The sequence below is a fragment of the Halomonas sp. MMSF_3323 genome (assembly GCF_030733595.1).
In the GTDB taxonomy this organism is placed as follows: domain Bacteria; phylum Pseudomonadota; class Gammaproteobacteria; order Pseudomonadales; family Halomonadaceae; genus Halomonas; species Halomonas litopenaei.
In genome coordinates, this window is the sequence record NZ_JASHIT010000012.1 from 1 (window position 1) to 56,618 (window position 56,618).

At 64.7% G+C, this 56,618-nt stretch carries 51 protein-coding genes (1 of these 51 running past the window's edge); 24 read left to right on the forward strand and 27 right to left on the reverse strand.

What is annotated here, in order from left to right; translation table 11 throughout:
• Positions 1–69: 69 nt before the first annotated feature.
• A complete protein-coding gene (locus tag RBB39_RS07840; RefSeq protein WP_306168989.1) occupies positions 70–1,086 on the reverse strand; it encodes a phage major capsid protein, P2 family in 1,017 nt (338 codons plus the stop codon).
• Positions 1,087–1,101: 15 nt separating this feature from the next.
• Positions 1,102–1,953: a GPO family capsid scaffolding protein gene (locus RBB39_RS07845; RefSeq protein WP_306168990.1), complete on the reverse strand. Its 852-nt coding sequence runs from the start codon at positions 1,951–1,953 to the stop codon at positions 1,102–1,104.
• A gap of 126 nt (positions 1,954–2,079) precedes the next feature.
• Between RBB39_RS07845 and RBB39_RS07850 the strand changes: the two genes are divergently transcribed.
• The 3 genes from RBB39_RS07850 (at position 2,080) to RBB39_RS07860 (ending at position 5,829) form a co-directional block, all read left to right on the forward strand.
• The gene (locus RBB39_RS07850) at positions 2,080–3,858 is read left to right on the forward strand and encodes a terminase large subunit domain-containing protein (RefSeq protein ID WP_306168991.1); all 1,779 of its coding nucleotides are present in this window, start codon (positions 2,080–2,082) and stop codon (positions 3,856–3,858) included.
• Positions 3,855–4,934 (forward strand): phage portal protein, encoded by a 1,080-nt coding sequence (locus RBB39_RS07855; RefSeq protein ID WP_306168992.1) that lies wholly within the window; start codon positions 3,855–3,857, stop codon positions 4,932–4,934. Before RBB39_RS07850 ends, RBB39_RS07855 begins: the two co-directional genes overlap by 4 nt.
• A gap of 139 nt (positions 4,935–5,073) precedes the next feature.
• Positions 5,074–5,829, forward strand: coding sequence for a DNA adenine methylase (locus RBB39_RS07860; RefSeq protein WP_306168993.1), 756 nt, complete (start codon positions 5,074–5,076; stop codon positions 5,827–5,829).
• 59 nt (positions 5,830–5,888) lie between these two features.
• Here RBB39_RS07860 and RBB39_RS07865 read toward each other — a convergent pair whose 3' ends face one another.
• The gene (locus RBB39_RS07865; RefSeq protein WP_306168994.1) at positions 5,889–6,134 is read right to left on the reverse strand and encodes a hypothetical protein; all 246 of its coding nucleotides are present in this window, start codon (positions 6,132–6,134) and stop codon (positions 5,889–5,891) included.
• Positions 6,135–7,269: 1,135 nt separating this feature from the next.
• Here RBB39_RS07865 and RBB39_RS07870 point away from each other — a divergent pair.
• The 3 genes from RBB39_RS07870 (at position 7,270) to RBB39_RS07880 (ending at position 8,581) form a co-directional block, all read left to right on the forward strand.
• The gene (locus RBB39_RS07870) at positions 7,270–7,557 is read left to right on the forward strand and encodes a hypothetical protein (protein ID WP_045991842.1); all 288 of its coding nucleotides are present in this window, start codon (positions 7,270–7,272) and stop codon (positions 7,555–7,557) included.
• A gap of 443 nt (positions 7,558–8,000) precedes the next feature.
• Entirely contained in the window at positions 8,001–8,303 is a 303-nt protein-coding gene (locus RBB39_RS07875; RefSeq protein WP_045991841.1) for a type II toxin-antitoxin system RelE/ParE family toxin, read from the forward strand.
• Positions 8,300–8,581 (forward strand): addiction module antidote protein, encoded by a 282-nt coding sequence (locus tag RBB39_RS07880; protein WP_045991840.1) that lies wholly within the window; start codon positions 8,300–8,302, stop codon positions 8,579–8,581. Before RBB39_RS07875 ends, RBB39_RS07880 begins: the two co-directional genes overlap by 4 nt.
• 260 nt (positions 8,582–8,841) lie before the next feature.
• Here the strand turns inward: RBB39_RS07880 and ampC are convergent, their stop codons facing one another.
• The 3 genes from ampC to RBB39_RS07895 form a co-directional block, all read right to left on the reverse strand.
• A complete protein-coding gene (gene ampC, locus RBB39_RS07885) occupies positions 8,842–10,047 on the reverse strand; it encodes a class C beta-lactamase (protein ID WP_253028896.1) in 1,206 nt (401 codons plus the stop codon).
• A gap of 257 nt (positions 10,048–10,304) precedes the next feature.
• A complete protein-coding gene (locus RBB39_RS07890) occupies positions 10,305–11,003 on the reverse strand; it encodes a glutathione binding-like protein (RefSeq protein WP_045991839.1) in 699 nt (232 codons plus the stop codon).
• 345 nt (positions 11,004–11,348) lie between these two features.
• Positions 11,349–12,263: a LysR family transcriptional regulator gene (locus RBB39_RS07895; protein WP_045991838.1), complete on the reverse strand. Its 915-nt coding sequence runs from the start codon at positions 12,261–12,263 to the stop codon at positions 11,349–11,351.
• A 178-nt stretch (positions 12,264–12,441) separates the two neighbouring features.
• Here RBB39_RS07895 and RBB39_RS07900 point away from each other — a divergent pair, with 178 nt between their 5' ends.
• The 4 genes from RBB39_RS07900 to RBB39_RS07915 all read left to right on the forward strand — a co-directional run bounded on the left by RBB39_RS07900 (position 12,442) and on the right by RBB39_RS07915 (position 19,940).
• Positions 12,442–13,950 carry a CoA-acylating methylmalonate-semialdehyde dehydrogenase gene (locus RBB39_RS07900; protein ID WP_045991837.1) on the forward strand — a complete coding sequence of 503 codons (1,509 nt, stop codon included), beginning with the start codon at positions 12,442–12,444 and terminating at the stop codon, positions 13,948–13,950.
• A 23-nt stretch (positions 13,951–13,973) separates the two neighbouring features.
• Positions 13,974–15,644, forward strand: coding sequence for a GMC family oxidoreductase (locus RBB39_RS07905; RefSeq protein ID WP_045991836.1), 1,671 nt, complete (start codon positions 13,974–13,976; stop codon positions 15,642–15,644).
• A gap of 55 nt (positions 15,645–15,699) precedes the next feature.
• Positions 15,700–17,262: a BCCT family transporter gene (locus tag RBB39_RS07910; RefSeq protein ID WP_306168995.1), complete on the forward strand. Its 1,563-nt coding sequence runs from the start codon at positions 15,700–15,702 to the stop codon at positions 17,260–17,262.
• A 167-nt stretch (positions 17,263–17,429) separates the two neighbouring features.
• Positions 17,430–19,940, forward strand: coding sequence for a CoA transferase (locus RBB39_RS07915; protein WP_045991834.1), 2,511 nt, complete (start codon positions 17,430–17,432; stop codon positions 19,938–19,940).
• Positions 19,941–20,107: 167 nt separating this feature from the next.
• Here the strand turns inward: RBB39_RS07915 and uxuA are convergent, their stop codons facing one another.
• The 6 genes from uxuA to RBB39_RS07945 form a co-directional block, all read right to left on the reverse strand.
• Positions 20,108–21,283, reverse strand: a complete 1,176-nt coding sequence (gene uxuA, locus RBB39_RS07920; protein WP_045991833.1) for a mannonate dehydratase — start codon at positions 21,281–21,283, stop codon at positions 20,108–20,110.
• A 25-nt stretch (positions 21,284–21,308) separates the two neighbouring features.
• Positions 21,309–22,766, reverse strand: coding sequence for a mannitol dehydrogenase family protein (locus RBB39_RS07925; RefSeq protein ID WP_045991832.1), 1,458 nt, complete (start codon positions 22,764–22,766; stop codon positions 21,309–21,311).
• Positions 22,767–22,866: 100 nt separating this feature from the next.
• A complete protein-coding gene (locus tag RBB39_RS07930; protein ID WP_083970262.1) occupies positions 22,867–24,156 on the reverse strand; it encodes a TRAP transporter large permease in 1,290 nt (429 codons plus the stop codon).
• The gene (locus RBB39_RS07935; protein ID WP_045991831.1) at positions 24,153–24,644 is read right to left on the reverse strand and encodes a TRAP transporter small permease; all 492 of its coding nucleotides are present in this window, start codon (positions 24,642–24,644) and stop codon (positions 24,153–24,155) included. Before RBB39_RS07935 ends, RBB39_RS07930 begins: the two co-directional genes overlap by 4 nt.
• A 65-nt stretch (positions 24,645–24,709) precedes the next feature.
• Positions 24,710–25,678 (reverse strand): C4-dicarboxylate TRAP transporter substrate-binding protein, encoded by a 969-nt coding sequence (locus RBB39_RS07940; protein WP_045991830.1) that lies wholly within the window; start codon positions 25,676–25,678, stop codon positions 24,710–24,712.
• Between the two features lie 144 nt (positions 25,679–25,822).
• Positions 25,823–26,536 carry a GntR family transcriptional regulator gene (locus tag RBB39_RS07945; protein ID WP_045991829.1) on the reverse strand — a complete coding sequence of 238 codons (714 nt, stop codon included), beginning with the start codon at positions 26,534–26,536 and terminating at the stop codon, positions 25,823–25,825.
• 246 nt (positions 26,537–26,782) lie between these two features.
• On the opposite strand from RBB39_RS07945, the gene RBB39_RS07950 reads away from it, so the two are divergent.
• Positions 26,783–28,057 (forward strand): AGE family epimerase/isomerase, encoded by a 1,275-nt coding sequence (locus RBB39_RS07950; protein ID WP_306168996.1) that lies wholly within the window; start codon positions 26,783–26,785, stop codon positions 28,055–28,057.
• Between the two features lie 190 nt (positions 28,058–28,247).
• On the opposite strand, the gene RBB39_RS07955 is transcribed toward RBB39_RS07950, so the two are convergent.
• The 4 genes from RBB39_RS07955 to RBB39_RS07970 all read right to left on the reverse strand — a co-directional run bounded on the left by RBB39_RS07955 (position 28,248) and on the right by RBB39_RS07970 (position 32,422).
• Positions 28,248–29,837: a hypothetical protein gene (locus tag RBB39_RS07955; protein WP_306168997.1), complete on the reverse strand. Its 1,590-nt coding sequence runs from the start codon at positions 29,835–29,837 to the stop codon at positions 28,248–28,250.
• Positions 29,838–30,149: 312 nt separating this feature from the next.
• Entirely contained in the window at positions 30,150–30,731 is a 582-nt protein-coding gene (locus RBB39_RS07960; RefSeq protein WP_045991826.1) for a manganese efflux pump MntP family protein, read from the reverse strand.
• 377 nt (positions 30,732–31,108) lie between these two features.
• Positions 31,109–31,333: a hypothetical protein gene (locus RBB39_RS07965; protein WP_157033011.1), complete on the reverse strand. Its 225-nt coding sequence runs from the start codon at positions 31,331–31,333 to the stop codon at positions 31,109–31,111.
• A gap of 207 nt (positions 31,334–31,540) precedes the next feature.
• Positions 31,541–32,422 carry a LysR substrate-binding domain-containing protein gene (locus RBB39_RS07970; protein WP_045991825.1) on the reverse strand — a complete coding sequence of 294 codons (882 nt, stop codon included), beginning with the start codon at positions 32,420–32,422 and terminating at the stop codon, positions 31,541–31,543.
• Positions 32,423–32,527: 105 nt separating this feature from the next.
• On the opposite strand from RBB39_RS07970, the gene RBB39_RS07975 reads away from it, so the two are divergent.
• The 3 genes from RBB39_RS07975 to RBB39_RS07985 all read left to right on the forward strand — a co-directional run bounded on the left by RBB39_RS07975 (position 32,528) and on the right by RBB39_RS07985 (position 36,359).
• Positions 32,528–33,406 (forward strand): hypothetical protein, encoded by an 879-nt coding sequence (locus RBB39_RS07975; RefSeq protein WP_045991824.1) that lies wholly within the window; start codon positions 32,528–32,530, stop codon positions 33,404–33,406.
• Between the two features lie 85 nt (positions 33,407–33,491).
• Positions 33,492–34,775, forward strand: coding sequence for a Xaa-Pro peptidase family protein (locus RBB39_RS07980; RefSeq protein WP_045991823.1), 1,284 nt, complete (start codon positions 33,492–33,494; stop codon positions 34,773–34,775).
• Between the two features lie 93 nt (positions 34,776–34,868).
• A complete protein-coding gene (locus RBB39_RS07985; RefSeq protein ID WP_306168998.1) occupies positions 34,869–36,359 on the forward strand; it encodes a CoA-acylating methylmalonate-semialdehyde dehydrogenase in 1,491 nt (496 codons plus the stop codon).
• A gap of 138 nt (positions 36,360–36,497) precedes the next feature.
• On the opposite strand, the gene RBB39_RS07990 is transcribed toward RBB39_RS07985, so the two are convergent.
• Together RBB39_RS07990 and RBB39_RS07995 are read right to left on the reverse strand one after the other, a co-directional pair.
• The gene (locus RBB39_RS07990; protein WP_306168999.1) at positions 36,498–37,568 is read right to left on the reverse strand and encodes a DUF2235 domain-containing protein; all 1,071 of its coding nucleotides are present in this window, start codon (positions 37,566–37,568) and stop codon (positions 36,498–36,500) included.
• 202 nt (positions 37,569–37,770) lie between these two features.
• Positions 37,771–39,000, reverse strand: coding sequence for an amino acid deaminase (locus RBB39_RS07995; RefSeq protein WP_083970679.1), 1,230 nt, complete (start codon positions 38,998–39,000; stop codon positions 37,771–37,773).
• A gap of 213 nt (positions 39,001–39,213) precedes the next feature.
• On the opposite strand from RBB39_RS07995, the gene RBB39_RS08000 reads away from it, so the two are divergent.
• The 4 genes from RBB39_RS08000 to RBB39_RS08015 all read left to right on the forward strand — a co-directional run bounded on the left by RBB39_RS08000 (position 39,214) and on the right by RBB39_RS08015 (position 43,630).
• Positions 39,214–40,077, forward strand: coding sequence for a MurR/RpiR family transcriptional regulator (locus RBB39_RS08000; protein WP_045995075.1), 864 nt, complete (start codon positions 39,214–39,216; stop codon positions 40,075–40,077).
• A gap of 1 nt (position 40,078) precedes the next feature.
• The gene (locus RBB39_RS08005) at positions 40,079–41,539 is read left to right on the forward strand and encodes an amidohydrolase family protein (protein ID WP_045995082.1); all 1,461 of its coding nucleotides are present in this window, start codon (positions 40,079–40,081) and stop codon (positions 41,537–41,539) included.
• 39 nt (positions 41,540–41,578) lie between these two features.
• Positions 41,579–41,971, forward strand: a complete 393-nt coding sequence (locus tag RBB39_RS08010) for a RidA family protein (RefSeq protein WP_045995074.1) — start codon at positions 41,579–41,581, stop codon at positions 41,969–41,971.
• A gap of 168 nt (positions 41,972–42,139) precedes the next feature.
• On the forward strand, positions 42,140–43,630 hold the full coding sequence (locus RBB39_RS08015) for a sodium:solute symporter family protein (protein ID WP_045995073.1): 1,491 nt from the start codon (positions 42,140–42,142) through the stop codon (positions 43,628–43,630).
• A 96-nt stretch (positions 43,631–43,726) separates the two neighbouring features.
• On the opposite strand, the gene RBB39_RS08020 is transcribed toward RBB39_RS08015, so the two are convergent.
• The gene (locus tag RBB39_RS08020; RefSeq protein ID WP_306169000.1) at positions 43,727–44,332 is read right to left on the reverse strand and encodes a cytochrome b/b6 domain-containing protein; all 606 of its coding nucleotides are present in this window, start codon (positions 44,330–44,332) and stop codon (positions 43,727–43,729) included.
• Between the two features lie 125 nt (positions 44,333–44,457).
• Here RBB39_RS08020 and RBB39_RS08025 point away from each other — a divergent pair, with 125 nt between their 5' ends.
• A complete protein-coding gene (locus tag RBB39_RS08025; protein ID WP_045995072.1) occupies positions 44,458–44,847 on the forward strand; it encodes an MAPEG family protein in 390 nt (129 codons plus the stop codon).
• Positions 44,848–44,923: 76 nt separating this feature from the next.
• On the opposite strand, the gene RBB39_RS08030 is transcribed toward RBB39_RS08025, so the two are convergent.
• On the reverse strand, positions 44,924–45,508 hold the full coding sequence (locus tag RBB39_RS08030) for an NADPH-dependent FMN reductase (RefSeq protein WP_124803979.1): 585 nt from the start codon (positions 45,506–45,508) through the stop codon (positions 44,924–44,926).
• A gap of 147 nt (positions 45,509–45,655) precedes the next feature.
• On the opposite strand from RBB39_RS08030, the gene RBB39_RS08035 reads away from it, so the two are divergent.
• A complete protein-coding gene (locus RBB39_RS08035) occupies positions 45,656–45,994 on the forward strand; it encodes a hypothetical protein (RefSeq protein WP_045995070.1) in 339 nt (112 codons plus the stop codon).
• A gap of 27 nt (positions 45,995–46,021) precedes the next feature.
• Here RBB39_RS08035 and RBB39_RS08040 read toward each other — a convergent pair whose 3' ends face one another.
• The 3 genes from RBB39_RS08040 to RBB39_RS08050 form a co-directional block, all read right to left on the reverse strand.
• Positions 46,022–46,960, reverse strand: coding sequence for a pirin family protein (locus RBB39_RS08040; RefSeq protein WP_045995069.1), 939 nt, complete (start codon positions 46,958–46,960; stop codon positions 46,022–46,024).
• 101 nt (positions 46,961–47,061) lie between these two features.
• Complete coding sequence (gene ycaC, locus RBB39_RS08045) at positions 47,062–47,685, reverse strand: isochorismate family cysteine hydrolase YcaC (RefSeq protein WP_045995068.1); 624 nt, start codon at positions 47,683–47,685, stop codon at positions 47,062–47,064.
• 158 nt (positions 47,686–47,843) lie between these two features.
• On the reverse strand, positions 47,844–48,728 hold the full coding sequence (locus RBB39_RS08050; RefSeq protein ID WP_124803977.1) for a pirin family protein: 885 nt from the start codon (positions 48,726–48,728) through the stop codon (positions 47,844–47,846).
• Between the two features lie 152 nt (positions 48,729–48,880).
• Between RBB39_RS08050 and RBB39_RS08055 the strand changes: the two genes are divergently transcribed.
• Positions 48,881–49,798 (forward strand): LysR substrate-binding domain-containing protein, encoded by a 918-nt coding sequence (locus RBB39_RS08055; RefSeq protein WP_045995066.1) that lies wholly within the window; start codon positions 48,881–48,883, stop codon positions 49,796–49,798.
• A gap of 143 nt (positions 49,799–49,941) precedes the next feature.
• On the opposite strand, the gene RBB39_RS08060 is transcribed toward RBB39_RS08055, so the two are convergent.
• Both RBB39_RS08060 and RBB39_RS08065 read right to left on the reverse strand, forming a co-directional pair.
• The gene (locus RBB39_RS08060; RefSeq protein ID WP_045995065.1) at positions 49,942–51,450 is read right to left on the reverse strand and encodes a sodium:alanine symporter family protein; all 1,509 of its coding nucleotides are present in this window, start codon (positions 51,448–51,450) and stop codon (positions 49,942–49,944) included.
• A 216-nt stretch (positions 51,451–51,666) separates the two neighbouring features.
• Positions 51,667–52,035 carry a ribbon-helix-helix domain-containing protein gene (locus RBB39_RS08065; RefSeq protein ID WP_083970678.1) on the reverse strand — a complete coding sequence of 123 codons (369 nt, stop codon included), beginning with the start codon at positions 52,033–52,035 and terminating at the stop codon, positions 51,667–51,669.
• Positions 52,036–52,248: 213 nt separating this feature from the next.
• On the opposite strand from RBB39_RS08065, the gene RBB39_RS08070 reads away from it, so the two are divergent.
• The 3 genes from RBB39_RS08070 (at position 52,249) to gloA (ending at position 55,109) form a co-directional block, all read left to right on the forward strand.
• Positions 52,249–52,815 carry a tat (twin-arginine translocation) pathway signal sequence gene (locus RBB39_RS08070; protein ID WP_045995064.1) on the forward strand — a complete coding sequence of 189 codons (567 nt, stop codon included), beginning with the start codon at positions 52,249–52,251 and terminating at the stop codon, positions 52,813–52,815.
• Positions 52,816–52,939: 124 nt separating this feature from the next.
• Positions 52,940–54,523 carry a GMC family oxidoreductase gene (locus RBB39_RS08075; RefSeq protein ID WP_157033148.1) on the forward strand — a complete coding sequence of 528 codons (1,584 nt, stop codon included), beginning with the start codon at positions 52,940–52,942 and terminating at the stop codon, positions 54,521–54,523.
• A 43-nt stretch (positions 54,524–54,566) separates the two neighbouring features.
• Complete coding sequence (gloA, locus tag RBB39_RS08080; RefSeq protein WP_045995063.1) at positions 54,567–55,109, forward strand: lactoylglutathione lyase; 543 nt, start codon at positions 54,567–54,569, stop codon at positions 55,107–55,109.
• Positions 55,110–55,174: 65 nt separating this feature from the next.
• Here gloA and RBB39_RS08085 read toward each other — a convergent pair whose 3' ends face one another.
• Together RBB39_RS08085 and RBB39_RS08090 are read right to left on the reverse strand one after the other, a co-directional pair.
• Positions 55,175–56,089: a complex I NDUFA9 subunit family protein gene (locus RBB39_RS08085; RefSeq protein ID WP_045995062.1), complete on the reverse strand. Its 915-nt coding sequence runs from the start codon at positions 56,087–56,089 to the stop codon at positions 55,175–55,177.
• Positions 56,086–56,618 carry the 3' portion of a DsbA family protein gene (locus RBB39_RS08090; protein ID WP_045995061.1) on the reverse strand. 148 nt of this gene lie beyond the right edge of the window, so only the last 533 of its 681 coding nucleotides appear in the window; its start codon lies off the right edge, out of view; the stop codon is at positions 56,086–56,088. The genes RBB39_RS08085 and RBB39_RS08090 overlap by 4 nt, the downstream gene beginning before the upstream one ends.

Below are 56,618 nucleotides of genomic sequence, written 5' to 3' on the forward strand. Positions count from 1 at the left end.
CTCCGCCGCGAGTGCGGCGGAGACCCGGTGGTAGTGGCGGCGGGCGGGGCTGGTCATCGTGACTCCTTATCAGGCGCTAAAGTCGCCCAGCTCGATGTTCTCGATCAGGCAGCCGGCGCCGAAGTCCTCCACCACGTAGGCGTCGTTGGAGCTCTCGTAGTTCTCGATGCGGTTGCGCTTGGGGTTCTCGCTGACGTAGCGGCGGCGGGCGCCGTTCTGCCAATAGATCGAGAGGTTATCCAGGGTGGTGACCAGGATGGCGTTGTCGGGAAAGAACGGCACCTGGAGGCCCTGCTGTCCGCCGATACGCTTCTGGCTGATGATCACGTCCATGGCCTGCTGTTCGGTGGGCGGCTGGGTCTGGTTGATCAACGGGAAGTACTTGTCGGCCATCAGCTTGCGCCCGACGATCGCGACCAGGTCGGTGGCGTTGCGGAACCAGGGATCGATCAGCTCGTTGACCGCGTCGTAGACGACAGCGTCGAGGTTCTCGTAGTCGCCACTCTTGCCTACCTTGATGGTCCCGGCGGTAGCGCCTTCCTTGAGCACCCGGGCCGGGGCCTGGGTACGGTAGTGCTGGAGCCAGCCGATGTTGACGTCTTGCAGCATCGGGTTGGTGGCGGCGTTGGTCTGAGCGGCGGCGGAGGTGCCATTGAAGCCGATCATGATCCGGTCCAGCGCCTGCTGGCGGACGATGGCGTCGCGCACCAGCTCCTGGAAGTTCGGGAACTTGGCCCAGGCGTCGAGCTTGCCGTAGCCAAGGTGGGTGTCGAACTCGGTAAGGCGGCACTCGTAGCCTTGGGAATCCAGCGTCGAGAGGTCGCGGGTCTCGCGATCCTTCTGGCTGACGTCGGTGCGTGCGGCGATCGGGCCGGAGACGCCGAGGGCGAGTTTCTCCCCCTTCAATTCGTCGACGCCGATCATGTTGATGCGGCCCAGGAAGTCACTGGACTCCTGGATACGCTTCTCCAGGCGCTGTTGGACGCTGGGGTCGACGGCGAACTTTTGACTGGCCGCTTGTACGCCATTGAGTTTCGCCACCTGGGCGGTGAAACGGTTGAAAAGGTTGCGGGTATCGTTGCGCATGAGCGGTTCGGTTCCTTAGCAGTCGGTGACGATGCTGCCGTCGTTGCCGGTGGCGCGTGAACGGTGGTGTTGCGGAGAGGGGGCGTTGTCGAGCTGGGTGTGAAGCTCGTCGAAGCGACGTTTGAGGTCGTCGTGGGCGGTCTTCAGCTCGTTGAAGGCGTCGGTGGAAGGACGTGCTTCAAGCTCGGATTCCAGCGCCTCATGACGCTTCACGAACAGCTCGAAGGTCTGCTCCAGGTCCTTGCTGAAGGCGTCGAACCCGGCCTGTGTTCTGGCGGTGCTCTTGGCGTCGTGCTTCTTGAACAGCGCGGTGATGCGCTCGGTCAGGCTGGGGCCTTTGTCGGGCTCCGGCAGCGCGTCGGAGAAGTCCAGTTCGACCTCCACGGCGGCGGTGAACAGGTTTTCGGGACGTTGCTTGCGCGCCGCCAACGGGGAGGCGCTGCCCTGTTTGGCGCTGAACTGCAGCATCTCGGTACCGAGGCTAGCGGGGCTGTCGGTAACGGCCAGGCCGACGAAATAGGCTTCACCACTGCCGGCGAAGTCGGGGTCGACCTCGATGCTGGTGTAGACCTTCTGTCGTTCGCCGTTGATCTGCTTGAGCTTGTCGGTAGGGTCGATATCCGCGAACAGGCCCAGCTTGCCGTCCTCGACCTCTTCGGCCTTCAGGGCCTTGATGTCGCCCAGGGCGGGGAAGGGGCCGTCATGGAACATGCCGCGCATGTGTTCCATCCACACACGGGCACCGTACTTCTTGGGGTCGTAATTGCCGGCCATCTGCGTGATCCAGTCACGCGAGATGATCCGGCCGTCGGTGGTGGCGCCTTCGGTGGCGACGCGGAAGAAGGGCATGGGGTGTCCTCGGTTCATGGGCTCTCGATGCTGCCGTCAGGTTCCGCCCCGTCCCCAATAGCCTCAACCATTTGCCGTTGTGACCAGGCGCTGTCACAACGCTGGCCAGGTAACGCTGAGCGATGGCGCGAGTAGGCTGGCGGCATGACTCCCACGACCGATATCAACGACGACGGCGGCCGCCTCTCCGCCCGACACCTCTACTGGACGGGGTGGCGCATTGCGCGCATCGCCGAGTTTCTCGACCTGCCTCGGGCCACCATCGACAGTTGGAAAAAGCGCGACGCTTGGGACGACGCCACACCGACGCAACGGATCGAGGGCGCGCTTGAGGCACGCATGATCCAGTTGATCTGGAAGGACCAGAAAGAGGGCAAGGACTTCAAGGAGCTGGACTTGCTGGGCAGGCAGGTCGAGCGGCTGGCCCGGGTGCACAAGTATCAGGGCAGCGGCAAGGAGAGCGATCTCAATCCCAACATCGATCGGCGCAACGCCGGGCCGAAGCGCAAGCCGAAGACTAACGACGTCGGCGACGAGGGCGTGATCCAGATCGTCGAGGCCTTCGAGGCTTCGCTATTCGATTACCAGCGCACCTGGTACCGGGCCGGCCAGCATGAGCGGATCCGCAACCTGCTCAAGAGCCGCCAGATCGGCGCCACCTGGTACTTCGCCCGGGAGGCGATCGCCGATGCCCTGGAGACCGGCAAGAACAAGATATTCATGTCGGCGAGTAAGGCCCAGGCCCACATCTTCAAGCACTACATCGTGCAGTTCGTGAAGGAGGTCACCGGCGTCGAGCTCAAGGGCGACCCGATCATCCTCGCCAATGGTGCCGAGCTGCACTTCCTGGGGACCAACGCCAAGACGGCCCAGGGCTACCACGGCGACACCTACCTGGATGAGTACTTCTGGATCCACGGCTTCGAGACCTTCCGCAAGGTGACCAGCGGGATGGCGATGCACAAGAAGTGGCGCCAGACATACTTCTCGACGCCGTCGAGCGTGGCCCATGAGGCCTACCCGTTCTGGACCGGTGAGCGCTTCAACAAGCGGCGCAAGAAGGCAGATCGGGTAAAGATCGATGTCGGCCACGCGGCGCTCAAGGACGGCGCTCGCGGGCCGGATGGCCAGTGGCGCCAGATCGTCACCATTGAAGACGCCATCGCTGGCGGCTGTGACCTTTTCGACATCGACCAGCTGCGCCTCGAGTACAGCGATGATGAGTTCGCCAACCTGCTGATGTGCGAGTTTGTCGACGATACCCAGTCGGCCTTCCCGCTGGCGATGATGCAGCGCTGCATGGTCGATAGCTGGGACGTCTGGCAGGACATCAAGCCATTCGCGCCGCGCCCCTACGGCGAGCATCCGGTGTGGATCGGCTATGACCCCGCCGGCGATGGCGAGGAGGGCGATGGTGCTGGGCTGGTGGTCGTGGCGCCGCCGCGCTCAATGAACGGTAAGCACCGGATCCTCGAGAAGCACCGCATCAAGGGCAGTGACTACGAGGCCCAGGCCGAATTCATCCGCGGCGTGACTCGCCGATACAACGTGACCTTCATCGGCATTGACACCTCGGGACTTGGCGAGGCCGTCGCCCAGCTGGTGGCCAAGTTCTTTCCCACGGTCACCCGCTACCGCTACACCCCCGAGATCAAGGCGCGCCTGGTCATGCAGGCCCAGCAGATCATCAACAAGGGAAGGCTCGAATTCGATGCCGGCTCGATGGATCTCATGCAGTCCTTTATGGCGATTCGGCGTGGGCTCACCGCGTCGGGGCGCCAGATCACCTACAGCGCAGGGCGCAACAACCTGACCGGCCACGCCGACCTGGCCTGGGCGACCATGCACGCCCTGCACAACGAACCCCTGGACGGGCCGGCGGAGCACGGCACCGGACGATCAATGATGGAGCTGTTTGGATGAGCGAGCCGCTTGCAGAGAAACCCCGGGTGCGTGTACCGGCCTACCGTGCCGACGAGGGTGGCGATAACGCCAGTACCCCGGCAAAGGCCGAGGCCTTCAGCTTCGGTGAACCGGTACCGGTGACCGATGGTTATGACTTCTTTTACACCGGGTGCTGGATGCTCGGCAGCGAGTGGTACGAGCCGCCGGTGGACTTCCCGGCGCTGGCCCAGACCTATCGTGCCACCGCCCATCACGGCAGCGCCATTCAGGTGAAGCGCAACATCCTGGTGCGCTCTTTCGTGCCGCACCCGCTGCTAAGCCGGCAGGCCTTCAGCGCGCTGGCCACCGACTATCTGGTGTTCGGCAACTGCTACCTCGAGCAGGTCCGCGGGCGCCTCGGCAAGCTGCTACAGCTGCGCCCGGCCCGGGCCAAGTACGTTCGACGTGGGGCCGACCTGGAGCGCTACTTCTGGGTGCCCAACTGGGCCGATCGCAGCGAGTTCGCGCCGGGCAGTCTGATCCACGTTCTGGAGCCGGATATCAATCAGGAGGTCTACGGGGTACCGGACTACCTGGGTGCCCTGCAGTCGATCTACCTCAACGAGAATGCCACCCTGTTCCGGCGCAAGTACTACCTCAACGGCAGTCATGCCGGCTTCATCATGTACGTCTCGGACGCGGCCCAGAACCAGAACGACATCGACGATATGCGCAGTGCCCTGAAAGAGAGCAAGGGCGTGGGCAACTTCCGCAACCTGTTCCTCTACAGCCCCAATGGCAAGAAGGATGGCATCCAGATCATCCCGATCTCGGAGGTAGCCGCTAAGGACGAGTTCGCTTCGATCAAGAACATCACCCGTGATGATCAGCTCGCCGGGCATCGTATCCCTCCGCAGCTGATGGGCATCATTCCCAACAACACCGGTGGCTTCGGCGACATCGAGAAGGCGGCTCGCGTCTTCGTTGCCAACGAGCTCGAGCCGTTGCAAGCCACCCTCAGCGAGATCAACGACTACCTAGGCGAGGAGGTCGTCAAGTTCCGGCCCTACTCACTGGACGAAGGAGAGACGACAGGGCTTGACCCAGCCCGCTAATACGAAAAAGCGCCCGAGCCGATGAGGCTGCGGGCGCGAATCGCCGTGATCGTCCCTGATCATCAACGCCTTCCTGGCGCATCCAGCGACACCGACAGCATAGCAAAAACTGGATAAATAAACAGGTGTCTGGATGGCCATGAAACCGATCCTCCCATGGATGGGAGGCAAACGCCGACTCGCCAAGACCATTCTGCCGCTGTTCCGGCCACACCGGACCTACGTTGAACCCTTCTGCGGAGGGGCGGCCATCTTCTTCATGAAGGAGCCGAGCCCCGTGGAGGTGATCAACGACGCCCACGGCGAGCTGGTGAATCTCTACCGCATCGTCAAGCATCACCCCGACGAGCTGGTGCGCCAGTTCCGCTGGAGCCTGGTGAGCCGCGAGGAGTACCTGACCCAGCGTGAGGTGGATCCTCGCCACCTGACCGACGTTCAACGTGCCGCGCGGTTCTTCTACCTGCAGAAGCTCGCCTTTGGCGCCAAGGTCCACGGTCAGACCTTCGGCACCTCGGCGACGAGCCCGCCCCGGCTCAACCTGATGCGTATCGAGGAAGACCTGAGCCAGGCACATCTTCGGCTGTCGCGAACCGTGATCGAGCATCTGGACTGGGCAGAATGCCTGACCCGCTACGACCGCCCCGAGACGCTGTTCTACCTCGACCCGCCTTACTGGGAGACCGCGGGTTACGGTACCGACTTCGGTATCGAGCAGTATGAGCGCATGGCCGAGCTAGCCCGGACCGCGAAAGGACAGGTCGTCATCAGCGTCAACGACGTGCCCAAGATGCGCGAGGTGTTTCAGGGGCTCGACCTACAGACGACGCAGCTGCGGTACACGGTGGGCCGGCAGACGACGAGCCCGAAAGGAGAGCTGATCGTTAGAAATAAGTAATTATGGGGATGTGCTAGGACGAGCCGCTTATCTAAGCGGCTCGTCTACTCGCAGCGCGCTTACCGCTGTTTCACCAGTGCAACGTTGGCAGTCAGCACTGCCTGATCGTCTACAAACTTCACATCCGCCCAACCAGCCGAGTAGGCTGCTTCTTCAAACCATGACTTAACGGCTTGTGACATTCGCTGAGCCTTGTCCTCCTGAACTGAGTTGTAGAGGCCGATGATTCTATCCCGCTCGGCAAGCTCAGAGGGGTGGTTTGGGCTCCGGTCGCTAGGATCAGGAAAGTCGTAAGGTCTTGCCATCGTTCAGTTCCTTCTGCGTAAGAATTGTTGATTGTTGCGCCTCTTATCCTTCATTGCCATGCCAAGTGTGTCAAACGGTTTGCTGCTGTCTGTCGTCTCGGTACTCAGCGCGCCGTCGACACCCCGCCCCGCCTGCGCGCTAAACCTGTCGATTTTTGGGCACCCTTGCACTCTCGCTGAGGGCGCCTGCGCTCAGGGCTTCCTGGCGCTGAGAAAGGGGCTGGGTTTCATGCGGAATCATGCGAACTCAACGAGCGCCAGAGAGGCGTGGTGGCGGAGGTCACCACCCATGGTGGCTGCTGAGAATGTGGGGGGTGCTCGGAAAAAGGTAACATTGGTAACAGGGGCGGAGAAATGACATTACGTGTATGTTTTTATTGAATAATTCTGTAACCGTAAAAAGGTCGCAAAAGGTAACGCAAAAGGTAACGCCCGGCTAACCATCTGATTTTCTTAGACTCTTGAAAACAAGAAAAATACCTTTCCAAAAGGTAACGCATCACCTTTTCATCACCTTTTTGTTACCTTTTGGACAGTCGTTTTAATTCTTTATAAATCATTGGGATAAGCGCGTTTTTCGCAAGGCGTTACCTTTGTTACCTTTTTCCGAGCCCCCCACGGATTCTGAGCCGGGGCCGCCTGTAACGCGTACGCACGCGTTCGTCACGTCCATGCTCGCGCCTGTCTCACTGACAAGCGCAACCCCTGGGGCAGGATCCGTGCCACTTTTTCTTGTTGGTACATTTTTGGTACACGACGCCGGGAAAGCCCGTGGTTGTGGGCTTTATCCCCGATCCATCATCGGCGCCACAGAGAAGCGGCGGGCCTGGGCCAGGGGATCTCGGTCAGTCATCGGCATCAAGAGGTCGGGCAGGAGAGGGCGCGTAGTGTACCAGCCCCAAGGGGGCGTTTTCATTGTTGGTGTGGTGACTGTGCGGCGGGTACGAGTCGGAGCAGAGGTGCTTCGCAGTCTGCCCCTGGCCTTGCGTTCTACCGCCAAATTGGAGCAGCGAGGAAAACTTTGCAGATGGAGGACTGCTGGCGCTGGCCTTCCGGCGACGCGAGTATCGTGGTACCGACGAGGGATTGCGCATCATCTCGGCGCGACGGGCCACCAGGCGAGAGGAGGCGATTTATGCTCAATGAGACCTTGAAAAGGCGATTGGCGAAGGACCGTCCCATGACGACAGTGACGCTGCGGGTGCCGGTTGATGTGGTGGAGTCGCTGAAGGCGATAGCGCCGCTGAAGGGGCTTCAAGGCTACCAGACGCTGCTGAAAGCCTACGTCAGCGAGGGACTGCGTCGCGATGAGGCTCGCTATCTCGATGATGGTGTGCGGCGTTTGGTGGAGGCGTTGAAGGCTCGCGGTGTGGCTCCGGAACTTATCGAGCGTGCGGTGGCTGATGCCTATGAGGAGAATTGAGTCGAGCACATCCGACTGTGCGCGTTTCGATAAGGGGGCTCAATAGCCTCCTGCAAGGAAAGGCGATATGTCAGGGGAAGGTCAGCGGGGCCGCCTCTAATGCGCACGTATGCGTTCGTCACATCCATGCTCGCGCCTGTCTCACCGACAAGCGCAACTTCAGCGGTAGGATCCGTGCCACTGTTTCTTGCTGGTGCATTTTTGGCGCACGATACCGGGAAAGCCCGTGACTGTGGGCTTTACCTCCGACCGATCGTCGGCGCCACGGAAAATCGGCGGGCCTGGGCCAGGGGATCTCGGTCAGTCATCGGCATCAAGAGGTCGGGCAGGAGAGGGCGCGTAGTGTACCAGCCCCAAGGGGGCGTTTAGGTCGTTGGGATAAGGCCGTGGTACGCCGAGCAAAAAACTTGTCAAGGTGTTAACTATGGTTAACACTTGATGGTATGAATATGATCCGCGAGACGCAGTCCTATGCTGCCTGGTTCGCCAAGCTGCGAGATCCCAGGGCCAAGGCCAGGATACTGGCTCGGCTACGGCGCGTTGAACTGGGTAACGTCGGTGACTGTGAGGCTGTCGGTGAGGGGGTCTCGGAACTTAGGATCCATTACGGGCCTGGTTACCGAGTGTATTTCGTCCAGAAGGGGCACGAACTGATCATTTTGCTGGCAGGCGGCGACAAGTCCAGCCAGGCCAGAGATATCGAACTCGCCAAGCGATTGGCGAGGGAGTTGACGGAGGCACCATGAGCACACTTCAGAAATGGGATGTCGTTGACCATCTGCAGACGGAAGAAGACATGGCCTTGTATCTTGAGGCCTGCCTTGAAGAAGGTGATCCCGCACTCGTCGTGGCGGCGCTTGGCGATATCGCTCGAGCGCGAGGCATGACGCAACTGGCGCGCGATACCGGCCTGACCCGCGAAGGGCTTTACAAGGCGCTTTCGGCCGATGGGAACCCAAGTTTTGCGACAGTCATGAAGGTCATGAATGCCCTTGGCTTCACGCTGCGAGCCGACGCTCCCTGACGCTTTCTGCGATTCAGACAAGCTATCGTCTTTTCCAAGCGCTTCCCCCCGGTGCTTGTGCTGCGGCTTTCAGGGCCTGAGGGCTGGAGAATCCAGCGCCCAGGCCGTCTGGTTTCATTGGTTGGCTCGGTTAGTGCCTACCACCGGTCGTAGACGCTTCTCTGCCCCATGTATTGCCTTTGCACAGCCCCGTGCTTCGCCCTTGCTTCGCTCCTTGTTTCATTGCTCCGGGCGGCACCGGGTTCAAGCACTTTTCGTTCTTACTGCTCCAATGTCTCCAGTATCCGCCAGGCGGCTTCGACGCGCTCGCCGTTGGGGTAGCGCTTGTTGGCGAGGATGACGATGCCCAGTTCATGCGCCGGCATAAAGGCGGCGTAGGCGCCGAAGCCGCCGGTGGAGCCGGTCTTGTGGTACCAGCGCTGGGGCTGTGGCTCGCCTGACGGCTCGAGCATGGTGACAGGCTGGGGCTCCAGCGCCATCTCTGCGGTGGTGCCGTTTTGCAGCGTATCGAGGGTCGTCGGCAGGGCGTAGCTTTCCCAGGCGAGTCCCTGCTGCATCTCGCCGACGGCGGCGTAGCCCTGGTGGGTGGCCAGCAGGGCTTGTGCCATGCGCTGGTCGTCCTGGCTGCCTTGATAGGCGTCGATATTGGCCTGAACGAAGCGTGCCAGGTCCCGTGCCGTGGTCTTGATGCCGTAGGCCTGGGTGTCCAGCGGGCCCGGATTGACGCGCACAGGCTGGTCATCGCCGTTGTAGCCCTGGGCGTAGTGGCGGGCCTGGTCGTCGGGCACCGTAAGCCAGGTGGCATCGAGGCCAAGTGTGGGCAGCACGCTGTCCTGCATCAGCTCAGCGAAGCTTGAGCCTTCGCTCTGGGCCGCGAGCAGGCCGAACAGGCCGATGCTGGGGTTCGAGTACAGGCGCTTGGTGCCGGCGGCAAAGTCCGGCTGCCAGTTCACGAAGTAGTCGTGGAGGGTGGCGTCGTCGACGCCCGCGGGAAACTGCAGCGGGAAGCCGCCGGCGGTGTAGGTGGCAAGCTCTACCATGCTGACCTCGCCTACTGGATGACCCTCGAAGTCGGGCTCGATGCTGGCCGCGCTGTCGCTCAGGGAGAAGGCTCCGCCTTGTTGCACCCAGGCGCCCAGCGCCGCGGTGAAGGTCTTGCTGACCGAGCCGATCTCGAACAGGGTGTCGTCGTTCACGGCGGCGCCGGTCGAGGTCTCCCGGCTGGCGGCGCCGTAGTGGCTCAGGCAGATGTTGCCGTGGTCGACCAGTGCCACCGACACCCCCGGGATGCCGTGGTGATCCATCAGTGCCTCGATCTGCTGGTCCATGGTCGGGTTTTCGCAGGATCGGCTACTCTGCTGCTCGACGGTACTCCGGTCGGCGTCTTTAGGCGCGGAGGCCGCCTGGGCGGAGGTGGTACCCACGGCGAAGACGAGGGGCAGAAGATGAACGGGGCGAACGGGCATGAGCGGTGATTCCGTCGTGTGGGGGTGTTGCCCGGGGCCTTGGGGCCACGGGGCAGGCGGACAGGCACAGGACGGTGCGCCTTGAGGCTAGCCGAGTCTGCTGTGCCGGCACAATCATCGCCTGAACCCGGCGGCGAGTCACCCGTGGGCTGAGGGTCGATCGTGCGGCTCTCACCTCGTTTCGTCTCGCTCTACCTCTACCGATTGCCACCTTCACCGATCGCCACCTTCACCCTGGTAGCGCCTGCTATATCGCCTCAGGCCAGGACCTTGAGGCCTCGTTGCACGGCGGGGCGTTCGAGAAACGCCTGGAGGGTGCGGTCGACGTGGGGGAAGTTGGCAAACTCGACCAGATCCCCGGCGTCGTAGCGGTAGACCAGGTTGCGTACCCAGGGAAGGATGGCGATATCCACCACCGAGTAGTCCTCGCCCATGATCCACTCGCGCTGTTCCAGGCGCTTGTCCAGCACCCCAAGCAGGCGTTTGGCCTCGTCCACGTAGCGCTGAAGAGGGCGCTTGTCCTCGAGTTCCTTGCCGGCGAAGAAGTGGAAGTAGCCGATCTGGCCAAACATCGGGCCCACGCCGCCGACCTGGAACATCAGCCATTGCAGGGCCTGGTAGTAGGCTTGGGGCGTCTGGGGTACCAGCTGGCCGGTCTTGTCGGCCAGGTACAGCAGAATCGTGCCTGACTCGAACAGTCCGATCGGCTGGCCTTCGGGGCCGTCGGGGTCGAGGATCGCGGGAATCTTGTTGTTGGGGCTGAGCGAGAGAAACTCGGAAGAGTGCTGGTCCCTGGTATCGAAGTTGACCCGGTGCGCTTCGTAGTCCAGCCCGACTTCCTCCAGCATGATCGAGACCTTGACCCCGTTGGGGGTCGGCAGCGAATAGAGCTGCAGGCGCTCGGGGTGTGTCGCCGGCCACTTGGCAGTGATGGGGAAGCGGGAAAGGTCGGTCATGGGGACATTCCTTGTGGTGAAGAACGAAGGGAGCGTGACGCTGACATCTGGTGGCTGGAAGTACGAACTGACGGTGCGAGCAAGGAGCGATCGAGACAGGCGTCGCCCTTGACCTGAACCGGGGAAAGCCGTCAGCCAACGTCTGGAGGGTAGCACCCGACGACGGATTCGAGCGTCGCCAGGCGCAGAAAGGCGCAGCTCTGGTGCATTTGGCGCTGCTGCCAAAGCGGGTTCGGGCGCGTATCGGCGGGTTCGGGCGCCTATCAGCGGGGGCTACCCCGGGCTGACTCAGGCCCTGGGTCTTGTACGAAAAGCCACCGAGCGCAGGCACTTTTCCTAGAAGCCTCACTCAGGCCGGTTGGGCCAGACGCTCTCCAGGGTGGCAAGCGCGGCCTGCAGCGGCGGCTCGCGGGTACGTTCCTTCTTCCATACAAAGCACAGGGCGCAGTCCAGCGTCACCCCCTCGACGATGGTCAGGCCGCTGCGCTGGCGCTCGGTCAAGGCCAGCGAGTCCCGGGCCAGGCTCAACCCCACCCCGGCGCGTACCAGGTCGAGCATGCAGGCCTCCTGGTCGACCTGGGCGACCCGCCGGGGCGTCTCGCCGCTGTCCTGCATGGCGCGCTTGAGCAGGCGATGGTGGACCGAGTCGGGGGGCGTGACGATCCAGGGCAGGGTGGCCAGCGTCGACCAGCGGGTGTCCTCGACCCGCGATTCCCAACCGGAGGGCGCCACCACGTAGTAGCGAAAGTGGGTCAGCTCGACAAACGCAAGTTCGCCGGCGCCGTCGGCGTGGGTGCTGCCTGTTCCGGGGGGCGCCAGATAGAAACCTGCATCCAGCTCGCCGCGCTCCACTCGCGACAGGGCGTAACCGCTCATGCCGTGGTGCAGCTCGGTCTCGAGTTCCGGGGCGCGCTCGACCAGCACCTTGAGAAAGCTGCCCAGACGGATGAACTCGGGGTCGATGATGGTGCCAATCCTCAACAGCCCACGCACCGTCGAGTGCAGCGAGCGGGCCATCTGATCGAACACCCGGGCGCTCTCCAGGGCCTTTTCGGCGGTGGGCAGCAGTGCCTGACCGTGGGCCGTCAGCTCCAGTCCCTGGGGGCGGCGGTGGAACAGCGTCAGTCCTAGCGTTGCCTGCAGCTGCTTCAACTTTAGGCTAACCGCCGGCTGGGTGAGATGCAGCGCCTCGGCGGCGCGGGAGACGCTGCCGAGGTGCGCCACCGTGACGAATGCTCGCAGCGTGGGGTAGTCCTGCATGGCGCCTTCCTTCAACAGAGCGTGTTATTTGAGAACTTTATATCTGGGTTTCAAATAACTCAATTGCTCAGATCGCCACCAGAGATAGGCTGTACAGCGACAAGACGAGCAGGCTGGGCACCTTTCCTCATACGGCCACGCTCGAATGACTTAAACAACGCTTATAAAGGAGCATCCCATGACCTCGACGATTCCTCACTTCATCGGCGGCCAGATCGACGAAAGCGCCTCCCTGGGTCATCAGGACGTCTACAACCCGGCGACCGGCCAGGTCAGCGGCCGCGTGGCGCTGGCCTCCGCCAGCGAGATCGACAAGGCGGTAGAGGTGGCCAAGGCGGCCTTCCCGAGCTGGGCCGACACCCCGCCTATCCGCCGCGCCCGGGTGATGTTCCGCTTCCTCGAATTGCTCAATGCCAACAAGGACGCCCTGGCCGAGGCGATCACCCGTGAGCATGGCAAGGTCTTCACCGACGCCCAGGGCGAGGTGGCACGGGGTATCGATATCGTCGAATTTGCCTGCGGTATCCCGCAGCTGCTCAAGGGCGACTTCACCGACCAGGTCAGCACCGGCATCGACAACTGGACCCTGCGCCAGCCGCTTGGTGTGGTCGCCGGCATCACCCCGTTCAACTTCCCGGCCATGGTGCCAATGTGGATGTTCCCGGTCGCCATCGCCTCCGGCAACAGCTTCATCCTCAAGCCCAGCCCCACCGACCCCAGCGCCTCGCTGATGATGGCGGACCTGCTCAAGCAGGCCGGGCTGCCCGACGGCGTGTTCAACGTGGTCCAGGGTGGCAAGGAAACGGTGGACGCGCTGATCGACCACCCCGACGTCAAGGCGCTGTCCTTCGTCGGCTCCACTCCCATTGCCAACTTGATCTACCAGCGTGGCGCGGCCCTGGGCAAGCGTGTGCAAGCCCTCGGCGGCGCCAAGAACCACATGGTGGTGATGCCCGACGCCGACATCGACAAGGCGGTGGACGCGCTGATCGGTGCCGCCTACGGCTCTGCCGGCGAGCGCTGCATGGCCATCAGTGTGGCGGTGCTGGTCGGCGACGTGGCCGATGACGTGGTGGCACGCGTCGCCGAGCGCGCCCGGGGTCTCAAGGTCAAGGACGGCATGCAGCTGGACGCCGAGATGGGGCCGATCGTCACCGCCCAGGCCCATCAGCGTATTACCGGCTACATCGACAAGGGCGTCGAGGAGGGTGCCGAGCTGGTGGTCGATGGCCGTGGCTTCGACAGCAGCAACACCGGTGAAGGCTGCAGCGAGGGCTTCTGGATGGGCGGCACCCTGTTCGATCACGTCACCCCGGAGATGACGATCTACCGCGAGGAGATCTTCGGCCCGGTGCTGGCCTGCGTGCGCGTGCCGGACGTGGCCACCGCCATCGAGCTGATCAATGACCACGAGTTCGGCAACGGTGTCAGCTGCTTCACCGAGAGCGGCAAGGTGGCCCGCGAGTTTGGCCGTCGCATCCAGGTGGGCATGGTCGGCATCAACGTGCCGATTCCGGTGCCCATGGCGTGGCATGGCTTCGGTGGCTGGAAGCGCTCGCTGTTCGGCGACATGCACGCCTACGGCGAAGAGGGCGTGCGCTTCTACACCAAGCAGAAGTCGATCATGCAGCGCTGGTCTGACTCCATCGAGGCGGGCGCGGAGTTCGTGATGCCGACCGCCAAATAACGCCCTGAATCGAGGGACCTGCGATGACAACCGCACAACAATACGACAGCGAGTTTGACTATATCGTGGTCGGAGCAGGCACCGCCGGGTGCCTGCTGGCCAATCGCCTTAGCGCCGACCCCAACAACCGGGTGCTGCTGATCGAAGCCGGTGGTCGCGACAACTACCACTGGATCCACGTGCCGGTGGGCTACCTGTACTGCATCGACAACCCACGCACGGACTGGCGCTTTCGCACCGATCCGGACGCGGGCCTCAACGGGCGCTCGCTGCTCTACCCGCGCGGCAAGACCCTCGGCGGCTGCTCCAGCATCAACGGCATGATCTACATGCGCGGCCAGGCCCGGGACTACAACCACTGGGCCGAGGTCACCGGTGACGACCAGTGGCGCTGGGAGCACTGCCTGCCGGCCTTCATCCAGCACGAGGATCACTATCGTCTGGACGAGGGCGGTGACGCCGACGCCGCCCACCGGGACTTTCACGGTCACGGCGGCGAGTGGCGCATCGAGAAGCAGCGGCTCAAGTGGGAGGTGCTGGACGACTTCGCCGAGGCGGCGGTCCAGGCGGGTATCCCACGGACCAAGGACTTCAACCGTGGCAGCAACGAGGGCGTCGACTACTTCGAGGTCAATCAGCGCTCCGGCTGGCGCTGGAACACCGCCAAGGCGTTCCTGCGTCCGGCGCTCAAGCGGCCGAACCTGACGCTGTGGCACTCCACCCAGGTCAATCGGCTGATCGTCGCCGGCGGCGAGCCCGATGGCGAGAAGCGCTGTGAAGGCGTCGAGGTCAAGCGCGAGGGCACCACCCAGCTGGCCAGGGCGCGCCGTGAGGTGGTGCTGTCCGCCGGCGCCATCGGCTCGCCCCAGATCCTGCAGCTCTCCGGCATCGGGCCTGGTGAACTGCTCAAGCAATACGGCATCGAAGTCGTCCACGAACTGCCGGGGGTCGGTGAGAACCTGCAGGACCATCTGCAGATACGCTCGGTGTACAAGGTCAAGGGCGCCAAGACCCTCAACACCATGGCCAGCTCCCTGTGGGGCAAGGCCGGCATCGGTCTGGAATACGTGTTCAAGCGCACAGGCCCAATGAGCATGGCGCCGTCTCAGCTCGGCATCTTCACCCGCAGCAGCGACGAGCACGAGCACCCCAACATCCAGTACCACGTCCAGCCCCTGAGTCTGGAGGCCTTCGGCCAGCCGCTGCATCCCTATCCGGCGGTCACCGCCAGCGTCTGCAACCTGAATCCGACCAGCCGCGGCAGCGTCAGGATTCAGAGCGCCGATCCGGCCCAGGCGCCGTCCATCGCCCCCAACTACCTGAGCACCGACGAGGACCGGCGGGTGGCGGCGGACTCGCTGCGCGTCACCCGCAGGATCGCCGAGCAGAAGGCGTTCGCCAGGTACGAACCGGAGGAGGTCAAGCCCGGCGTCCAGTACCAGACCGATGAAGAGCTGTGGCGGCTGGCCGGTGACATTGGCACCACCATCTTCCACCCGGTCGGAACCACCCGGATGGGGCAGGCCGACGATCCCATGGCGGTGGTCGACTCACGCCTGCGGGTGAGGGGAATCCAGGGCCTGCGGGTGGCGGACGCCGGCATCATGCCGACCATCACCAGCGGCAATACCAACTCGCCGACCTTGATGATCGCCGAGCGAGCGGCGGGCTGGATGCTCGAGGCCGCCGGCTGAGCGCCGGTGTCTTGCGCAGCAAGCGTCACAACAACAAACGATAAAGGTATCCCTGATGAACGCGCCAGAGTCCCATTCTGATCGACTCGACCTGCGGGTCTTCGTACCCGCCGTGCTGGTCATCGCAGGCCTGATCCTGCCCATCATCGTGTTCCCGGAGTCGGGGGCCGCACTGGTCAATGCGGCCTTTGCCTTCGCCACCGGGCGATTCGGCTGGCTGTATCTGCTCGCCGGCATCGCCGTGGTGGTCTTTCTGGTGGGCTTGGCCATCAGCCGCTACGGCAACGTGCGGCTCGGCGGCCCCGATGACAAGCCGGAGTTCTCCTACTTCAGCTGGGTGGCGATGATCTTTGCCGGTGGTATCGGCATCGCCATCGTCAACTGGGCCTGGGTCGAACCCATCTACTACTTCCCCGGCCCTCCCTTCGGCGTCGAGCCAAGCTCACAGGAAGCGGCCGAGTGGGCCTTGACCTACGGCCAGTTCCACTGGGGCTTCACGCCCTGGGCCTTCTATTGCCTGCCGGCTATCCCGATCGCCTACTCCATGTTCGTCCATAACCGCCCGGGCGTCAGGCTGTCCGTGGCCGCCCGCGGGGTGATGGGGCGTCATGCCGACGGCTGGTGGGGCGCGCTTCTCGATGCGGTGGTGGTCTTCGGCATCGTCGGTGGCGTCGGTACCTCGCTGGGGCTGGCGGTGCCGCTGGTATCGCAGCTGCTGAGCGGTCTGCTCGGGGTGTCACCGTCGTTCATGCTGGATATCGCGGTGCTGCTGATCTGGACCGCCATCTTCTCCGCCAGTGTGTGGTTCGGCCTGGCCAAGGGCATCAAGATCCTGTCGGACATCAACGTGCTGCTGGCGGGGGTACTGCTGGTGTTCACCCTGGTGGTGGGCGACACCCTGTTCATGGTGGAGGGCTGGGTCAACAGCCTCGGCAAGATGGTCTCCAACTTCGTGCCCATGAGCATGTGGACCGACCCGGTGGGGGACTCCAGCTTCTGGCGCGACTGGACGGTGTTCTACTGGGCCTGGTGGATCGCTTACGCCCCGATGATGGGCCTGTTCGTCGCCCGCATCTCGCGCGGTCGCACCATCCGTGAGCTGATCATCGCCGAAATGGTGTTCGGTTCCTTGGGCTGCTGGGTGTTCTTCGCGGTGTGGGGCGGCTATGCGCTGGACCTGCAGATCTCCGGCACCCTGGACGTGGCGGCCATTCTTTCGGCCGAAGGCATCCCCGCTGCGGTCGAGGCGATCCTCGGCACCCTGCCGATGTCCGGTGTGATTACCACCCTGTTCGTGCTGCTGTGCTTCATCTTCCTGGCGACGACCCTGGACAGCTCCGCCTACGTGCTGGCGTCGGTGACCTCGCGCAAGTTGTCTGGCTATCAGGAACCGCAGCGCAAGATCCGCCTGATCTGGGCGTTTCTGATCGCCGGCGTCGGGGTAGCGTTGATCCAGCTTGGCGGGCTCAAGCCGGTGCAGACCTCCACCATCGTGGTGGCGCTGCCGATGATTCCCGTGCTGGCGATCCTGGCATGGTCACTGGTGCGCTGGCTGCGCCAGGACTTCGCCAAGAAGGTCCTTGAACCCCACCTGGTTATCGAAGACGGAAAACACTGATTCACCGGGGAGGCTTCGGCCTCCTCACGTTGCCGCGCTGGCTGCGCCAGGACTTCGCCAAGAAGGTCCTTGAACCCCACCTGGTTATCGAAGACGGCAAACACTGACGTCACCGAGGAGGCTTCGGCCTCCTCACGTTGCCACCCTTGCTCTACAGGAAGACCCCGATGTCACCGAATCCTCATTCCCAACTGCCGCTCAAGGACGTCAAGGTCATCGACTTCGGTCAGTACATGGCCGGCCCTGCGGTGGCGATGATCCTCGCCGACCTGGGCGCCACGGTCATTCACGTGGACCCGCCCACGGGGCCCATGTGGGAGTCACCGGCCAACGCCACCTTGCAGCGCAACAAGCTGATCGTGACGATCGACCTCAAGACCGACGAGGGCCTCGAACAGGCGCTGGCGCTGATCGAGGAGGCCGATATCGTGATCGAAAGCTTCCGGCCCGGCGTCATGCAGCGCCTGGGCATCGACTTCAGCGCGCTGCGCGAAGAGCGTCCGGAACTGATCACCCTGTCGATGCCGGGCTTTGCCTCCAACGACGAGCTGCGCCGTGACTGGCGGGCCTTCGAGAGCGTCATCGCCGCCCACTCGGGGGTGTTTACCGACATGGGGCTCAACCGGGTGCTGATGGGCATCAATCCGTCCTTCTCGCCGCTGCCGCTGGGCTCGGCCTACGGCACCATGCTGGCGGCCACCGCCGTCACCCTGGCGCTGCAGGCGCGTGAGCGTACCGGCCTCGGCGACGAGATCGAAGTGCCCATCGCCTGCGCCCTGATGGAAGGCCTCTGCTACAACTCGATCAAGATCGAGGGCCTGCCGGAGCGCTACAAGACCCAGCGCGAAAAGGAGATCGAGCGTCGCCGTATCGAAGGCGCGCCGATGAACCTGGACTACGACGAACTGCAGGAACTGCTCGATCCCTTCTATCGCAGCTACAAGTGCAAGGACGGGCGCATGTTCTACGTGGTCTGCCCGAGTCACAAGGAGCACGCCAAGCGCTGTCTCAAGGTGCTCGGTCTCTACGACGAACTGGTGGAGGAAGGGTTGGTGGAAGAGCCCGACACCTATGCGCCCACCAGCCAGTGGCAGAGTGACGTGTCACTAGGCGTCTACCCGCTGCCCAAGCGCTGGGCGGATCATATCGCCGCGCGCATGAAGGAGGTGTTCCTTACCCGCACCTCCAAGGAGTGGGAGAAGATCTTCGGCCGTGGCAAGTTCCCTGGCGCGCCGCAGCGCTGGCTGCAGGAGTGGATCCACGACGACCACGCCGAGACCGCCGGGCTGATGATCGAAGTGGACGATCCCGAATTCGGCCTGATGACCCAGCCCGGCCCGATGGTCTGGCTGCACGACAGCGGCCACGAGATGCTCACCCCGACGCCGCGCCGCTGGGTGTCGTTCGACCAGGCGCTGGCACTGCTGCATCGCATCGAGACCAAGCTGCCCCGGGTTCGTGCGCGCAACGCCAAGGACGGTTGGCTCGAAGGCGTCAAGGTGCTGGATCTGTGCAACGTCATCGCCGGTCCCCACTCGGTGGCCTTTTTGGCACGCTTCGGCGCCGACATCATCAAGGTGGACCCCGCCAAGCCGTTCTACGACTGCTGGAACACGGTCATCTTCGGCCTGTCGCATATGCGCTCCAAGCGCTCCTTGCTGACCGATATCCAGGTGCCTCGGGGGCGTGAAATCCTCGACGAGCTGATCCGCCAGAGCGACGTGGTGGTGTGGAATGCCACCGACAGGCAGGTGGAGCGGATGGGGCTGACCGAGGCGGAAATGCAGCGCATCAATCCCGAGGCGATCTTCTGCCAGCTCGACTGCTTCAGCGGGGTGAAGCAGGGCCCCCGGACCAACTACCTGGGCTACGACGACCTGGTGCAGGCCACCACCGGCATCATGCTGCGCTTCGGGGGTAGCATGGACACGCCAGAAGAGCACGCCCACGTCGGCACCATCGACGTGATGTGCGGCTTCGGTGCCTCTCTTGGTGTCGCCACCGCCCTGTACCAGAAGCTGCGTACCCGCCGGGTCAGCCGGGTCAAGACCTCGCTGTCGGCGCTCAGCGGCCTGGCCCAGATGCCGTTCTGCTACGACTACGAGCGACGCGGCCTGTTCGACGAGCCCTCGGGCCGTGAACTCAACGGCTACGACGATCTGTCGCGCTTCTATTTTACCGCCGACGGGGTGGTGCTGATCAGCGCCTACGAGCGGGACCTGCACAAGTTCGCCCAGGTGCCGGGGATCGAAGGGGTGGTCGATGTTCCGCCGGAGGAGCGGGCGGCCTATCTGGCACCTCGCTTTATCAATGCGGTGGCCACCGACTGGGTGGAACGGCTGCAGAAGGCGGGCATCGCCGCGGCGGTGTGCGAGAACATCGAGGCCCTGCGCTCCTACAACTCGCGGCGCTGGGACAACACCCCGGGCATCGATCGTGGCAGCTACTCCTTCACCGTCTACGACGAGCACCCCAGCGGTCACGTCATCACGCAGCTCGATCCGTACGCCATCCGTCCCAAGCGAGGTCGCATCTATCCGCTGGCGCCGTCGGAGAAGTACGGCAGCTCGAGCCGTCAGGTGCTCGAAGAGCTGGGGCACAGCCCCGAGGAGATCGATCGGTTGATCGCCGAAGGCGTCGTGTCGGAGAGCTGGAGCGAGGAGTATCTGCCGACCTGAGTGGTGTTCGGCGCGGGGTTTTTGCGCTGAGCCGACCAGGCGGGCTGAAGGTGTCCTGAGCCGACCAGGCGGGGAACGTGCCTCCCCGTCTGGTCGTTTTCGTTGCGCTGGACCACTCCCGCTGCGACGGGCGTCGCCAGCGCAGCGGCTGGTGGAACGCCAGGGCGTCAGGTGAGCTGGCGCACCGCGGTCTCGACGCCACGCAGCTCGGCCAGGCCGCGCAGCCTGCCGTACAGCGGGTAGCCCGGGGCGGTGGCGCGGTGCTGATCGTCGAGGATGTGGTGGCCGTGGTCGGGGCGCAACGGCAAGCGTCGGCCGCCTTCGCGCTCGCGACGGCGTTCCTCGGCGACCAGCGCGCTGATGACCGCGACCATGTCGACGTCACCGTCCAGGTGCGGCGCCTCGTGGAAGGAGCGAGGGTCGGGGGACTCGCGCCGGGTCGAGCGCAGATGCACGAAGTGGATGCTGGGACCAAAGCGCTGAACCATGGCGGCCAGGTCATTGGCGGCGAGCACGCCGTAGGATCCGGTGCACAGCGTCAGGCCATTTGCCGGGCTGTCGACGGCCTCAAGGATCCACTCGGCGTCCGCCGCCGTCGAGACCACCCGGGGCAGGCCGAGCAGCGGCCGGGGCGGGTCATCGGGGTGGATCGCCATCTTGATGCCGAGTTCTTCGGCGACCGGGATGACCGCTTTCAGAAAGTAGCCGAGGTGTTCGCGCAGCCGCTCGGCGTCGATCTCGGCGTATCCGGCCAGTACCTCGCGAAAGCGCTCCAGGGTGTAGTGCTCTTCGGCGCCGGGCAGGCCGGCGATCAGGGTATCGACCAGTGACTGGCGGGCTTCGGCGTCCAGGCTATCGAGGTAGCTCCTGGCTTCGGTCTTCTCGTCGTCGCTGTACTCGTTCTCGGCGCCTGGTCTGGCGAGCAGGTACAGGTCGAAGGCGGCAAAGGCTGTCTGGTCAAAACGCAGCGCCAGGGCGCCATCCGGCATCGCCCAGCGCAGGTCGGTGCGGGTCCAGTCGAGCACCGGCATGAAGTTGTAGCACACGGTATCGATGCCGCAGGCCGCCAGGTTGCGCAGGGTGTCGCAGTAGCGGGTGATCAGGGCGTTGCGCTCGGGCAGTCCTTTCTTGATCGCCTCGTGCACCGGCACGCTCTCCACCACCGACCATTCGAGGCCAGCGTCCTCGATCATCTGCTTGCGCTCGGCGATGGCCTGCCGGGACCAGACCTCATCGTTGGGCACCTCGTGCAGGGCGGTGACGATGCCGGTCGCGCCGGTCTGGCGAATCTCCTCGAGTCGGATCGGGTCCTTGGGGCCGAACCAGCGCCAGGTGTGTTGCATGGAAATCTCCTTTTCTCGGGCCCGGCTAGAGGGTGCTCAGTGACGCCGCAAGCCCGGTATTGATCAGTCGGCGGTAGCCATCGGTGACAGCATCGGCAAATCCCTGCTGCGCCGCCAGGGCCGCAGGGACGATGTCCTGCTGGGCCAGAAAGGCCGCCACCAGCGCTTCAGGGTCATCGCCGTGACGTTCATGCAGCTCGATGAAGCGCGATGCCAGCGGGTCGCTCACCTCATGTGGCTGGCCGTCGAGCGAGACGCCGGAGGTGTAGCGTACCCAGGCGGCCAGCCCCAGTGCGGTGCAGGGTACCTCGTGGCCGTCCTGCAGCCGCTCGAGGGCGCCGTGAAGCCAGCGCTGGGGCAGTTTCTGGCTGCCGTCCATGGCGATCTGAGCCAGCCGATGGCGCAGACTGTCGTTGGCGAACCTGGCCAGCAACTCGTCGGCGTAGCGTTCGAGGTCGACCCCGTCCGGCATGTGCAGCGTTGTCGCCGCTTCCTTGAGCATGTAACGACGCAGCAGGGCGCGGAACTCGGGGCGGCTGACCGCATCGTAGACCGTCTCGACGCCATCGATGGCGCCCAGGTAGGCCAGCAGTGAGTGGCTGCCGTTGAGCATGCGCAGCTTCATGGTCTCGAAGGGGGCCACCTCGGAGACCATCTCGACCCCTTCGGCTTCCCAGTCGGGCCGGCCCTGGGGGAAGTCATCCTCGATGACCCATTGGGAAAAGGCCTCGCACACCACCGCGTTGGGATCCTCGACTCCCAGCTCGCCCAGCCGGGCGAAGTCGGCGTCGGTCATGGCCGGCGCGATGCGGTCGACCATGCTGCAGGGAAACGCCACCTGGTCGCTGATCCAGTCGGCCAGGTCGCTGTCGCGCAGGGCGGCGAGCTGCACGATGGCGTTGCGCGTGCGGCGGCCGTTGTCCGGCATATTGTCGCAGGACAGCACGGTGAAGGGGGGCAGGCCGGCGGCGCGACGGCGGGCCAGCGCCTCGACCAGGATACCGGGGGCGGTCTGCGGTGTGTTCGGTGAGGCAATGTCGGCCTTGATCATCGCATCGTCGACAAGCAGATCGCCGCTGGTCGGGCTGAGAAAGTAGCCCTTCTCGGTCACCGTCAGGGTCACGATGCGTACCTTGGAAGACGTCAATCGCGTCAGCAGTGCTTCCAGATCCCGGCCCTGCTGGCCTTCGCTGTCTCGGCCGGTGAACAGCGTCTGCTGAATCACGCCGATCTCTCTGAGCGTGACGTTGTCGCTATCGGTGAACTCGGCCACATGGTAGCGATGGCCCGCCGCACGCAGCCCATCGACCAGGCCGACGCTGGAGCGCAGGTTGGCGCTGCACAGCCCCCAGGCGGTGTCACCGCTGCGCTCGAGATAGCGCGCCAGATAGACCGCCTGGTGGGCACGGTGAAAGGCACCGAGTCCCAGGTGGACGATACCGATGTCGCAGGCGAAGTTCGGTGCTTCGACGAAGTGGGTCATCTTGTTCTCTACCTCAGTCCCGGAGGAAGGCCCGCAGGCTCGGTCGGTTGTGTGGTGCCGGTGTCTGACATGTCCGCTTCACTACATCCTGGTGCATCCGCTATCCCATCAGATAGTCGGGCAGAAACAGCACGATCTGCGGGAAGAAGATGATGGCCAGCACCACGGCGAACACGGCAAGGGCAAAGGGCAGCATTTCCCGGGTGTAGGAAATGAAGGAGCAGCGCAGAATGCCGCACACCGTGTACATCGACACCCCGACGGGTGGCGTCATGCCGCCGAAGGTCACCAGCGTCATCATCAACAGGCCGAAGTGCACCGGGTCGATGCCGGCGGCCTTGATCACCGGTACCAGGATGGGGGCCAGCAGCATGACCACCACCGTCGCCTCCAGCAGCATGCCCAGCACGATCAGCAACAGCGACAGCACCAGCAGCAGGGTGGTGGGGCTTTCGAACACCCCGAGGGTGACCTCGGTGATGGTCTGCGGTACTCGTTCGAAGGACACCACGTAGCTGATGGCGCCGGAGAACATGATGATCAGCATGATCATGCCGACGTCGCGGACACCAGCACGGAAGGCATCGATGATCGACGTCAGGGTCAGCTCCCGGTGGATGAAGCAGCCCACCACGATGGCGTAGACGATGGCGAAGGCGCCGGCCTCGGACGGGGTGAACAGGCCGTAGCGGATGCCCACCAGCAGCCATACCGGGAACAGCAGCGCCCAGATGCTGCTCCTGGTCGCCTGCCAGACTTCGCCCAGCGACGGCGCCTTCTCGAGTTCTGGCACGTAGCCGCGCCGGTGCGACATCACGCTGGTGGCGATCATCAGCGCCACCAGCAGCAGGATGCCCGGCACCACGCCGGCGATGAACAGCCGGCCGATCGACACCTCACCGAGGAAGCCGTAGATGATCAGGCCGATACTCGGCGGAATGGTGGCGGTGATCAGCCCGCCGATGGACAGCAGGGCGGCGGTGAAGCCCGGCGAATAGCCCCGTGCGATCAGGTTGCCGCCCAGCACCCGGGACTGCATCGCCGCATCGGCCACCGCCGAGCCGGAGATGCCCCCCATCATAGCGCTCAGGGCAAGGCTCGACTGGGCCAGACCGCCGGTCATCCAGCCGGTCAGCAGGGTGGCCAGGCGCAGCAGACGTGGGGTAATGCCACTGGCGTTCATCAGGTGCCCGATCAGGATGAACAGCGGCACCGCCAGCAGCGGAAAGGACTGACTGGCCGAGACGATCCGCTGTACCGCCGTGCTGGTCGGCAGGAAGGTCTCGGGCAACAGGAAATAGGTAAAACCGGCCATGCCGATGGCGAAGGCGACCGGCATGCCGATGGCCATCAGTACCAGGCCGAGAATCAGGATGGCGAGTGTCGTCACAGAAGCTGCTCCTGCTGGTCGCTGTCGGGCTCCAGCGCCTGAACAATGCCGACCGCGGCAAGCCGCCTGACCAGCGAGACGATCATCATAACGGCGCCTACGGGCAGTGCCAGCGTCACGTAGCCGTAGCTGATCCCGGCAAAGCCGAGGGGACGCTGCCAGTTGGAGAACGCCAGCGAGAAACCATAGCGTGCCAGGCAAGCCAGAAAGACGATCATCAGTCCCACCGTCACCAGGTTCGCCAGCCACTGGCCTGATCGGGGCAGCCGGGTCAGCAGGGCATCGACCCGAATCTGGCCTCCTTTCTTCAGGGTGATATCTGCGCCGAACATGCAGGCCCAGATAAAGAACAGCTGGGCCAGTTCGGCGCCGCCGAGCATGGGGTTGCCCATGGCCCGGGTGGTGGCGCTGAACAGGATGCTGGCCGCGGTGAGAAACAGCAGCGCGACGGCCAGCCACTCCTCGAAAGTGTCATAGTGCTTCCACATGGGTCCTCCCCAGCCGCTGCCGGCATCGGCAGCGGTGGACGCTTGGATCAGGTCTTGAGGGGGGGTTATTCGCCGGCGCTGAGCACAGGCTCGAGTTGCTCGCGCAGTTCGGTCCAGCCCATGTCGTCGTAAACCGCCTGCATCTGGCTGCTGAACAGTTCGGTGTCGACCTCGGCGAACTCGACGCCGGCCTCTTCCATCTCCTTGCGCACATCGGCCTGGGCGTCGACCGTCATCTGGGTGGCTTCGTCACCGGCCTTCTTGAGCTCTTCGTCGAGCATGGAGCGCAGCTCGTCGGGAAGCTCCTGGTACCAGCGCTCGGAAACCAGCAGGCCCGTCATCAGGTGGATGTGATTGGTCAGGGTGACGTTGCTGGTCACTTCCTGCAGCCGCAGGCCGTGGGCGCCGGTCAACTGCGCCTCGGCGCCGTCGATGGTGCCGAGCTGGATGGCCGAGTAGATTTCCGACCAGGGCAGCGGTACCGGGGTCGCGCCCATGCCTTCGATGGTCTTGATCCAGCCCGGGGAGTTGATGGTGCGGATGCGCACACCGTCGAGGTCCTCGGGACCTTCGATCGGCTTCTGGGTGAACATCTGGCGGGTGCCCTGGAACCAGTTGTAGTTCATCAGGCGCATGCCGGTGTTTTCCGCCAGCAGCTCGACCCACTCGAGGTAGGGCTCGGAAGAGGTGATGCGGTCGTAGTCCTCGTGGCTCTCGACCAGGTAGGGCGCAGCAAGAATCCCGAGCTCAGGCTGAAACTCGGACAGGCGGCCTGCGTCCGTCAGTACCGCGATGTTGGCGCCGTTGCGGATCTGCTCGATCATGTCGTTGTCGGCGCCGAGCTGGCTGCTGGAGAAGATGTTCAGGGTGACTTCGCCCTCGCTTCTTTCCTCGATCCGTTCGGCGGCGTTTTCCATCGCCTTGACCATGGGGTCCTGGCTGCTCTGGGCGGTGGACAGGTTCAGTTCGTAGGCGGCAAGGGCCTGGGTGCTGCTGAGGACAGCGGCGGCGAGAATGACAGACTTCTTGAACATGGGGCGTCTCCTTATCACTTGTTGTTGTCGCTTCAGTTGTTGTCGTTGCTGTTGCAGTTGCTTCCGGGGGAGTGGCCCGGCAGGCCGCAGGGCAGGGGCCGGCTGGCCCTTGCCCATGAGAGACGTCTGCCGGGTAGATAACGATCAGCCGTTGGTGTCCTCGAAGATCGACGAAAAGCGCTGCACCATCTGGGGCAGGGAGATCAGGATCTCGCTTTGATGCACCAGCATGGCCTGGCGGGCCTTGTCTTCGTCTCTCTGTTCGATGGCATCGACAATGTCGGCGTGCTGCTGGACCAGCTTTTCGAAGGGCGTGGTGTCAGGCACGCTGAGGTAGCGCACCCGGTCGAGCTGTGCCTTGACCTCTTCGATGACGCGCCAGGCGGTCTCGTGTCCGGCGCCAAGGGCGAGCACGCGGTGGAAGTCCTCGTCGAGGATGAAGAACTGGTCATACTGGCCGCTGCTGGCGCAGCGAATCTGGCGTTCGATCAGATCCCGCAGCTCGTAGATCACCTTGTCGGCGAGCCCTTGCCTGGCGGCGGAGGCGCTGACGGCGGTTTCGACCGCCTCCCTGACGAAGCGCGCTTCGCGCACCGACTTCTGCGAGATGCCAACGACATAGGTGCCGCGTTGTGGTCGAACGTCGACCAGACCTGCCTCGGACAGGCGGATAAAGGCTTCGCGTACCGGCTGTCGGCTGACCGAGAAGGCGTCGGAAATCTCCTTCTCGGACAGTGCCTGGCCAGGGGCGAACTGCATCCGGATGATGGCGAGTCTAAGTACGCGGTAGAGCCGCTGACGCACCGATCCACCGGCGGCATCCTGTTCCCAGAGTTCAGCGATTGCGGGGGTCAGCATGGGGGCACCTACCTGTTGTTGAGCGTTTCAGTCTTTCCAGCTTTTCGACTTTTCAGCTTTCCGGCTTCTGAGCCTTGAGGCCGTTGAAGCCTTGAGCCGTTAAGGCGTCAGGCCTTTGAGCTTTGGTCTGATATGACTTGTATGGTAGTCATACTAGGGTAGCGAAAGCGCGCTGTCAGGCCTGGACGTATAGCACTTTGGTCTCATCTCGACTCGCCACCTTGATTCGTCACCCCGGAGGACGCCATGTCACATCCCACCTACATCGCTGCACCGGACGACTGTCTATTGCGCAAGGACGAACACCGCCGCTGGCTCGCCAAGACCGGGATGCGCCTGCTCGAGTTCGGCGCCGCCGCCGAACACCCCCAGGGCGGCTACGGCTGGCTCGATATCGAGGGCAAGCTGGACGCCGCGAGGCCGGTAACGACCCTGCAGACCGCGCGACTCACCCATGTGTTCTCGCTCGCCCACCGCCTCGGCGTGCCCTTCGCCCGCGCCAAGGTCGAACACGGCATCGCCGGGCTTGGGCTGCTCGCCGACGAGCAACACGGAGGCTGGTACCAGGGACAGCAGGAGCCCGGCGCCGCCACCATCAAGCACGCCTATACCCACGCCTTCGTGGCGCTGGCCGCCTCGTCGGCGCATATGGCGCTGGGCAGTCGCGAAACCCGCGAACTGCTGGATCGGGCCATCGACGTCATCGACCGCCACTTCTGGTCGGACGACATGGGGCTGTGCCTGGAAAGCTACGAGCGGGACTGGACGCAGCTCGACGACTATCTCGGTGCCAACAGCAACATGCACTCGATAGAGGCCTATCTGGCGCTGTGCGATACTACCGGAGAGCTACGTTGGCTCGATCGTGCGGTGGCGATCGCCGAGCGCTTTATTCACACCCACGCCCGCCAGCATGATTACCTGGTCCCCGAGCACTTCGATTGCCGGATGACGGTGCTCTACGACTTTCACAAGGACCTGCCCGCCGATCAGTTCCGGCCCTTCGGCCTGACGCCCGGACATTCGCTGGAATGGTCGCGCCTGCTGCTCAATCTGGAGGCATCGTGCCTGAGGCACGGACGACCAGCGCCGGCCTGGCTGCTGGAGGACGCCGAAGGGCTGTTTGCCGCCGCCGCCAAGCATGGCTGGCAGGCTGACGGGCAGCCGGGCTTCGTCTACACCCTGGACTGGGACAAGCGTCCGGTGATCACCGCCCGTCGCCACTGGGTCACCAGCGAGGCGGTGGGGGCGGCGCATGCGCTGCTGGTGCGCACCGGGCGTCAGCAGTATGCCGACTGGTACGCCACCTGGTGGGCCTACATCGATCGCCACATCATCGATCATGACCGGGGGGGCTGGATTCACGAACTCGACGAGAGCAGCCAGCCCCGCGCGCGCTACTGGCCGGAAGGCAAGCCGGATATCTATCACGCCTTTCAGGCGACCCTGCTGCCCCTCCTGCCGCTGGCGCCGACGCCGGCCAGCGCTCTGGCCCATTCGCCCTGGGGTGGGTTGATATAGGCAGGGTTGATCCAGACAGGGTCGTGCTGGAGAGGGCCTGTCTGAGCAACGTTTCAACAGGCTCTGCTTTAAAGGAAATCGATCGGGTAGCCGGTGCTGCAGCCGCTGCTGTCGCCTGAGATGCCCGGGAGCTTGAAGCGAAGATGGCGCTGCCGTGGCGGCGTGCTCAGGCCACGGAGGCAACGGCTTCTCAGGGCATATGGTCAGCGCGGGAGCCGGCGAGGGCGTGGCCGTCGACGGTGGGGTGGCCGGGACTCCGGTCGGTGTCTGTGCCGGCGGTTGGCGAGTCGGCAGGTGCGTCGCCTGCGAGCGGGCCTTCGCGCCCGGGTACCGGCACCACCATCATCCAGTCGAGCCCGGCGGCGATCGGCGCAAGGCGCATGCCGTCGCCCAGTGCGACCACGGCGTCTCCCAGTTCGCTTAACGGGCGACTGGACATCGGCGCCTGCACCACGGCGTCCGCCAGGCGGTTGACGCCGTCCTGCTGGGCGCTGGTGACGGGGTCAAGCGTGCCTCCCAGGCGATCGGCCAGCGTCTCGATGCGGGTATCGGCCTGCGCCAGCCCCTCGACCAGGGTGTCGGCCAGGGGCAGCAGCCGGTTGCCGGTCCTGTCGAGGCCCTGATCGACGCGCCCAAGGGTCGTGACACCACTGTCCAGGCTGTCCGCCAGCACCAGACCCTGCAAACGCCCGGACAGGTCCTGGCCGGCATCGACCAGCCGTCCGACCTCCTCGAGGGTGGTGCGAGTGTCGCCTACCAGCGATGACAGATTGGCCGACATGTCGCCCAGTTGCTGGGCCGGGGCCAGGGCGAGTGTCACCCGGTCGTCGAGCATGTCGCCGGGACGCGTGACCATGACGCCGAACTCACCGGTCAGGCCCACCGCCTCGGTGGCCAGCATCTGACTCAGGCTGCCTCGGCCCAGGTCCGCCGCTGCCGTGAGCGTGCTGCGCTCATCGTTTCCGATACTCTCGACCAGTCCGACGACGGCCTGCTCATCCAGCCGGGGGATGCCGCTGTGGCTGATCCCGCCATGGCGCAGCGCCGTGCGCGCCGCCACCCCTTGCAGGCTGGTCTCATCACGCTGGCCTCCCAGCACCTGACCGGCCAGGGCGACCCACTGGCCGGCACGACTCAGCCCACTGGCGGAGGCGTCGACCAGGGCGTTGCCGGTGGTGGCGCTGACGTCTGACAGCGCATCGCCTCCGGCGACGATCAGGTCCGCCGCCAGGCTTGGCCACAGCAAGGAGTCGGAGGTGATCAGGATCGGTTCCAGGCCGAGCTGGATAGCGCTAGCCACTCGGGTGGTCAGTGACTGCTCAAGATCGCCCCATGGCTCCTCGAGATCGAGTTCCTGCTGTCCGATGCCCAGCGTGCTGGTCAGGCGACGTCGATAGCGGTCCAGTGACAGCACCCGCTGCAGCCGGTCATCGAAGCGATGCAGTAACGGCAGAGCAGCGACGCTGTCGAGCACACCCTCAACCGCTTCCAGAGATCCCCCCAGTGGTCCCTCAAGGTAGGCCCCGGTGCTTGCCAGGGCGGACTCGGTAGCGCTGGCCCATCCGTTGGCACCGACAGCACGGGCCACGGCGGTTCCTTGAGTCGTGAGCTGGTTGGCGGTCATCCGTCCGATCCCCCCGGCCACCAGCTCGGCGGAACGGGAGGCGCTGGGCAGCGCCGGGCTGGCCGAAAGGTGCTGTTGGTCGCCTGAAATCTGATCACGCTGAACGATCTGTACCGACGACTGGAAGCCGTGACCCGCAAGGGGGGCTGACGTCATCTCGGTGGCTGGTCTGGTGGCGGATGCTGCTGGCGAGAAAGGGGAGTGCTCAGCGCAGCCGGTCAGCAGAACGGCCAGAACGGTTACCGCTATCCATCGTGGCAATCGAGCCGCCTGTGCGCTGGGCTTGAGGATCATGAGGTGTCCAGCCGTCTGATACCGGCAATAGTGCACCAGACTATCGACAAAACGGGCGAGATCGTGGACGAACTTTGCTAGAGCAGGCGTGTTGCCGGCATGGATGAGCGCTAGGAGCGAGTCATTGGCAGTTAACCTGCCCGGGATCGCGACAGGGTCGACCGGGCAAGAGGATCAGGCGAGCAGGTGGTGATACAGAGTGGTGGCGCCGATGGCGATCAAGACCAGCCCCCCGAGGATCTCGGCACGCGGCCCCACCGTCTTGCCGAGCCGGCGTCCCAGCAGCATGCCCAGGGTCGCCATCAGGGTGGTGGCGCCACCGATCGCCAGTGCCGTCACCCAGATGTTGGCGTTCATGAACGCCAGACCTACGCCCACCGCCATGGCGTCCAGGCTGGTGGTGATCGCGGTGGCGATGATCAGCCACCAGCGGGTGCGATCGCTGGTCGTGCCGCAATCGCAGCTGGCGCAGTCCTTGGGGGCGGGAGCGAGGCCACTGTGGATCATCTTGCCGCCCAGGGCGAGCAGCAGGAAGAAGATGATCCAGTGATCCCAGTGGGCAATGGTGTCATAGGCGCTGGTGCCGAGCAGCCAGCCGATAATTGGCGTCGTGGCTTCCACCAGACCAAACAGCAGGCCGGTCTGCAGGGCCACCACGAAACGCAGCCGACGCACGCAGGCACCCTTGCTGACCGAGGCGGCAAAGGCATCGGAAGATAGCGAGAAGGCGAGCAGCAGGGTCGAAGTGGGCGTCATGAAGGTGCGAATCCGGCGGTTGCCTGTTGAAAATACGTGATGTCGCTGAAAGAGCCTCGTGCGCAGCGTCACGGCCGATATTCCGGGCGTTGGCTATGGACACGATAGCGAATTTGCATGGCGATATTAGCGCGCAGGCTGACAGATGCAACTCTTTACCTAGGCTGCAAGTTTAAGCCAAAACAAAGACATATAGCCGTGACTATACCTTATGGCAGCGGCAAGAAAAGGAGAGGCCAGAGGCGCACTATTGCCCGCTGGCGGGTAATCCCGAGGCGCGACAAAGCGGCAAGGTCGTCGAGGCCCTTTCCCCGATAAACGAGCAAGAAGATGCATTGGCAGCGGCAAGAATGTTGGTTCTCGGGAAGAGAAGACGGTCAGGATTTCAAGGCGTCTTCCAGCATCTTTACGATGACGAGGCCGGCCTTGGCGGGCAGGTTGTCGCCGGCATAGTGGCGAATGGCTGCGACCTCTTCGCGAAGCTTTAGATGCCGAGCTCTGAGGTGTTCGAGTTCCTGTTCAAGGAGCTCCATTCCATCCATTCCAACCGATGCAAACTGGGAAGCCCGAGGTTCGAGGGAGTCGTCAAATGGCGTGGTCACTGTCATCTCCGGACCAGGACAAGGGCACCGCCGGGCAGGCGAGACCATCGGAGAATCCTGGTTATTGAAGTGTGGCGTATCTCTCCTTGTGGCGATATAGGGATCAGGGGGTAGTTCGCCTGTAATGACGAGGTAATCAAACCATTAATCCGTCACGATCATGATATTGCGACTCAGGCATTCGACCGACACGCGGTCGAGCCAGGCTCAGGCCTGGTCCTGAAACTCGGGCACGGCGACTGCGTCGTTGTGGGTGACGACCTCCTCGAGCTGTTGGCAGAAGGTGTTGAAGGCGTCGCTCGCATGTCCGGGGCGCCGGTGCATCTCGATTTCCACCTGGCCGAGCGCCGGCAGGCCCTGCTCCTCGCCGAGAATCCGACAGCCCGCCGGTACGCTGCGGGGTGTCTTGACGGTGATCGCGAGCCCCGCCTGGACCGGCAGGTTGATGCCGGTGGGGGACTGGCTCGAGTAACGCAGTTCCCAGGCGCGTTCCTGACGCCCCAGGGCGGCGAGGGCGTGGGCGCGAAAGATGCAGCCTTCGGGATTCAGTGCCAGGGGCAGTCGGCTGCCACGGGTAGGATCGGCATCTTCTGCCGCGACCCACACCATGGGTTCCCAGCCGAGCAACTGGCCCGATTGCGTCGGTCCGTGGCGGATCGACAGGACCACGTCGAGCAGGCCCTGCTGGAAGCTGTCCACCAGGTCGGCACTGATGCCACAGATGACCTCGATGCGGGTATGCGGATAGGCCTCGGCGAACCGGGGCAGCAGTTCCGGCAGGTAGGCGCTGGCCTGTTCCTCGGAGGTGCCGATACGAATCTTCTCGCCGTGCTGGCGGTCGCCGAGTGCCGCCCTGGCCTCGTCCTCCAGCGTCAGCATGTGTCGCGCATAGGGCAGCAGCCGTTCACCGTCGGACGTCAGCAGCACGCTGCGGCTGGTGCGCTCGAACAGCGACTTGTGCATCTGGTCCTCCAGTCGCTTGATCTGCAGGCTGACGGCGGACTGGGTCCGGTGCAGCACGCGGCCGGCGGCGCTGAAGCCCTGGCACTCGGCCACGGTGACGAAGGCGCGGAGCAGGTCGGTATCCATAATCGATGAGCCTTTGAAATAAGTGATATCTCAACCATTCATTTCTATTATGAAGAGGCGCTCTCTATCCTGTCCAACATCACTTGAGACAGGCAGGAGTTCCTCATGCAGGCCACCGATGCGCCCACCACTTCCTCGCTGGACGGTCTGATCGACCTTGAGCACTACCCGATTCATGACCTGGACGGCGAGTCCGGACGGGCGCTGATCCAGCGCTGTCACGAACAGCTGGCCGACGATGGCTGTGTGGTACTCAAGAACTTTGTCCCCGAGGAGGCGTTGGCGCGGCTGGAGCGCGAGACCGAGCGGCTGTCGCCCGAGGCGCACTACAACCAGACCGAGACCAACCCCTACAACAATGCCGGCGATCCCGAGCGCCCGGCCCGCCATCCGCTCAATCGCTTCGACGATCGCACCAACGGCTTTGTCGCCGGCGATCGCATCGGCGAAGACACCATCATTCGCCAGGTCTACCAGCACCCGGACTTCCAGCGCTTTATCGCCACTGTCGTGGGCATGGAAGAGATTCATCAATACGCCGACCCATTGGCGGACCTGGTGGTCAACGTGCTGAGAGAGGGCTGCCAGCATCCTTGGCACTACGACACCAACGAGTTCATCGTCACCATGATGACCCGCCAGTCCCACGGCGGTGGCCGGTTCGAGTATGCCCCGGGCATCCGCAGCCCCGAGGGTGAGAACTTCGACGAGGTCGAGCAGGTGCTGGACGGCGATCGTTCGCGGCTCAAGGCGCTGGACCTTCAACCGGGTGACCTGCAGGTATTCTTCGGCCGCTATTCGCTGCACCGGGTGACGCCGGTGGAAGGCGAGAAGGAGCGTCACACCGTGATCTTCGCCTACGCCAAGGAACCCGGCTTCATCGGTCGCCCCGAGCGTGCCCAGCGCATCTTCGGACGCATGGCGCCGATTCACGAGACCCTGTTGAAGGAAGGCATGAATCGCAGCGATTCCCTGGCCGACTGAGCCTGACACACCACATCGGGGCCGAGCGTGAAGATGCTCGGCCCGAACATCTTGTGACCCTCGCGACTGCGAACAGGACCCTGACATGAGCATCGTCGATTTCGACAACCTGACCGACAACGAGCCGGACCATATTCCGGTCGTGCCCTCTGCGCCGATGGCCAACGGCGACAGCATCCCCACCGCCTTCGATCCCAGGCAGCTGCGCGCCGGGCGCCTGGCGCGGCTGCGCGCGACGATGGCGGAGCAAGGCTACGCCGCCATGGTGCTGTTCGACCCCAACAACCAGCGCTATGCCACCGGTTCGCGCAACATGTTCGGCTACTTCCTGCGCAACTCGACCCGCTACATCTATGTGCCCCTGGAAGGGCCGGTGATCCTGTTCGAGTACCCGGGCAGCGCCCACGTCTCTACCTGGCTCGAGACCATCGATGAATCGCGCACGTCCAAGGTGGTGTGGTCCGCCGTCAACCAGCGCGACAACCTCTCTTCGGACCCCTTCGGTGTTGAGATCGCCGAACTGATCGAAGAGCACGGACGCGGCAACCGCAAGATCGGGCTGGATCGCTGTGCGCTCAACCTGGCGCGCTCACTCGAGGCCCAGGGCCTCGAGGTCTTCGACTGCATGCAGGACACCCTGCACTGCCGGCGCATCAAGACCCCCGAGGAGATCGCCTGTCTGGCCCAGTCCATGGCCGGCAGCGAGGCTGCGGTGGCCGAGGTCGAGGCGGCGATCAAGCCGGGCATCACCGAGAACGAGCTGTTCGCGATCATGTACGGCAACGTCATCCGTCAGGGCGGCGAGTTCATCGAGACCCGTCTGCTGTCGTCCGGCCCGCGCACCAACCCCTGGTTCAATGAGGCCAGTGACCGGGTCATTCGTCCGGGCGAACTGGTGGCGCTGGACACCGATACCATCGGTTGTCACGGCTACTATTCGGACTTCTCGCGGACCTTCCACGTCGGCCCCAATCGCCCCAGCGCCTACCAGAAGGAGCTGTATCGCATGGCCTACGACCAGGTGCACCACAACATGGGCATCTTGAAGCCGGGCATGAGCTATCGCGAGATCGCCGAGCAGGCCTGGAAGATCCCCGAGCGCTTCCTCGACCGTCGCTATCCCTCCATCATCCACGGCGTCGGCATGCACGGTGAAACCCCGCTGGTCGCCCACCATATGGACTTCGATCGCTTCTCCAAGGATGGCGTTCTCGAACCCGGCATGGTGGTGTCCGTGGAGAGCTACATCGGCGAGGTGGGTGCCGCCGACGGGGTCAAGCTGGAAGAAGAAGTGCTGATCACCGACAGCGGTGTGGAAAAGCTGTCCCGCTATCCCTTCGACGAGGCGCTGCTCGACCGCCAGTTCTGAGCCGCATCATCTGCGTACCATGCTGCGCCGGGCCCCACGCGAGATGGCCGCCCGGCGCTGACGCCTTTTCAGCAAGTCATATCGAGAGTTTTGATGAAAGACGTGAATCATTGGATCGGCGGTGAGTCACAGCCGTCGCAGCGCCATCTGGATGTCATCAACCCGGCCACCGCCGAGCCGGTCGGTCGTGTCGCCCTGGGGGACGCTGCTACCGTCGAGAGTGCCATCGAGGCGGCCCGCCGCGCCCAGCCGGCCTGGCGCGACACGCCGCCGGCCAAGCGCGCCCAGGTGATGTACCGCTTCAAGGCGCTGCTCGAGCGTGACGCCGACGAGATCTGCGCGCTGGTCAGCGAAGAGCACGGCAAGGTGCTTGAAGACGCCATGGGCGAACTCAAGCGCGGTATCGAGAACGTCGAGTACGCCTGCGGCGTGCCGGAGCTGCTCAAGGGGGAGTATTCCCACAACGCCGGGCCGGCCATCGACACCTGGTCCAATCATCAGCCGCTGGGCATCGTGGCCGGGATCACGCCGTTCAACTTCCCGGCCATGGTGCCGCTGTGGATGTATCCGATGGCGCTGGCCTGCGGCAACGCCTTTATCCTCAAGCCCTCCGAGCAGGTGCCGTCGGCGGCGCTCAAGATGGCCGAGCTGCTCACCGAAGCCGGTCTGCCCGACGGCCTGTTCAGCGTGGTCCACGGCGACCGTGAGGTGGTCGAGGCGCTGATCGATGCGCCGGATGTGAAGGCGGTGTCCTTCGTCGGCTCGACCCCGGTGGCCAAGGCGATCTACCAGCGTGGCGCCGAGAATGGCAAGCGCGTCCAGGCGCTCGGTGGCGCCAAGAACCACGCCGTGGTACTGCCCGATGCCGATCTGGACAACGCCGCCAGCACCCTGATCGGGGCCGCCTACGGCAGTGCCGGTGAGCGCTGCATGGCGATCAGCGTGGCGGTGTGTGTCGGCGATGACACCGCCGATGCCCTGGTGAAACGGCTTTCGCAGGAGGCTCGGGAACTCAAGATCGGTGCCGGCACCGAGCGCGGCCTGGATATGGGTGCGCTGGTCAACGCCGGGCACCGCGACAAGGTGGCGGGCTATCTCCAGCAGGGCATCGACGCCGGGGCCGAGCTGGTGGTGGATGGGCGCGAGCATCCGCTGGTCGAGTCGTCACCGGGCTACTTCCTGGGCGCGAGCCTGCTCGACCGGGTCACGCCCGAGATGAGCGTCTATCGCGACGAGATCTTTGGGCCGGTGCTGTGCGTCGTGCGTGTCGCCAGCTACGATGAGGCCATTGCGCTGATCAACGCCCACCAGTACGGCAACGGCACCTGCGTGTTCACCCGGGATGGCGAGGCCGCGCGTCGCTTCGCCGACGCCATCGAGGTCGGCATGGTCGGCATCAACGTACCGCTGCCGGTGCCGGTGGCCTTCCACAGCTTCGGCGGCTGGAAGGAGTCGCTGTTCGGCGATCTGCATGCCTATGGCCCCGACGCCGTGCGCTTCTACACCCGGCGCAAGGCCATCTCCCAGCGCTGGCCGAGGAGCCAGGACAGGGAAAGCGCGCAGTTCAACTTCCCCTCGAACTAGCGCGCTCTCGAGGCCTGGCTCGTCCTGCAAGCGCAGCGCCGGCCTCTGACCCCCGACGAGGGAGAGCGACTCAGGCCACCGACAACGCCCACTCCTTGCGAGTGGGCGTTGTCGTATCCGTGGCAGGCGCTCGCGCCCTCACTCGGGGGCTGTCGGTGTCGAGGTGGATGGCGGCGTCGCCGCAAGACGCGGGTGGATAGGGTTGGCGGGGCGATAGCCGGGCAGGGCAAGACGACGGGTGGCGACGCTTGGGTGCAGCGTCTCGTTGCCGAAGGAGGCAAAGCCGATGCGCCGCAGATAGCGCCGGGGCGAGATCAGTCGATAGAGGCGCGAAAGAAACCTCTGGTAGGAGTCGACGATGTCGTCCTCGCTCGGTGGTGAACCAAGCAAGGGGCGGCTGTCAGGCAGCAGCGGCAGCCCCTGTTCGCAGGCGCGGCCCATCATCCAGTCCAGGCTGACGTCCGACAGCACGCGGTCCCGGTAGCCTCCGCCGACGTTGGAGTGGGCGCCGGGAAACCATACCTGCTCGAGGGTGGCGGTGGTGGTCTGCGGCGACCACAGGGTGGGGGCGAAGGCCTTGCGGTGCTCGTCGATCGCCAGCGCCTGGTAGGCGTGGCGCACCAGCGGACTCAGGCGGGTGTCATGGAACTCGAATCGGCGGCGGTTGAAGGCGGCAAAGCTCCTGAGTGGAATCCCCAGGCTGCCCACGGTGTCCCACACACCGATCATGTGGATCTCCGGCACCCAGGCGTAGCGCGAGGCGAAGCGTCGAGCCTCGGCGGATTGCGGGCCACGCCTTCGATCGCGGTAAAGCGCGTAGGCGCGTCCCGCCAACTGCCGGTGTTCGGGGTGCAGCAGTCCGCTGGTGTGAAGCATCCCGCTCAGGCTGCGCGCGGTGTAGGCGCCTCGGCTGAAGCCGAACAGGAACAGCCGGTCTTCCGGGCGCAACAGTTCGACAAGCTCCACGTACGCCTCGACCAGAATTTCCGATAGCCCGAGTCCGGTGGCGCCTGCCACCAGGCGGTCGTACCAGTGCAGGTCACTGCCGACGCCATGGTAGTAGCGCTTGACGGTACCGCCCTCGGCCATGGGGTTGTCGGCCACCGCCTGGTAGAGCCGGCTGACGTTGGTGTTGGTGTCACCGTCTTCCAGGTCCATGTCCGGCACCTGCCAGGTGCCATCGAATAACAGCGCGACATTCTTGGCCATCGGCTTCCCTTGCTGTCAGCCCTCTTGATCCGAGCGAAGCTCGGTGGTCGCTGTCAGTGTATGTCGGGGGCGTGGCCGGAAAATTGAGCGCAGAGGCGAAGGGCGTCGATTGGTCGTGCTGTCAGCGCTGCGGCAAAGATTGCAGGAGCGGGGCGGGTGGATGGCCTCCTCCCGCCCCTTGGTCGTTCGCTTGTCAGAGTGTCTAGAAGCGCGTCGCCCAGGTATCGACGACCCTGAGCGCGTCATCGACCAGATGGAGCCGGCGCCACTTGTCGAAGGTCATGCAGGGGTGCGAAGCGCCGAAGGCCAGGACGTCACCGATGCGCACGTCGCGGGCGCTGTCCGGTAGCTGGATAAAGGTGTGCTGATCCATCTGCTTGACGACTTGCCAGCCTTCCACCGACAGCTGCTCGCTGGCCTGTCCGCCTTCGCGATAGCGCCTGAGCACCTCGGGCGCCAGGTCGAAGCCGATATCGCGCTTGCCCAGTGCCACGATGGCCAGCCCCGGCTCGGGCAGCGACTGCACCTGGGCGAACACCTCCAGCGCCGGCTCAAGCCCCTGGTGCAGGTCCTGGCGCCGGGACAGCACGCCGGCCTGGGCCTCGCGGTAGATGCCGTGGTCGTGGACCACGTAGCAGCCCGGGCGCAGCACCGGGGTGAAGCGGCCTTCGAGTCCACCGTCGCGGAATGCTTCGGCGATCAGGTCGTACCAGGCCGAACCCGACGCCGTGACGATGGGCTTGTCGCGATCGACCAGGCCTTCGTCGGCCAGTCGCTTGACGCCGTCGACCAGGCGCTGGGCGTAGCGACGAATACCGGCCACCGGATCGTCGCCATGGACCACGCCCTCATACCCCTCCAGACCCGCCAGGGCTATGCCGGGCAGGGTAGCCGCCCGGCGGGCCAGCGCCATTACCTCGTCATCATCGCGAAGTCCGCACCTTCCCCCTTCGACGCCTACCTCGATCAGGATATTCAGGGAGATGCCGGCCGCCCCGAAAAAGGCGCCTAATTGGTCCAGGTTCTCGGCGCTGTCGACGGTGACATAGAGCTCGGCGCCGGCGCGGATCAGGTCTGCGGCGATGGCCATGTTGGCCTGACCGACCATCTGGTTGGCCACCAGTAGTCGCTGCGCGCCCTCGGCGAAGGCGGCGCGGCACTGGGGCAGGGTGGCCAGGGTGATGCCCCAGGCGCCGGCCTCTAGCTGCCGCCGGAATAGCGCCGGGGTCATGGTGGTCTTGCCGTGGGGCGCAAGCTCGGCGCCGTGGCGGCGGGCGAAGTCCTGCATCCATGCCAGATTGTGGGCGAGCGGCGCTTGGTGGATCACCGCCGCCGGCAGGCTGACGTCGGCCAGCAGCCGGTCGCCGGTTTCCAGGGTGCCCTTGTGGCAGCCCTTGGCATCGAAGGAAGAGGAAGAGGGGGAGTGGGCCATGGAAGTTCTCCTGAAGGCGGAACGCGGCTCATGTTACGCCGCGCTGGACGATTGGCAATGTTCGAAGATTGATCTGACTACGACCATTGTCGGAAATTTTCAAAAAACGGTGGATGGTTGTTAGAAACTAACATAGCGTAAGGATACCGCAGATGACGAGGGCCCTGGACAGGCTTCGTGATCTGGCAACGTCGCAACGGAGGGAGGCAAGCCGTGAGTCAACAGATCGATATCCTGTCGCGCATCACCGCGGTGGTTCGCTCCCTGAGCGAGTCGGAGCGCAAGGTGGCGGAGCTGATCTTCGACGACATCGACTTCGTGGCAGAGGCCAGCATCAGCGAGATCGCCCGGCGATCAGGCGTCAGTGACGCCACCGTGACCCGCTTCGCCCGCTCGGTGGACTGCGACAACGTGCGTGACCTCAAGCTGCGCCTGACCCGTGCCCTGGCGGCCGGTCGTCGCTTTATCGAGGACGCCGATCCCGCCCGGGGATCGAGCATCGTCTACGACGTTGCCGCCCAGACCCTGGCGCTCAACCGCGAATTGCTGTTCGAGGCCGATATCGAAGGCGCGGTGGAGCGACTCGACAATGCCCGCCAGATCCTGACCTTCGGCAGTGGCGGCGGCTCCAGCGTGATGTGCCAGGAGCTGCAGTTTCGCCTGATGCGCCTGGGCTATGCGGTCAGCGCCTATCCTCACGGTCTGCTGCCGAGGATGGTGGCCGCCACCCTGGAGCCCGAGGACGTAGTGGTGGTGCTGTCGGTGTCCGGCTATACGCCGGAGATGGTCGAGTCGGCCCAGATCGCCAGTCAGTACGGAGCCCAGGTGATCGCCATCACCGCCGTGGGGTCTCCGCTTGCCGCCGCCGCCAACGTGGTGCTGCCCATCGCCGCCCGGGAGACCGATTTCATTCTTCACCCTTCGGCGTCGCGCTATGCGTTGATGGCCGCCATCGACGTGCTGGCGCTGGAGCTGGCCATGCGTCATCGCGACCAGGCACGCACCAAGCTCAGGCGTTTGAAGATTGCACTTGATGACCATCGCGGCGGTGACAATCGCCAGCCGCTGGGAGACTGACATGCACCATGACCTCTTGATTCGTCGCGCCACGCTGCTGGATGGCACCGGCGCAGATCCCTGCATCGCGGATGTCGCGATCAAGGGGGATCGTATCGTGGCGGTGGGGGATCTCGCCGGGCACGAGGCCAGCGAGGTGGTGCAGGCCGAGGGGCTGGTGCTGACCCCGGGATTCATCGACGTTCACACCCACGACGACACCAATGTGGTGCGCACCCCCGAGATGCTGCCGAAGCTGAGCCAGGGGGTGACCACGGTGGTGGTCGGCAACTGCGGCATCAGCGCCTCGCCGGTCAGGCTGCGCGGCAGCGAGGTGCCCGACCCGATGAACCTGCTGGGCGACGCCGAGGATTTCGCCTATCCCAGCTTCTCTGCCTACGCCGATGCCGTGGCGACGGCCTGCCCGGCGGTCAATGTGGCGGCGCTGGTGGGGCATACCAGCCTGCGCTCACTGGTGATGGATGACTTCGAGCGCCCGGCCCGCGACGACGAGATCGCCGCCATGCGCCTTGCTCTGGAACAGGCGCTGGCCGAGGGGGCCATCGGCATGAGCACTGGGCTTGCCTATCGCAACGCCCGTCAGGCGCCAAGCGCCGAGGTCGGTGCCCTGGTGCGCGCGGTCAGCGAGGCGGGCGGCATCTACACCACCCACCTGCGTGACGAGTTCGCCGCACAGGCCGAGGCGATGGACGAGGCCTTTGCCACCGCCGCCGAAGCCCGTGCACCGCTGGTGATCTCGCACCTGAAGTGCGCCGGTGCCGGTAACTGGGGCCAGGCGCCACGGGCCCTGGCGCAGTTGACCGACGCCGCCAGCCGCCAGCGTGTTCACTGCGACTGCTACCCCTATACCGCCGGTTCCTCGACCCTGGATCTGGGGCAGGTCACCGACGAGATCGACATCACCATCACCTGGTCGAAGCCGCATCCGGAGCAGGCGCGTCGGCCGCTGGCCGACATCGCCGCCGACTGGGGGCTGTCGCTGATGGACGCGGCCAGGCGCCTGCAACCCGCCGGCGCGGTCTATCACAACATGAGCGAGGACGACATGCGCCAGGTGCTGGCGCACCCCTTGACCATGGTCGGCTCCGACGGCCTACCCAATGACCCGCATCCGCACCCGCGACTGTGGGGCGCCTTTCCCCGCGTGCTGGCCCACTACAGCCGCGACCTGGCACTGATGCCGCCGGCCGAGGCGGTACGCAAGATGACCGGTCTTTCCGCCGCCACCTTTGGCCTGGAAGACCGCGGTGTGATTCGTCCAGGCGCCTTCGCCGATCTGGTCCTTTTGGATCTCGAACGACTGGAAGATAGCGCCACCTATGACCAGCCGAAGACGCCCGCCAGCGGCATCCTTCGGGTGCTGGTCAACGGCACGACGGCCTACGCCAACGGTCAGGCGTCGGGCCAACGATCCGGGCGCATGTTGCGCCGAAGCGTGCGCCTTGCGGCCACGCCACTCTAGCCACGTTTATTGCATCAGCCTTTATCAGGAGACATTGACATGACGATCAAGCGTTATGGCGCCGAAGGCGGCGTCGGTACCGGCGGTCAGAAACTTCCCTTCTCCCGCGCGGTGGAAGCCGGCGGCTGGCTGAAGGTGTCCGGTCAGACCCCGATGACCGATGGAGAAGTGGTGGAAGGCGGCATCGTCGAGCAGAGCCGACTGGCCTTCGAGAATGCCCTGACCATCGCCCGCGAGGCGGGCTACGACATCGAGGACGTGGTCCACGTCACCGCCGTGCTGACTGACTCGCGCTACTTCCAGTCGTTCAACAAGGTGTTCGCCGAGTACTTCAAGGATCACCCGCCGGCGCGCATCTGCAGCGTTCAGGATCTGGTGGTGGACTGCAAGGTCGAGGTGGACCTGACCTGCTACCGCGCCGACCGCGCTTAAACCAGGGATATTGCGTCGAGTGGCAACTCGACCGGGGCAGGGATGCCCGCATCGTAGCGACAGGAAGGCGCCGGATCCCGGCAAGGACCCGACGCCAGGCACAGCAAACGTTCACGTTCACTGTCTCGATCGCGGCAACGACCGAGACGACAAGTATAAGAGGTCTGTATGAACAGTCATCTTTTCCTTGCTACCTTTTGCGTCTACATCGTCCTGATGATCGGCTTCGGCTGGTGGATGTCGCGGAACGATCGCGGCACCGGCGATGACTTCCTCCTTGGCGGGCGCAGCGTACCGATATTCCTGACCATCGGTACCACCGTGGCCACCATGGTGGGAACAGGTTCCAGCATGGGGGCGGTAGGCTTCGGCTACGCCAACGGCTGGGGCGGCGCACTCTATGGTCTGGGTGGTTCGATCGGGGTGCTGCTGCTGGCGCTGTGTTTCGCCGGTGTGCGCCGCTACCGCTTCATGACCATGAGCGAAGAGTTGTCGTTCTACGTCGGGGCCAACCGCCTGGTGCGCAATGTCGTGGCATTGTTCATCTACGTCGCCTGTATCGGCTGGCTCGGCGCCCATATCCTCGGTGGCGGCCTGTATCTGGCGTGGATGGCGGATATCCCCGCCTGGCAGGCCAAGATGGTGGTGGCCCTGGGCTTCGGTGTCTACTGCGTCATCGGCGGCTACATGGCGGTGGTCTGGACCGACACCGTGCAGGCCATCGTGCTGTTTGTCGGCTTCTTTTTGATGGCGGCGGTGGCCGTGGTCGAGGTGGGCGGCTTCTCCGAGATGACCGCCTCCATGGACGCCGCGGCGACCAGCTTCCTGGCCATCGACAAGGTCGGCCTGGTGCCCGCCCTGTCGCTGATTACGGTGATCGCCGTCGGCGTGCTGGCGACCCCGTCCTTCCGCCAGCGCATCTACTCCGGCGCCTCGGTGGGCTCGGTGCGCCGCTCCTTCCTGGTGACCGGCTGCCTTTACATGCTGTTCTCCATCGTGCCGGCGATCATCGGCATGGCGACCTACGCCCTCAACCCCAACCTGGAAAACAGCAACTTCGCCTTCCCGTATCTGGCCACCGAAGTACTGCCGCTGTGGCTGGGCCTGCTGCTGCTGGTGGCCGGTCTGTCGGCGACCATGTCCAGCGCCAGCAGTGACGCCATCGCCGGTGTCACCACCCTGATCCGCGATCTCTACGTGCTGGTCAAGGGCCGCGCGCCGTCGGCCAAGAGTGTGGTCATGCTGTCGCGGGTCGGCCTGGTGGGCACCATTGGCCTGGCGCTGGCCTTCGCCCTGACCTCCGACAACGTGATCGCCTACATCACCAAGATGGTGGCGACCGTGCTGGCGGGCATGTTCGTGTGCGGCGTGCTGGGCCGCTTCTGGCCGCGCTACAACTGGCAGGGCGCGATTGCCTCGCTGGTGGTGGCGTCCGCCACCTCGCTGACGGTCATCTCGGTGGAGAGCTGGAGTGAGTACTGGGGCAACCCGAGCATCCCGGCGGTGGGCCTGGCCATGGCCGCCGGTATTGTGGTCAGTCTGTTTACCCCGGCTTCCGAGCTCAGCGAAGACCAGGCACTCGAGCTGATCACCGAAGAGCGCGAGCGCATGGAGGCGGTGCCGGACGTGCCGCTGCGCAAGGGGCCCGCCAAGGCCTGAAGACCGCTCTCCAGGCCGAAGCACAAAAGCCCGCGCAGGTGACTGCGCGGGCTTCTTCGCATGTCTGCCGCGGTGGCGAGGAGCATGGGGCGCCGCTCAACGGCGCAGTGACCATATTCGGCCAAGGGCGCCGTCCTTCAACACAAGATGGTGAAACAGTGCTGCCACGATATGGCCACCAAGCAGGCAAGGCAGCAGCAGATCGGCGCCCCAGTCCCGATGAAAGCGGCCAAACGGCTCCATCAGGGTGATCAACGGCACCTCGAGCAGGGCCGCGAGCGAGTCTGCCAATGGCAGGCGCTGAAACGCGGGCAGTGTCCACTGGCCCAGCACCCTGAGGTCGAAGCCGGTACCGATATAGGCCGCCACGGGCAGCGCCAGGAGCACGGCGAGCAGGCCACAGTGGGCGAGGCGAGTCACCCGTGGCAGACCCAGGGGTGGCGGCTGCGGCAGCCACAGGTGGGCCGCCAACAGCCCGAGCGACAGCGCCACACTCAAAAGCCCCAGGTTGACGTGGACCACCAGCAGGTACCAGTTGGCCGACTCGAGCTGGGTGGTCACCCACTTGCGCCCGTAAGCAGTGAGGTAGAGATGACCGATGGTCAACGCCAGCGAGGCGTGCAGGGCGCGGCTGGTCACGGCATGACGGGCAGGGTGGACATCGGGGGCGTGGTTGACGTCGTGGGCTCGGCTCGCTGGCATGAAGGAAACCTCGGGGATGCGGTATTGCCCGGTGTCAGGCAACTACCGCCATGCTGACGCCTGGCCCTTCGCCTGTCAGCCATTCCCTGTGCCATGCTGGGGACAATTCGCCCTCGGAGCCTCCCATGTCGATCTTTCTCGTCACCCTCTTTGTTGCCTCCCTGCTGCCGATCCTGCTGGCCTGGATCGGCGCCGCCTGGCGTGTGCGCCAGTTCGGCCACCTGGACAATCGCCAGCCGCGTGCCCAGCAGGCGCGTCTTGAAGGCGTCGGTGCGCGGCTGCAGGCGGCCCAGTCCAACGCCTGGGAGGCGCTGATCATCTACGCCACCACCGCGGTGGTGGCCATCGGCGCAGGGGTGGAGCTTGAAAGCCTCGACGTGCCGGCGCTGGTCTTTCTCACCTCACGTCTGCTCCACCCGCTGGCCTACGCCCTGAACTGGCAGTGGACCCGCTCCATCGTCTTCGCCATCGGCATGCTGGCGTGTCTGACGATCATGATCGGAGCGTTGTGGTAGCCGCCCTGAAACGAGACCGGTGGCGGGCGGTTGTCCGCCGGCGTTCAGCCCTTTGACCGTCAGGGGCCGACGACGGTCATTGTGACGACTGCGCCAGGGTGGTGACCAGGCGCTGGCAAATGTTGTCCAGCGCCTTGGCCTTGCCTTCGTCGGCCAGGCTGCCGTCTTCATGGAAGGCGCTGCCGGCGCCGCCTACTGCAAGCTGGTCCGGCAGTACCGTGACGCCGATGTTGCTCAAGAGCTGACGCAGCAGCGGCAGGGCGCGTAGCCCGCCCAGCCCGCCGGGTGAGGCGCCGACGATGGCCGCCACCTTGTGCTGGTAGGGCTCTAGGGCGCCCAGGTCGCCGTCGGGGCGCGAGACCCAGTCGATGGTGTTCTTCAGAAGCGGTGTGATGAAGCCGTTGTACTCCGGGGAGGCGATGGCGAGGCCCTGATGCTCCATGAACATCCGCTTGAGGCGGCTGGCGTGCTCGGGAAGACCCTCGCCGGCCTCCAGGTCGCCGTCGTAGATCGGCATGGGAAAGTCACGCAGGTCGACAAAGGTGGCCTGACCACCAAGGGCGTCGATGCGCTGTGCCATCAGTCTGGCCAGACGCTTGTTGAAGGAATCCTCCCGGGCGCTGCCGGCAAAGACCAGGATACGGGGGCGGGTATCGCTCATGGGGTTCTCCTGCGGTGTGAACGGAAGTGCAAAAGGGCAAGGCATGGACCAATAGCCAATGGCGCACGCTCTGTCAGCCATTGCCAACGCCGATCTTGTGCATTCATCCTGCAACATATCGCATCAAGATGGCAGAAGGAGGACGATGTGAAGTACCCCACAACGCCGGATGGGCGCTACTTTGTTGCCCGCAATCGTCTCTGGCGCTGCACCGATCCCGGCCTGGACGAGGACACCCGCAAGCGCCACGTCAAGGCGCTGATGGCGGCCCGACGCGCGGTCAAGGAGGCCAACAAGGTCGACGATGACGACGCGCTCAAGGCCGCGCGCCGCCAGGTCCAGGCAGCCAAGGAGGCGCTGGGCGAGCGTGGCCCGGTGTGGTGGTCCGACGGCGCCGAGGATGAGTCCGGACGCGCACCCCACAACAGCTCCTACGCCGACTGGTGGGCCAGCCTGAACGCGCAGGAGGACAAGGTGTCTGGATGAATGCCTTGCCTGTCGGCAAGGCGGCCTTCAGGAAGACCAGGGCAGCGGTGGCGCCTCCAGGCGTGCTCCCTGCCACTGGGGGATGTCACCAAAGCGCTCGCTGGCGGCTTCCCAATCGTGCTGGGCCTGGATGATCGCTTCCCGCGAATGGCCAACGAAGTTCCACCAGATCAGGATCTCGTCCTGCATCGGCTCGCCGCCGATCAACAGGATCCGGCTGCCCGCCGACAGCGACATCTCGAGGCTGTCTCGCCCACGTCCGAGATACCCCAGCTCGTCCACCGCGAAGGCCTCGTCATCCAGCTCGAGGCCGCCTTCCAGCACCAGCACGCCGTATTCGAAGTCAGGACGCAGGGGCACCGCCAGCTTCGTGGTGTCACTGGCCTGAACGTCGAGTCCCACCAGCGGCGAAAAGCTCAGGGTGGGGGCGTGGTGGCCTTCGGCTTCACCGATCAGCAGGGTGAAGTCGGCGCCGTCGCGGCGCCAGCGCGGCAGCTCGGCGTAGTGATCAAAGCGTGGCGCGGTGTCGGCCTTGTCCTGGGGCAGGGCGATCCATAGCTGGGCGGCGTGCAGGCTGTCGGTTTCCGCCAGGCTCTCTTCGGTATGGCTGATGCCGTGGCCGGCGGTCATCAGGTTGACCTCACCCGGTCGGATCACCTGGTCGCTGCCCAGGCTATCCCGGTGGTGGACCTCGCCGGAAAGCATCCAGGTGAAGGTCTGCAGGCTGGTGTGGGGGTGGGGGCCGACCCGCATGGCCTGGCCCTCGCGCAGGATGCTGGGGCCGGCGTGGTCGAGAAAGCACCAGGCGCCGATCAGGCGGCGCTCGCGGGTGGGCAGTACGCGGTGGATCGGCAGGCCGCCGACGTCGGCCTCCCGGGAACCGATGCGCTGGATACAACGGCGTCCATCGACCACCGGGCAGTCCAAAGAAGATGATGGGCGATGGGGCGTTTCGTGCAGGCTCATGGTGGCCTCCTGGGCGGTTATGGCTAGACCTGGTTTGGCTGTACCTGGCTGGGATCGACAGAAAGAACAAGACCTGGGCGCAGTACGCCCAGGCCTGAAGCTCACCCTTGGGTCTGCTGCGAATAGCTCTGCATCAGGTTGGAGTAGGCCGGCAGGTGGGACGCCAACAGGCCACCGAAGCCTTCGATGTCGTTGCGCCAGTCGCGATGCAGCTCGCCACCCACCCCGAACCATGTCATCAACTGGGCGCCGGCCTGGCTCATGCGATCCCAGGCGGCCTCGCGGGTCACCGGGTTGAAGGTGCCGGAGGCGTCGGTGACGACGAAGACGTCGTAGCCGGCCTCGATGGCCGACAGCACCGGAAAGGCCACGCAGACCTCGGTGACCACTCCGGCGATCAGCAGCTGCTTGCGTCCCGTCTTCTCGATGGCGGCGACGAATTCCTCGTTGTCCCAGGCGTTGATCTGGCCGGGGCGAGCGATATAGGGGGCGTCCGGGAACATCTCCTTGAGTTCGGGGACCATGGGGCCGTTGGGGCCGTCCTCGAAGCTGGTAGTCAGGATGGTCGGCAGCTCGAAGAACTTCGCCATGTCGGCCAGGGCCAGCACGTTGTTCTTGAAGGCGTCGGGCTCGAAGTCGCGCACCAGCGACAAGAGGCCGGCCTGGTGGTCGACCAATAGTACGGTGACGTCATCCTTGTCGAGACGAACATAGGGGCGAGTCATGGGGTTTCTCCTCCTGTCAGGGGAAACCTTCCTTGGGAGATGCCTCCGGCATCCAGCCTGGAGGTGGGGTCCCGGCGGCGACTGCCGCCGGGAAGTTGCCAAGCATTGAGAAGGGGTGAGTCGGCAGGGGCAGACGCCTAGCCGCCAGCAACCTGTTTCTAGCTGCCGACACTCTGGGTATCGAGTCGGCCAAACCGGCCACGCCGAAATGCGTCGATGGAGGCGTGGATCTCGGCCTCGCTGTTCATCACGAAGGGGCCATGACCTACCACCGGCTCGTCGATCGGTTCACCGGTCAGCACCAGCAGCCGGGCGGCGGTGTTGGCGGCCAGGGCCAGCGTCTCGCCATCGCGGGACAGCTCGACCACGCTGCCACCGCGCACGACCTCCTGATCCTGTACCAGCAGGGTGCCGTCGAGCACTACCAGAAGGCTAGTGTGCCCGTTGGGTAGCGACAAGGTCGTTTCAGCGTCCTCGTTCAATGCCAGCTTCCAGGCGTTGATCGGGGTAAAGGTCCGCGCCGGGCCACGTGCCTCCAGGTACTCGCCGGCCACCACCCTGAGCTGGCCCGCCTCGCCCGGCAGTGTCACCACCGGGATCTCGTCACGGGTCAGCTTCTGGTAGGCCGCCGGGGTCGTCTTGTGGCGCGCCGGCAGATTGACCCACAGCTGGACCATCTCCAGGTCGCCGCCCTGGCGAGTGAAGTCCTCGGAGTGAAACTCCTCGTGGAGGATGCCGTCGCCTGCGGTCATCCACTGAACGTCGCCCGGGCCGATGGTGCCGCCCCCGCCGGAGGAATCGCGGTGGCTGACCTCGCCGCGATGCACGAAGGTCACCGTCTCGAAGCCCCGATGGGGGTGCACGCCGACGCCACGCTTTTGCTCGCTGGGCGCGAAGTGGTGAGGCCCGGCGTGGTCCAGCAGCAGAAAGGGGCTGATGCGCTCGGCGCCAAGGCGGTCGTAGCTGAACAGCGAGCGCACCGGGAAGCCGTCGCCCACCCAGTGACCGCGAGGGGCAGCGTGTACGGCGTTGATGGTCTTCATGGGACACCTCCTGTCATGGAAGGATCGTTGGCGATCCGTCATGGTGACAGCATAGAATCGAGACGATGTAGGCGGTAGTAGGCAAAATTCGGACGCATCGTTGCATATGTGGAACGATGGTGCGCTTAATCACCCTCGACAGGACCCGAGCCGTGCAGGATCTCAACGACTTCTTCTATTTCGTCAAGGTGGTGGACCACGGCGGTTTTGCTCCGGCGGGCCGCGCCCTGGGGCTGCCCAAGTCACGGCTCAGCCGACGTATCGCGGCGCTGGAGGCACGCCTCGATACCCGCCTGATTCAGCGTTCCACCCGTCAGTTTGTGGTCACGGAACTGGGCCAGGCCTTCTATCAGCATTGCCAGGCCATGCTGTGGCAGGCCGAGGCGGCGGTGGAGGTGGTCGAGCGCCACCAGGCCGAACCGCGCGGGCGCATTCGCCTGAGCTGTCCGCCGAGCCTTCTCGCCACCTTGTTCACGCCGCTGTTTTCCGAGTTCCTGCGTCGCTGCCCCCGCATCGACCTGGACGTGGTGGCGACCAGTCGCCGCGTCGACGTGGTGCGAGAAGGTTTCGATCTGGCGATCCGGGTACGCTATCCGCCGCTGGAAGACAGCGAACTGGTGATGCGCAGGCTGTCGCGCAGCCCCCAGCGGCTGCTGGCATCACCGGATCTGGTGGCGCGCCTGGGGATGCCGGAAGCGCCGCAAGCCTTGAGCGATTGGCCCAGTCTCGACTTCGAGGAACCGGACCGGCGCCATCGCTGGCGCCTGGACGGTCCCGGCGGCGAGGAGCGAATCATCGAGCATCGGCCTCGGCTGGTGACCGACGACGTGGGGCTCTTGCACCGGGCGGTGCTCGATGGCCAGGGGGTGGCACGCTTGCCGTTGGTGGCCGCGGGCGCCGATCTGTGCGCCGGGCGTCTGGTGGACGTGTTGCCGGGCTGGGAGCCTCGGGCCGGACTGATCCACGCGGTCTACCCCAGCCGCCGCGGACAGTTACCGTCGGTACGGGCACTGCTCGACTTTCTCGACGGTGCCCTGGACGAGGAGGACGCGCCGCTGCCCAGGGCGTAGGGACGATCGGGGCGCAACGGTGCCTGGCCTGACGAGACGGCCCGTGTCCGGCCGTCGGAAACGACAACGCCACGGCATGGGCCGTGGCGTTGTTGGTGCCGGGGCTCAAGCGGCCCCTGCGGTCTTGCTGGTCCAGCGCCTGATCAGGCGTCCTTTCCGCTGCCCTTGGGCGCTTCAGAGGAGGAGGCCTGCGAGGCCTTGTTGCTCAAGCTCGGCCAGGCGCTTGGGTCCACCTTGCCCTTGAGCTTGGGGAACTCGTCCGGGTTGAAGGTCGGCTCCTGGCCGGCCTTGAGCTGACGCTCGTAGTCGCGGAACAGGGCGAAGGCCAGCGGCGAGAGCAGCAGGATGGCGGTCAGGTTGATCAGTGCCATCATGCCCATGGACAGGTCGGCGAAGTTCCAGATGGTGCCGAGCTGGGCGATCGAGCCGATCATGATCATCGCCAGCACCGCCAGGCGATAGATGAACACCGCGCCCGCAGAGCGACGCGAGCCCGCCAGGTACTCGATGTTGGATTCACCGTAGGAGTAGTTGGCGATCAGCGAGGTGAAGGCGAACAGCAGGATGGCGATGGCCACGAACATGCCGCCCCAGTCACCCACGTGCTCGGACAGCGCGACCTGGGTCAGCTGGATGCCGTTGGGCGCATCACCGCTCTGCAGCGCCGGCTCCGACAGGATGATCACCGCGGCGGTGGCGGTACAGATCACCAGGGTGTCGAAGAACACGCCGAGCATCTGGATAAAGCCCTGGGCCGCCGGATGGTTCGGTCGGGTGCTGGCGGTGGCGGCCACGTTCGGGGCGGAACCCATGCCGGCCTCGTTGGAGAACAGGCCGCGCTTGATGCCCTGCATCATGGCCTGGGCCACGGCGTAGCCGACGGCACCGCCGGCGGCTTCTTCGAGGCCAAAGGCACTGTTGAAGATCAACGCGATGGCGCTCGGCAGCTCATCGATATTCAGCGCCACCACCACCAGAGCGAGGATCAGGTAGAGCAGTGCCATCAGCGGCACGATCAGCTCCGCCACCTTGGCGATGGAGCGCAGGCCGCCGAAGATGATCGGGGTAACCCCCACCAGCAGGGCGATGCCGACGATCCAGGTCGGGATGTTGAATGCCTGCTCCATGGCCTGGGCGATGGAGTTGGCCTGGACGCTGTTGAAGGCGAGACCGAAGGCGATGATCAGACAGATCGAGAAGGCGATGGCCATCCAGCGCTGACCGAGCCCGCGCTCGATGTAGCGGGCCGGGCCGCCGCGGAAGGTCTTGTCGCCGTGGTCGACCTTGTAGGCCTGGGCCAGGGTGGACTCGACGAAGCTGGTGGCCATGCCGACCAGCGCGGTCATCCACATCCAGAAGATGGCGCCGGGGCCGCCCAGATAGATGGCCACGGCGACACCCGCCAGATTGCCGGTACCCACGCGGGCCGCCAGGCTGGTGGACAGGGCCTGGAAGGAGGAAATGCCCTCGCCGCCATCACGGGATCCCTTGAGCAGGGCGAACATATGGCCGAAGAAGCGGAACTGGATGCCGCGGGTCATGACGGTGAAGTAGAGACCGGCGCCGATCAACAGGTAAACGAGCAGTTTACCCCAGATCAGGCCGTTGCCGACGGAGACGGCATCGTTGAACCAGGTGGCGATGGAATCCATGTCAAATTGTCCATTGGGTAGGAATGCGGAGGCCATTCTTCACGAATTGCCGCGTATGACAAGGAGCGTAGAGAAAAGATTGAGATAAGGCGTAGTTTTCGAGAAAAAAGATATAGACTTTAGTCGCATCAAGAAAGGTGCTGTTCTCAATGGCGCCTCAGGCCAGACATGTGAGGCCGAACGAGGTGTCGGTGAGCCCCTTTACCCGGCGCCGTTTCAGTTTATGCCCAGCGATGCCCGAGACAGGCGTTCGACAGCGGGTTGGGCGGCATTCTGTTGGGCGACATTCTGTTGGGCGGCATTCCCCTGGATGACATTCTCCTGAATGGCATTCTGCTGGTGGATGGCGCAGGCCACCCGCAACAGCGATGCCAGGTTAGGCACCTCACCCCGGATCTCGATCACCTCCTGATGCAGCTCGCTGATGAACTGAACCGTGGTCAGATTCTGGCCGGCGGCGATCTCGTTGAGGATATCCCAGAACTCGTTTTCCAGTCTGACGCTGGTCACCGAGCCCTGCAGGCGGATGGAACGGGTGGTGCACTCGTACTTGGCAGGGTCGGTGGAGGCGTACATATGGCACATGGCGTGGTCCTCTCGCTGGCGTCCGGTCGTTATCGATGATGCCGTCTTCTGACCCTGCCTGGCTCTTGCGTCAAGGAGCATTAGACCATGGTCGACGTAGTACCCCAGTGTTACCCGCCGTAGGCGGAGGCGACATAGGCTTTGGAGAGACGCAGTGTCGCATGTGGCGCTTGTCGAATCTGAATTCTACGGCCTGGGGCAAGGAGTCCTGCTATGAAGGGTAGCGCTTTTTCTCGTCGTGTCTTTCTCAAGGCCAGCGGTGGTGTGCTGATGGGCACACTGGCGATGGCCTCCGGTCCCATCGCCCTGCTGGCGCCCAGTCGTAGCTGGGCCATGTCCCTTGAAACCCTGACCAGTCGCCAGGGCCAGGTGCTGCTGGCGATGACGCGTCACATCTTCCCTCACCCAGACCTTGAAGACGCGGTCTACGCCCTGGTGGTCAAGAGTCTGGACACCAAGGCCGCCGATCCCCAGGTCGCGGCCCTGGTAGCCGAAGGTATCGATGTGCTCGACCGTGAGGCGGGTGGTGATTGGCTATCGCTGTCGCCGAGCGAGCGTTTCGCCTTGCTGGAAGCGCGGGCCGGCTCGCCATTCTTCGAACTGGTGCGCGGCGACGCCGTCGTCTCGCTCTATGACAACGATCTGGCCTACGCCCACTTCGGCTACGAGGGTGAGGCGGGCAATCCCGGCTACCTGACGAAGGGCTTCAATGACCTGGACTGGCTGCCGGATCCGCCCCGGCCCGAGGGCGGCTACCTGCCCCATGAAGTACCGGGCTGACGCTGTCGCGGCGCCGGGTGAGACGAGCGTCGTTGCGAGCTGGCCACAGCCACGGACAACAACAGCCAGCTACAGATAACAACAGACAACAACGAACAATACGGACCGATGAGGAGACGTCGTCATGGCCATGACCGACAGTCAGAAGACCTTTGCGCTGGACGATGACAGTGTGGTGGTAGTGATCGGCTCGGGGGCCGGTGGAGGCACCCTGGCGAACGAACTGGCCCAGCAGGGCATCGACGTGGTGGTACTGGAAGCGGGCAAGCTGCACACCACCTCGGACTTTCTGGCCGACGAGTGGGGTGCCTTCAACCAGCTTTCCTGGCTGGACCCGAGGACCACGTCGGGAAGCTGGCGGCTGGCACGGGACTTTCCCAACCTGCCGGCCTGGATCGTCAAGTCGGTGGGCGGCACCACGGTGCACTGGGCCGGTGCCAGCCTGCGCATCCAGCCCCACGAGTTCGAGGCGCTGAGCCACTATGGCGCGGTGGACGGCGCTGACCTGCTCGACTGGCCGCTGTCCTACGAGGAACTGGCACCCTGGTACGATCGTGCCGAGGCGCGCATGGGGGTGACCCGCACCCACGACAACAAGGGGCTGCCGGGCAACAACAATTTCAAGGTGATGTACGCCGGGGCGCAGAAGCTCGGCTATTCCTGCAACACCGGCCATATGGCCATCAACAGCGAGATCCGCGATGGCCGGGCGCCCTGCCAGCAGCGCGGCTTCTGCTTCCAGGGCTGCAAGACCCAGGCCAAGTGGTCGACGCTCTATACCGAGCTGCCCAGAGGCATCGCCACCGGACACCTGGAGCTGCGGCCCGAGTCGCATGTGGCGCGTATCGAGCATGACGACGAGGGTCGTGCCAAGGCGGTGGTCTACTTTGATAGCGAGGGCCGCGAACAGCGACAGAAGGCCCGGGTGGTGGCGGTGGCCGGCAACTCCATCGAGACGCCGCGGCTGTTGTTGAATTCCATGAGCAGTCGTTTCCCCAAGGGGCTTGCCAATGGGGCAGACAAGGTCGGACGCTACTACATGCGCCATATGACGGGGTCGGTCTACGCCACCTTCGACGAGCCGGTGCACATGTATCGCGGCACCACCATGGCCGGCATCATCTCCGATGAGGCGCGCCATGATCCGTCGCGGGGCTTTGTCGGTGGCTACGAGATGGAGACGCTGTCGCTGGGGCTGCCGTTCATGGCTGCCTTCCTCGATCCCGGCGCCTGGGGCGAGCGTTTCGCCGGCGCGATGGACCAGTATGATCATATGGCCGGGATGTGGCTGGTGGGGGAGGATCTGCCCCAGGCCAGCAACCGCATCACCCTGAACCCGGAGGTGACCGATCGTTTCGGCCTGCCGGTGGCCAACGTGCACTACGACGATCACCCCAACGACGTGGCCATGAGGCAGCACGGGTATCAGCAGGGCAAGGCGCTGTACGAATCGGTGGGGGCGCGGGATGTCTACGAGGTGCCGCCCTATCCCTCGACCCACAACCTGGGTACCTGCCGCATGAGCGAGCGCCCCGAGGACGGCGTCTGCAACGGCTACGGCCAGACCCATGAGGTGGCGAACCTGTTCATCTCCGATGGCAGTCAGTTCACCACCTCGGCGTCGGAAAACCCGACCCTGACCATCGTCTCGCTGGCCCTGCGTCAGGCAGAATATATCGCGCAGCAGATGGCCGAGCAGGCGATCTGACGACCCCTGAACGACAATCGACCCCTCATCCAAGGAGACCGAGATGCACGACAATTTCCAAGGCGAACAGCACCCCGGCGTGGAGCCGGCCCCCGAGGCCACGCGCGGTTTTCGCCTCAATCACAGCATGCTGAGGGTCAAGGATCCCGAGGTGTCCCTGGCGTTCTATTCGCGGGTCTTCGGCATGAGCGTGCTGAGGCGCCTGGACTTCGAGGAAATGCAGTTCTCGCTGTACTTTCTCGCCAACCTCGAGGCGGATGATCAGGTTCCCGAGGACGCCGCCGCCCGCTCCACCTGGACCTTTCAGCAGCGCGGACTGCTCGAGTTTACCCACAACTGGGGCAGCGAGGAGCAGGAAGGGCGGATCTACCACGACGGCAACGCCGAGCCCCAGGGCTTTGGTCATATCTGCTTTGCGGTGCCGGATCTGCACGCGGCGGTGGCCTGGTTCGATGAAAACGACGTCGAGTTCATCAAGCGCCCCGAGCAGGGCAAGCTGAAGGACGTGGTCTTCGTCAAGGACCCGGACGGCTACTGGATCGAGGTGGTGCAGCCGAGCCTGATGGCGAACATGGGCGACGCCTGAAGCGGTTATCTAACGCCAAGTCCCGGCGGCATCGGGTCGGGGCCATCGCGGCCCGTCCGTCGGACTCAGCCCGCCTGCGTTGGCAGGCAGTGCGGCAGGCTGTCACGCAGGCTGCGCGGATTGAGGCCCAGGTCGGCGAAGCTGCCGACGCCGTTGGCGACCAGGTTGTCCTCGCTGATCAGCCACAGGGTATCGCGGGTCAGCGGCGGCGAGGGCAAGGGCGAAAGGGCCATTGCCAGGGCGTGCCACAGGGGCAGGGGGACCTTGATGAACCTGGGCTCTCTGCCGAGGTGTCGCGCCACTTGGGTGACCAGATCGCGGTAGCGCAGCGGGTCGGGCCCGCCCAGTTCGTAAAGTGCCCTGGGCAGGCTCGCCCGGGTGGCCAGGCGTGCCAGGGCGCTGGCCAGATCACCCACGTGGAGCGGTTGCAGGCGCATCTCTCCGGCGCCAAACAGCGGCACCAGGGGCATCTTCACCAGCCTTGCCAGGGTCGCCACCAGGCCTGACTGCTGGCCATAGAGGGCGCTGGGGCGAACGATGACCGCACGCGGTATCTCGCCCATCACCGCCTGTTCGCCTCTCGCCCTGGCGCGCACGTAGGGCGAGGGCGAATCGAGCCGGGCGCCGATGCCGGACAGCAGCACATAGCGATCGATGCCCGCCTCCCGGGCGAGCCGCGCCAGCCTGGCGGCGCCCTCGACATGCACCTGCTCGAAGCTGCGCTTGCCACTCTCGCGGTAGAGGCTGACCGCATTGATCACCGCGCTGGCCCCCTCAAGGGCCGCCTTGAGGCTCTCCGGATCCTCGATATCCGCCTGGATCGCCTCGACCGGATCGCCGTCTTCCACCTCTTCCGGAAGTCTCGGGTGGCGGGCCACCACGCGGACCGCATGGCCCGCGAAGTAGAGCTCGCGCACGACGGCAGCACCGACAAAGCCGGTGCCACCGATCACCACCACCGGACGTGTGCGGTCACTCATGACGTCCTTTTGCCCTCATGCTGGCGCAGGGCATCCTGCAGGCGTTCCACCGCCAGAAAGAGCTGGCGCCTGGGTTGGGCGCCGGACAGGATGCCGGCGTGTTCGCCGTCGACCAGAAAGCGCAGCGCCGGAACACCGTGAACCCCCAGCGCCTGACCTTCCTCGCGGGAAGCTTGTACCGCCTCGCGGTCTTCACCGGCGGCAAGACTCGCTTCGAGTGCCGCGCCGTCCAGCCCCAGTTGATTGGCGATCTCGGCCAGGGCGCCGGGATCCGACAGGTCCAGGCTATCTTCGAAGAAGCCGCTGAACAGGGCCTTTCGCAGCGCAGCGACCTGGCTGGCTGACGGGGTGTCGCGATAGCGGCGCTCGGCCCAGGCCAGCGTTTCCAGGGCCAGACGCGAGCGTGGTTGGATGTTCGGCTGGCGCATGCTCAGACCTCGCTCCTGAGCCATCGGCAGCACCGCGTCTCGCCACAGCTCGTTCAGGTAGTCGCAGTGGGGATCGAGGGCAGGTTCCGGCTCGGGGCGCA

Coding starts and splice junctions, on each gene's coding strand:
- RBB39_RS07840 (WP_306168989.1), bottom strand. CDS start 1,086: ATGCGCAACGATACCCGCAACCTTTTCAACCGTTTCACCGCCCAGGTG.
- RBB39_RS07845 (WP_306168990.1), bottom strand. CDS start 1,953: ATGAACCGAGGACACCCCATGCCCTTCTTCCGCGTCGCCACCGAAGGC.
- RBB39_RS07850 (WP_306168991.1), top strand. CDS start 2,080: ATGACTCCCACGACCGATATCAACGACGACGGCGGCCGCCTCTCCGCC.
- RBB39_RS07855 (WP_306168992.1), top strand. CDS start 3,855: ATGAGCGAGCCGCTTGCAGAGAAACCCCGGGTGCGTGTACCGGCCTAC.
- RBB39_RS07860 (WP_306168993.1), top strand. CDS start 5,074: ATGAAACCGATCCTCCCATGGATGGGAGGCAAACGCCGACTCGCCAAG.
- RBB39_RS07865 (WP_306168994.1), bottom strand. CDS start 6,134: ATGGCAAGACCTTACGACTTTCCTGATCCTAGCGACCGGAGCCCAAAC.
- RBB39_RS07870 (WP_045991842.1), top strand. CDS start 7,270: ATGCTCAATGAGACCTTGAAAAGGCGATTGGCGAAGGACCGTCCCATG.
- RBB39_RS07875 (WP_045991841.1), top strand. CDS start 8,001: ATGAATATGATCCGCGAGACGCAGTCCTATGCTGCCTGGTTCGCCAAG.
- RBB39_RS07880 (WP_045991840.1), top strand. CDS start 8,300: ATGAGCACACTTCAGAAATGGGATGTCGTTGACCATCTGCAGACGGAA.
- ampC (WP_253028896.1), bottom strand. CDS start 10,047: ATGCCCGTTCGCCCCGTTCATCTTCTGCCCCTCGTCTTCGCCGTGGGT.
- RBB39_RS07890 (WP_045991839.1), bottom strand. CDS start 11,003: ATGACCGACCTTTCCCGCTTCCCCATCACTGCCAAGTGGCCGGCGACA.
- RBB39_RS07895 (WP_045991838.1), bottom strand. CDS start 12,263: ATGCAGGACTACCCCACGCTGCGAGCATTCGTCACGGTGGCGCACCTC.
- RBB39_RS07900 (WP_045991837.1), top strand. CDS start 12,442: ATGACCTCGACGATTCCTCACTTCATCGGCGGCCAGATCGACGAAAGC.
- RBB39_RS07905 (WP_045991836.1), top strand. CDS start 13,974: ATGACAACCGCACAACAATACGACAGCGAGTTTGACTATATCGTGGTC.
- RBB39_RS07910 (WP_306168995.1), top strand. CDS start 15,700: ATGAACGCGCCAGAGTCCCATTCTGATCGACTCGACCTGCGGGTCTTC.
- RBB39_RS07915 (WP_045991834.1), top strand. CDS start 17,430: ATGTCACCGAATCCTCATTCCCAACTGCCGCTCAAGGACGTCAAGGTC.
- uxuA (WP_045991833.1), bottom strand. CDS start 21,283: ATGCAACACACCTGGCGCTGGTTCGGCCCCAAGGACCCGATCCGACTC.
- RBB39_RS07925 (WP_045991832.1), bottom strand. CDS start 22,766: ATGACCCACTTCGTCGAAGCACCGAACTTCGCCTGCGACATCGGTATC.
- RBB39_RS07935 (WP_045991831.1), bottom strand. CDS start 24,644: ATGTGGAAGCACTATGACACTTTCGAGGAGTGGCTGGCCGTCGCGCTG.
- RBB39_RS07940 (WP_045991830.1), bottom strand. CDS start 25,678: ATGTTCAAGAAGTCTGTCATTCTCGCCGCCGCTGTCCTCAGCAGCACC.
- RBB39_RS07945 (WP_045991829.1), bottom strand. CDS start 26,536: ATGCTGACCCCCGCAATCGCTGAACTCTGGGAACAGGATGCCGCCGGT.
- RBB39_RS07950 (WP_306168996.1), top strand. CDS start 26,783: ATGTCACATCCCACCTACATCGCTGCACCGGACGACTGTCTATTGCGC.
- RBB39_RS07955 (WP_306168997.1), bottom strand. CDS start 29,837: ATGACGTCAGCCCCCCTTGCGGGTCACGGCTTCCAGTCGTCGGTACAG.
- RBB39_RS07960 (WP_045991826.1), bottom strand. CDS start 30,731: ATGACGCCCACTTCGACCCTGCTGCTCGCCTTCTCGCTATCTTCCGAT.
- RBB39_RS07970 (WP_045991825.1), bottom strand. CDS start 32,422: ATGGATACCGACCTGCTCCGCGCCTTCGTCACCGTGGCCGAGTGCCAG.
- RBB39_RS07975 (WP_045991824.1), top strand. CDS start 32,528: ATGCAGGCCACCGATGCGCCCACCACTTCCTCGCTGGACGGTCTGATC.
- RBB39_RS07980 (WP_045991823.1), top strand. CDS start 33,492: ATGAGCATCGTCGATTTCGACAACCTGACCGACAACGAGCCGGACCAT.
- RBB39_RS07985 (WP_306168998.1), top strand. CDS start 34,869: ATGAAAGACGTGAATCATTGGATCGGCGGTGAGTCACAGCCGTCGCAG.
- RBB39_RS07990 (WP_306168999.1), bottom strand. CDS start 37,568: ATGGCCAAGAATGTCGCGCTGTTATTCGATGGCACCTGGCAGGTGCCG.
- RBB39_RS07995 (WP_083970679.1), bottom strand. CDS start 39,000: ATGGCCCACTCCCCCTCTTCCTCTTCCTTCGATGCCAAGGGCTGCCAC.
- RBB39_RS08005 (WP_045995082.1), top strand. CDS start 40,079: ATGCACCATGACCTCTTGATTCGTCGCGCCACGCTGCTGGATGGCACC.
- RBB39_RS08010 (WP_045995074.1), top strand. CDS start 41,579: ATGACGATCAAGCGTTATGGCGCCGAAGGCGGCGTCGGTACCGGCGGT.
- RBB39_RS08015 (WP_045995073.1), top strand. CDS start 42,140: ATGAACAGTCATCTTTTCCTTGCTACCTTTTGCGTCTACATCGTCCTG.
- RBB39_RS08020 (WP_306169000.1), bottom strand. CDS start 44,332: ATGCCAGCGAGCCGAGCCCACGACGTCAACCACGCCCCCGATGTCCAC.
- RBB39_RS08025 (WP_045995072.1), top strand. CDS start 44,458: ATGTCGATCTTTCTCGTCACCCTCTTTGTTGCCTCCCTGCTGCCGATC.
- RBB39_RS08030 (WP_124803979.1), bottom strand. CDS start 45,508: ATGAGCGATACCCGCCCCCGTATCCTGGTCTTTGCCGGCAGCGCCCGG.
- RBB39_RS08040 (WP_045995069.1), bottom strand. CDS start 46,960: ATGAGCCTGCACGAAACGCCCCATCGCCCATCATCTTCTTTGGACTGC.
- ycaC (WP_045995068.1), bottom strand. CDS start 47,685: ATGACTCGCCCCTATGTTCGTCTCGACAAGGATGACGTCACCGTACTA.
- RBB39_RS08050 (WP_124803977.1), bottom strand. CDS start 48,728: ATGAAGACCATCAACGCCGTACACGCTGCCCCTCGCGGTCACTGGGTG.
- RBB39_RS08060 (WP_045995065.1), bottom strand. CDS start 51,450: ATGGATTCCATCGCCACCTGGTTCAACGATGCCGTCTCCGTCGGCAAC.
- RBB39_RS08065 (WP_083970678.1), bottom strand. CDS start 52,035: ATGTGCCATATGTACGCCTCCACCGACCCTGCCAAGTACGAGTGCACC.
- RBB39_RS08070 (WP_045995064.1), top strand. CDS start 52,249: ATGAAGGGTAGCGCTTTTTCTCGTCGTGTCTTTCTCAAGGCCAGCGGT.
- RBB39_RS08075 (WP_157033148.1), top strand. CDS start 52,940: ATGGCCATGACCGACAGTCAGAAGACCTTTGCGCTGGACGATGACAGT.
- gloA (WP_045995063.1), top strand. CDS start 54,567: ATGCACGACAATTTCCAAGGCGAACAGCACCCCGGCGTGGAGCCGGCC.
- RBB39_RS08085 (WP_045995062.1), bottom strand. CDS start 56,089: ATGAGTGACCGCACACGTCCGGTGGTGGTGATCGGTGGCACCGGCTTT.